Raw genomic sequence first — 52,785 nt, forward strand, 5'->3', positions numbered from 1 at the left:
ACGGCAAGGCTCGGCCAGGGCGTGCCGAGGGCGCGGAACACCGCGAACGCCACCAGGGCGCCGACGGCATAGCGCATGGCCGCGACCTGCGTGCTGGAATGGGAGGCGGCCGCCAGCTTGATCAGCCCGTCCATGATCGACAGCAGGCCGATGCCGGCGACCGCCGTCAGGGCGGGGCCGGCGATGTAACGCGACATGATTCAGCTTTCGGCGAGAAGGTCGGCGAGTGCGTCCCCGGCGGCGCGGAGCCCGAGCCGGTACGGATATTCCCACGTCGCGGACAGGTCATGACACGCGCGCGCGCCGGAGATGCGCCGGAAGCCGCAGCGTTCATAGAAGCGGTGCGCGTCGAGAAAGCGTGTGTCGGTCCACAAGCGGATTTCCGGCGCCTCGCGGGCCAGCGCGTGGCGGCGCGCCTCGTCGAACAGAGCGCGAGCAACACCCCGGCGGCGCGCGGATGCCGCGACATAGACCTTGAACAGCTCCAGCGCGCCCGCCGGCGCGTCGTCGTCGCCCGAGGGCGCGATGGCGAGCGAGCCGATGACGGCGGGCGGCTTCCCGCCCTCGAACGTGCCCTCGACCCCGCCCTCGGCGACCCAGATGACGCCGCCACGGGCGGCGAAATGGCTGGCGATCGCGTCGAGTTCGGGAAACTCGGCGGCCCGGTCGAACACGCAGCCGGCATATTCGGCAAAGGCACCCGCGATCAGCCCGGCGATCGCATCGCCATCGGTATCGCGGGCCATTCGGATGGTAACGCTCTTCACGATAACGACTCCGGCCGCCAGATCGCGTCGATCCGGCGGGAGTGCCCACGCGTTTCGCGGGCATAAACGCGGCGGGACTATGTTCGGATGATCTTTCCCCGTAAAGCACTATGATTATGCTGGTGCCACGAATCTGAATGAGACGGGCTCATGCCTGACCCCTGCCGTCCGTCCGGCATCTATCCGTCCCGGAGTGTTCCATGACGTTTGTCCGCCGCCTTACGCATCTGGCCGTTCTCGGCGCCCTCGCCGGCCTTGCCGCGGCCTGTTCCTCGACCAACCAGACCTCGGCGCCGATCGAGCCGGCCGCCCCGCGCTACACTTCGCCCATCACGGCGCAGCAGGTCATCGGCAAATGGGGCCTCGCGGCCTATCACCGGCCGGAGGACGCCGCGCGCACCGAGGCTCAGGCGCGCCAGGGCTGCCGCCAGCCCTACATCATCAATGCCGGCCCCTCGGGCGGGTTCATGATGTATCTGGCCGACCAGTCGGAGCCCTCCGAGGTGGTGTCGAAGCAGATACCGCCCGGCCCGACCTTCATCGGCCTGCCGGACGAGCCGCCGGGCGTGGAGACCGACCGCGAGGTGCTGCGCTTCGACGGGCAGGTGCTGGTGCTCAAGTGGCTCGACAAGGAAGTGGCCGGTCGCTACGGCACCATGGTCTATGTGCGCTGCCCGTGAGCGGTGAAGGGCCGGCGCCCTCCCTGCGGGGGCCGGCCCGAAGGATCGCCGCGCGCGGCGCGCCGCCACTAACGGCAAATTAACCATGGCACCCCAGCCTGCCGCCGATGGACCATGCAGGGGGGCCGCAAGCGGATGAGCGCTGATTCGGGCGTCATCGGCCGTGTTGAACAGGGTGCGTCGCCGCCGGAACGGCGGTGGCGGGCCGTCGGTCCTGCCTTTCATCGCAGGCGGCCGCGCGTCCTGCGGTCGGGCGCCGCCCAATTGCCGCCGACGCTGTGGATCCTCGCCGCATCCCTTCTGGCCCTGTGGGTTCTGCTGTCGCCCGCCCAGGCGCAGGGCTCGATTTACGATTCCGGCTCCTCCTACCGGGTCTTCTCGGGCCAAGCCTTCTCCGGCGAGGGCGCCGGCAGCGCGCAGCGCTACAACCCACCAGCCCGCAGCGGGTGGCGGCCGGGCGCGGGCAATGTCTACCCGCCGGGGGAGGTCCATGCGCCGCCGCCGGCCGACGAACTCGGTGCCGATGTCGACGCGCCGATGCCGCTGGCCGGCAGCGCCTATGCGGTCGGCGGTGGAGTCTATGGCACTCTCCCGCCCGGCTCGCCGCCCCCGCGCGGCACCCCGGTCACGCGCGGCGCCGGCAGTGCCAACACCTATGGCGCGAGCCGCACCGGCGTCGCCGCGGTTGAGGCGGCCGCCTATGGCAGCGCCGATTATTACCGCGAAGACGGCCCGCCGCTGCCGGTGGCGCGCGAGGCCAGCGGCGGCAAGGGCGTCGACCCCAAGTTCGACCGCCGCGTGGTGCGCTATGCCGGCCGGGATCGCGCCGGGACGATCATCGTCGATACCGGCGCGCGCTTCCTCTATCTCGTGCAGGGCGACGGCACGGCGATCCGCTACGGTATCGGCGTCGGGCGCGAAGGCTTCGCCTGGAGCGGCACGCAGCGCATCACCAGCAAGCGCGAATGGCCGGACTGGCGCCCACCGGCGGAGATGATCGCCCGCCGTCCCGACCTGCCGGAGGTGATGGCCGGCGGCCCGGACAACCCGCTGGGCGCGCGTGCGCTCTATCTCGGCAACACGCTCTACCGCATCCACGGCTCCAACGAGCCGGAATCGATCGGCCGCGCCGTCTCCTCCGGCTGCATCCGCATGCGCAACGAGGACGTCATCGATCTGTACGAGCGCGTGCCGGTGGGCGCGGTGGTGCGGGTGATCTGACGCGCGAGGCCGGCGGCCGCCAGGATGGCCTCGCCCGTTTCGTCGATACGCATTGCTCACCGCGCATGGCGGCCCCCGCGCCGGCCGGCTTGGAGGGCGGCAGGCTCTCCGCTATGGTCCGCGCCGATTTGGATCGAACGCGGGAGCCGCGAGCCGATGGATGCGGGCAATCTGGCCGAGGACGCTCGGGTCGAGGCGACGACGGACGCGGCAACCGTAAACGCGGCGGAGCGCGATTCGGGAGCGGGCGAGACCCATTTCGGCTTCCGCACCGTGCCGCTGGCCGAGAAGCAGCGCATGGTCGACGAGGTGTTCCACTCGGTCGCCCGGCGCTACGACCTGATGAACGACCTCATGTCCATGGGCCTGCACCGGGTGTGGAAGGACCTCTTGGTCTCGCGCCTGCGCCCGCCCAAGAGCGCGCGCGCCTTCAAGCTGCTGGATGTGGCCGGCGGCACCGGGGACGTGTCCTTCCGCACCGTGGAGGCCGGGGGCGCAGGCACAACCGCGACCGTGGCCGACATCAATGGCGGCATGCTGGGCGTGGGGCGCGAGCGCGCCGCCACGCTGGGCCTGGCCGACCGGGTCGAGTTCGTCGAGGCCAATGCCGAGGAACTGCCCTTCCCCGACAGGTCGTTCGACGCCACCACCATCGCCTTCGGCATCCGCAACGTGCCGCGCATGGACAAGGCGCTGTCCGAGATGCGCCGCGTGCTCAAGCCCGGCGGGCGCTGCTTTGTGCTGGAATTCTCGCGCGTCGACGTGCCGGTGCTGGACGCGATCTACGACACCTATTCCTTCAAGCTCATCCCCGGCATGGGCAGGCTCGTCACCGGCGATGCCGAATCCTATCAGTATCTCGTCGAATCGATCCGCCGCTTCCCCGTGCCGGAGGCCTTTGCCGGCCTGATGCGCGCCGCCGGCCTCAAGCGGGTCGGCTACACGCCGCTGACCGGGGGCATCGTCGCCCTGCATTCCGGCGTGCGGATCTAGGCGCGTGGCCACTCCCCTCGGCGATTTCCTGCGACTGGCGCGCGCCGGCTATGTGCTGGCCCGCGAAGGCGTGTTCACGCGTATCGATCCCGCTCTGATGCCGCCCGGCTCGGAACCGCTCTTCGCCGCCGCCCGGCTCATCGCCCGGCCGGGCACGACGGGCGATCCCGCGCGCATCGGCGTGGCGCTGTCGCGGCTCGGTCCCTCCTATGTGAAGCTCGGCCAGTTCCTCGCCACCCGGCCGGACGTGGTCGGCCCGCAGCTGGCGCGCGACCTCGAACTGCTGCAGGATCGCATGCCGCCCTTCCCGCAGGACGTGGCGGAGGCGATCATCGCGCGTAATTTCGACCGGCCGGCGCTGGGGGTCTATGCCCGGCTCGGGCCCCCGCTCGCCGCCGCCTCCATCGCGCAGGTGCATCAGGGCGAGATCGAGCAGGCCGACGGCACCGTGCGCCGCGTGGCGGTGAAGGTGCTGCGCCCGGATGTGCAGCGGCGCTTCCGCATCGACCTCTCCTCCTTCTACCGCGTCGCGCGCCTGGGCGAGCGCGCCTCGCCGGAAGGGCGGCGGCTGCGGCTGATCGCCGTGGTCGATACGCTCGCCCGCTCCATGTCGATGGAGATGGATCTGCGGCTGGAAGCGGCCGCCCTCGCCGAGCTGGCCCAGAACACGCAGGGCGAGGAGGATTTCCGCGTCCCGACTGTCGACTGGGACCGCACCGGGCGCGAGGTGCTCACCACCGAGTGGATCGACGGCATCAAGCTGAACGACCTCGACGGCCTCAGGGCCGCCGGCCACGACCTGCCGGAAATGGGCCGCATCGTCATGCAGTCCTTCCTGCGCCACGCGCTGCGCGACGGCTTCTTCCACGCCGACATGCACCCGGGCAACCTGTTCGTCGATCCGCAGGGCCGGCTGGTGGCGGTGGATTGCGGCATCATGGGCCGGCTCGGGAAGAAGGAGCGACGCTTCCTCGCCGAAATCCTCTACGGCTTCATCACCCGCAACTGGCTGCGGGTGGCTCAGGTGCATTTCGAAGCCGGCTATGTGCCCGCGCATCATTCGATCGAGGATTTCGCCCAGGCCATCCGCGCCATTGGCGAGCCGATCCACTCGCGCCCCGCCGACCAGATTTCCATGGCCAAGCTGCTCACCCTGCTGTTCGAGGTGACGGCGCTGTTCGACATGAAGACCCGGCCGGAATTGCTGCTGCTGCAGAAGACCATGGTGGTGGTCGAGGGCGTGGCCCGCGCGCTCGACCCGCATCTCGACATGTGGAAGACCGCCGAGCCGGTGGTGCGTACCTGGATCGAGCGCAATCTCGGCCCCGCCGCCCGGCTGGAGGAAGTGGCGGAAGGCGTCGGCGCGCTGGGCCGGTCGCTGCAGGCGCTGCCCGAATTGATCGCGCAGGGCCAGCGCATCGCCGCCCAGATCGACAGCGCCACCCGCAACGGGCTCGCTCTGGCGCCGGAGACGATGGAGGCCATCGGCCGGGCGGAGGGGCGCGGCAATCGCTGGACGACCCTCGCGCTCTGGGTCATCGCCGCGCTGCTGGCCGGGCATCTGCTGTTCTAGCACGCCCCCGGCGAGCCCTCCCCGGCTACCGGCGCCCGACGCACGACAGCGCCCGGATTTGGCTGTATGAACCGCAGACCTCATCGAGCGGCGTCAGGGGCGTGCATGCTGGCCGGCAAGACGGTTCTTCTCATCATCGGCGGCGGCATCGCCGCCTATAAGAGCCTCGATCTCATCCGCCGGCTGAAGGAGCGCGGGGCCGTGGTGCGCGTCGTCATGACGGCGGCGGCGCAGCATTTCGTCACCCCGCTCGCCGCCGGGGCGCTGGCCCACGGGCGGGTCTTCACCGAGTTGTTCGACCGCGACGCCGAGCAGGATATCGGCCATATCCGGCTGGCACGCGAGGCGGACCTCATCCTCATCGCCCCCGCCACCGCCGACCTGATGGCGAAGATGGCGCACGGCCTCGCCGACGACCTCGCCAGCGCCGTGCTGCTCGCCACCGACCGGCCGGTGCTGGTGGCGCCGGCGATGAACCCCTTCATGTGGGCCCATGCCGCGACCCGCCGCAATGTCGCCCGGCTGAGGGAAGACGGCATCGCCTTCATCGGCCCCAATGTCGGCGAGATGGCCGAGCGCGGCGAAGCCGGGCCGGGCCGCATGGCCGAGCCCACCGAGATCGCCGAGGCCGCCGCGCGCCGGCTCGCCCCCGTGGAACCGGGACCGCTCGCCGGGCGGCACGTCCTCGTAACGTCCGGGCCGACGCATGAGCCGATCGACCCGGTGCGCTACATCGCCAACCGCTCCTCCGGCAAGCAGGGCCACGCGATCGCCGCCGCCGCCGCCCGCGCGGGTGCGCGGGTCACGCTGGTCTGCGGCCCGGTGAACCTGCCCGATCCGGCCGGCGTCACGGTGCGCCCCGTTGAAACCGCCCGGCAGATGCTGGCGGCGGTCGAAGCCGCCCTGCCCGCCGATGCCGCCATCTTCGCCGCCGCCGTGGCCGACTGGCGCGCCGCGCGCGAAGCCGGCGAGAAGATGAAGAAGGATGGCGGGGCGATCCCCGCCCTCGCCCTCACCGAGAACCCGGACATCCTCGCCACCATCGCCCATGACCCCGCGCGGCGCCCGCGCCTCGTGGTCGGCTTCGCGGCCGAGACGGAGAACGTCGTCGGCTATGCGCAGGCCAAGCGGGCGCGCAAGGGCTGCGACTGGATCGTCGCCAACGACGTCTCCCCCCGCAGCGGCATTGTCGGCGGGGTGATGGGCGGCGACGAGAACCAGGTGCACCTCATCACCGAAACCGGCGTCGAGCACTGGCCGACCGCGTCCAAATCGGACGTCGCCGAGCGCCTCGTTGCCCGTATTGCCGCCGCGCTCGGCCCGCTGGAGTGAACGCCATGACTGAGACCGCCGCTTTCGTCGAGGTGCCCGTGCTCGTGCTGGAGCATGCCGAGGGTCTGCCCTTGCCGACCTATGCGACGGCGGGCGCCGCCGGGCTCGATCTCCTCGCCGCGTTGCCCGAGGGCGAGCCGCTGACGCTGGCCCCGCTCGCCCGCGCCGCCGTGCCGACCGGCCTGTGCCTCGCCCTGCCGGAGGGCTATGAGGGGCAGGTGCGCCCGCGCTCGGGCCTCGCGCTCAAGCAGGGCCTCACCGTGCTCAACGCGCCGGGCACGGTCGACGCCGATTATCGCGGCGAGGTGAAGGTACTGCTGATCAATCTCGGTACCGAGCCCGTGGTGCTGGAGCGCGGGCAGCGCATCGCCCAGCTGGTGGTGGCCCCGGTGACGCGCATTCAGCTGCGCCAAACCGGTGATTTGAGCGAAACAACACGCGGCAGCGGTGGATTCGGCTCGACAGGGCTCGACGCCCGCACAATATCGCGGTAGCGAGGGAGCATGCCGCGTCTGTCCGATAAGAGCCTGCTCGCCATCGCCGCCGTCGTCGACGTCGCGCTCAACGCACGTGGCACGCCGGTCGCTGCCAAGGCGTTGGCGGCGCGCCATGAGCTGCCGCCCCGCCATCTGGAACCCGTGCTGCAGGCGCTGGTGCATGCCGGCGTGCTGAAGGGCGTGCGCGGCCCGCGTGGCGGCTATGAGCTGGCCCGCGAGCGCCGGCGCATCACGGTGGCGGAGATCGTGCGGGTGGTCGAGGCGGAGAGCGAGGAGACGCTCGATTCGTCCCCGCCCATCGTGCGCGACATCGTGCAGCCCGCCGTCGCCGAGGCCGAGCGCTCCTTCGAGGCGGCGCTGGAGGCCGTGACGGTGGAGCACCTGTGCCGCGTGGCGGCCCAGAACACCCTGCGCAAGGGACTCGCCGAGGGCATTGATTTCACCATATGAACTTGTTGATTATTTATTTCCTCGACATTATTTCGTGAATAAGCTAGCGCTGTCGGCGATTTCGCCGCATCAATGACGGGGGCGCGGCAGCCGCGTACCCCGCGTCCGCCGGAGGCACCCATGGCCGAAGCCGCTCCCACCTCGCCCGCCCTCACCTCCGTCCCCGCCGCCAAGCCGGGCCGGGGCCGCGTCTATGGTTCGATCACCGAGACCATCGGCGACACGCCGCTGGTGCAGCTCAACCGGCTGCCGGCCGAGCGTGGCGTGAAGGCGCGCATCCTTGCCAAGCTCGAGTTCTTCAACCCGATCGGCTCCGTCAAGGACCGCATCGGCGTCTCGATGATCCAGTCGCTGGAAGAAGCCGGTGTGCTGCGGCCCGGCACCGTGCTGATCGAGCCGACCTCCGGCAATACCGGCATCGCGCTGGCCTTCGTCGCCGCCGCGCACGGCTACCGGCTCATCCTGGTCATGCCGGAATCGATGTCGGTGGAGCGTCGCAAGATGCTGGCCCTGCTCGGCGCCGAACTGGTGCTGACCCCGGCGGCGCAGGGCATGCGCGGCGCGGTCGCCAAGGCCGAGGAACTGGCGCGCGAACTGCCGGACGCCATCATCCCGCAGCAGTTCCGCAACCCGGCCAACCCGGCCATCCACCGCCGCACCACGGCGGAAGAGATCTGGAACGACACCCAGGGCGAGGTCGACATCGTCATTTCGGGCGTCGGCACCGGCGGCACCATCACCGGCATCGGCCAGGCGCTGAAGCCGCGCAAGCCCGGACTGCGCATGGTGGCCGTGGAGCCGGAGGACAGCCCGGTGCTCTCGGGCGGCCAGCCCGGCCCGCACAAGATCCAGGGCATCGGCGCCGGCTTCGTGCCGGAAGTGCTGGACCGCTCGGTGATCGACGAGGTGATCACGGTGGGCAACCAGACCGCCTTCGAGACCGCCCGCGCCATCGCCCGGCTGGAGGGTATCCCCGTCGGTATCTCCTCCGGCGCCGCCATCGCCGCCGCGCTGGAAGTGGGCGCGCGCCCGGAGAACGAGGGCAAGACGGTCGTCGTCATCATCCCCTCCTTCGCGGAACGCTATTTGTCCACCGCGCTGTTCGAGGGGCTTTGAGCCCGCCCACCCGACGGGATGCCGCGCCACGCAAGGCCGGAACGCTCCCGTTCGGGCGGGAAAAGCCCGTGCCGGCGGGCCCCGCGCCCGCCCCGGCGGGGTTCGCGGCATCGCCGCCCTTCTAGTGCCCCTCCCGCTTGGGTAAAGTCTCGGTGATTCGGACACGTTGAGCCGAAAGGAACGGCTGTCGGCAAGGGGAGACGGGCGCGAATGGCGCAACCGGCCGGCGCAAGCGCTGCCAGGGACAAGAGGGAACGTGGCGCAGCGGCGCGAGCCGGGGTGCGGAACGTACGCCCCCAGCACGGGCGACGCTGCCTCGGACCGGGCGTGATCGCATTGTTCGCGGGCGCGCTGCTGGCCGCCTCGCCGCTGCCCGCCCGGGCTGCCGAGGCGGATCCCGTCGCCGACCTGCTGGGCACCTTTGCCGCCCAGGAGCCGGGCATGCTGATCGGCTTCGCCCTGGTGCTGGGCCTGATCGCCTTCGCCACCACCACGGCTGTCGTACATGTCGGCTTCCGCCGCCGCGCGATGGAGCGCGAGTCCTTTGCCTATGGCGAGATTTCGCGGCTCGAGGCGCGGATCGAGGAATCGCGCGCGCTGCTGATGGCCGAGCCGCAGATCGTCGTGGTCTGGCGCGATCCCGCCGCCGCCCCTGAAATCATTGGCAACACCCCCGCCTTCACCGGCGTGGTCTCGCCCACCCGCATCCTCGCCTTCGGCACCTGGCTCAGCCCCGGCTCGGCGCGCGAGATCGAGGCTGGCGTCGACCGTCTGCGCGCCACCGGCATGCCGCTGGCGCTGACCCTCGTCGCGCAGGATGGCCGCCATGTCGAGGCGGATGGCCGGCCGGTCGGCTCGGCGGTGATCCTGCGCCTGCGCGACATTACCGGCGTGCGGCTCGACCATGCGCGCCTGCAGGACGCCTATCGCGCCCTCGACGCCCAGACCTCCGCCCTGCACACGCTGCTCGACGCGCTGCCCGCCCCGGTCTGGGTGGCCGGCGAGGAGGGCCAGCTGCGCTGGAGCAATTCGGCCTATCTCCACGCGGTCGAAGCGCGCGACGCGCAGGAGGCGGCGACGCGCGACCTGCGCCTGCTCGACCAGTCCGGCCGCACGCTGGCGGCGCGGGCCCATGCCGAGGGCCGCGCCTTCGCGCAGCGCCTGCCGGTGGTGGTGGCCGGCACGCGCCGCGTGCTCGACGTGCTGGAGGTCGACGCGGGCGGCGGGCTCGCCGGCATCGCGCTCGACGCCACCGAGGCGGAGAGCGTGCGCAGCGAACTGGCCCATGTGGTGCGCGCGCATCGGCGCACGCTGGACCAGCTGGCCACCGCCGTCGCCATTTTCGGCGCCGACCAGCGGTTGGTCTTCCACAACGCCGCCTATGTGAACCTGTTCGAACTCGACCCGTCCTTCCTCGACGACCGGCCGACCGACACGGCGGTGCTGGACCGGCTGCGCGCCACCCGCCGCCTGCCCGAGCAGGCCGATTTCCGCCTGTGGCGCGAGGACCTGCATTCGGCCTATCGCGCCATGGAGCCGAAAGAACATTGGTGGCACCTGCCCGGCGGGCGAACGCTGCGCGTCGTCAGCGCCCCGAACCCGGAAGGCGGCGTCACCTATCTGTTCGATGAAGTAACCGAGCGGCTGGCGCTGGAAAGCCGCTACATCGCGCTCACCCGCATCCAGAGCGAGACGCTCGACGCGCTGGCCGAGGCGGTCGCCGTGTTCGGCAGCGACGGGCGGCTCGGCCTGTCGAATTCCGCCTTTGCTCGCCTGTGGCGGCTCGACCCGGCGCTGCTCAAGGGCCACCCGCATATCGACGCGGTGGCCGAGGCCTGCCGGCCGCTCGCCGCCGACAATGCGGTGTGGTCGCGCCTGCGCGCCGCGCTCACCGGCATCGAGGCGCGCATGCCGACCGAGTTCCGGCTAGAGCGCACCGACGGCATCATCCTGGACGGCTCGACCCAGCCGCTGCCGGATGGCGGCACGCTCGTCACGCTGCGCGACGTCACCGACAGCGTGCGCGTCGAGCGCGCGCTGGTCGAGCGCAACCAGGCCCTGGTGGCCGCCGACCATCTCAAGAGCACCTTCGTCAGCCACGTCTCCTACGAACTGCGCTCGCCGTTGACCACCATCATCGGCTTCGCCCAGCTGCTCGACGATGCCGCGCTCGGCCCGCTCAACACCCGCCAGCGCGCCTATGTCGGCCACATCACCGAGAGCAGCGCGGCGCTGCTCGCCATCATCAACGACATTCTCGACCTCGCCACCATCGACGCAGGTTCGATGACGCTGGAGTTGGGCGAAGTCGATGTGCGCACCGCCATGGAGGCCGCGGCCGAAGGCGTGCGCGACCGCCTCGCGGAAGGCGGCATCCGGCTCGCCATCGAGCCCGGCAGCGCGGCGGGCACGTTCCGGGCGGATTCGCGGCGCGTGCGGCAGGTGCTGTACAATCTACTGTCCAACGCCGTCGGCTTCGCTCCGGAAGGTTCCACCGTGACCCTCTCGGCCGAGCGGCGGGAGCGCGATGTGGTATTCCGCGTGCGCGACACCGGCCGCGGCATCGCGCCCGAGATCGGCGCGCGGGTGTTCGACCGGTTCGAGAGCCACACCACCGGCTCGCGTCACCGCGGCGTCGGGCTCGGCCTCTCCATCGTTCGCTCGCTGATGGCGCTGCATGGGGGTAAGGTGAGCATTGTCTCCCCGCCCGGCGGGGGAACGCTCGTCACCTGCGTTTTCCCGCTGGAAGCGGGCGCCGGCCGAGCAGCCGCGGAGTAGCCGATGGTCGACGCACCGCGCAGCACAGCCGCCGTCCCGATGCCGCAGGTGACGCGGTGGGATGTCGTGCTCCCCGACGAGATGGCTGCCGGCCGGCTGGCCATGGACCTTGCCGCCATGCTGCAGTCCGGCGATCTGGTCGCGCTCACCGGCGATCTCGGCGCCGGCAAGTCGACCCTGGCCCGCGCCATCATCCGCGAGCTGGCGCAGGACCCGGACCTCGATGTGCCGAGCCCGACCTTCACCCTGCTGCAAAGCTACGAACTGCCCCGCCACAACGTGGTCCATGCCGACCTGTATCGCCTGGGGGATTCCTCCGAGCTGGAGGAACTCGGCTGGTACGACCTGACCGACAGTGCGGTAACGCTGGTGGAATGGCCGGAGCGTGCCGGCGAGGTGCTGCAACAGCCGAACCGGCTGGAGGTGGGCGTCACCATTCCGCCCGAGGCGCCGGAAACCCGCCGGCATGTGCGCCTCACCGGCCATGGCCGGCTTGCGGGCGCGCTGCTGCGCATGCGCACGATCCGCGCGCTCATCGATTCCGCCGGCTTCGGCCCGGCACACCGGCGCCACCTGCAGGGCGATGCTTCCTCCCGCACCTATGAGCGGCTGGTTGGCACGCAACGCAATGCCGTGCTGATGAACGCACCACGCCGCCCGGACGGCCCGCCGGTGCGCGACGGCCGGCCCTACAGCGCCATCGCCCATCTTGCCGAGGACGTGAAGCCGTTCGTGGCGCTGGCGCGCGGCCTCAAGGCGCGCGGCCTCTCGGCACCGCTCATCTATGCCGCGAACCTTGACGCCGGCCTGCTGATCATGGAGGACCTGGGCGACGAGGGCGTGCTCGCGGAGGCCGGAGCGGGGGCGCCGCCGGCGCCGGTGATGGAGCGCTACGAGGTCGCCATCGACGTGCTCGCCGCGCTGCACCGGCTCGACCTGCCGGACCGGCTCGCCGTCTCCCCCGAGATCGACTACCAGCTGCCGCGCTATGACATCGCCGCGCTGCTGATCGAGGTCGAGCTGCTGATCGACTGGTACCTGCCGCACCGGGAGGCGCCCCCCCTGTCGCCCGAGGGCCGAGCTGCATTCCGGCAGCTCTGGGCGGACGCGCTGGCGCCATCGCTGGCGCAGAAGCCGGTCTGGGTGCTGCGCGACTATCACTCGCCGAACCTGATGTGGCTGCCGGGCCGCGAGGGGCTGGCGCGGATCGGCCTGCTGGATTTCCAGGACGCGGTGATGGGTCCCGCGGCCTATGATGTGGCATCGCTGACGCAGGACGCACGGGTCGACGTGCCGGAGGAGATGGAACTGGCGCTGCTCGGGCGCTATATCCGCGCCAGCCGGCAGGCCAACCCGGCCTTCGACATGCGCGCCTTCGCCGCTTCCTACGCGGTGATGGGCGCGCAGCGCGCCACCAAGATCCTCGGCATCTTCGCGCGGCTGAACTACCGCGACGGCAAGCCGGGCTATCTCAGGCACATTCCGCGCATCTGGACCTATCTGCAGCGCTGCCTCGCCTTCACCGACCTCGCCCCGCTGAGGACGTGGTTCGAGGCGCATGTGCCCCCGCCCGACCGGCCGCTGCCCGCGCGCCCCGCCGCGCCGCCGCCCATGGCACCGGACGACGCGACATCGCCAGACACCAACGACGCCCCGAACGCTCCTCCCGCATCATGACGACGATCCGAACCGCGATGGTGCTCGCTGCCGGCCTCGGCCAGCGCATGCGCCCCCTCACCGACCACATGCCCAAGCCGATGGTGGAGGTGGCCGGCCGACCGCTGATCGACCACGTGCTGGACCGCCTGGAGGCAGCCGGGGTCGAGACGGTGGTGGTGAACCTGCACTGGCAGGCCGACGTGCTGGAGCGCCATCTCACCGGCCGCGCGCGGCCGCGCATCGTGCTCTCGGACGAGCGTGGCGAGTTGCTGGAAACCGGCGGCGGCATCCGCCGGGCGCTGCCGCGGCTGGGGCCCGGACCGTTCTTCACGATCAATGCCGACACGCTCTGGATCGAGGGCATCCGGCCGAACCTCGCCGCGCTCGCCGCCGGCTTCGATCCGGCGCGGATGGACCTGCGCCTGCTGCTCGCGCCCACCGCCGGCTCCGTCGGCTATGAGGGGCGCGGCGATTTCCTCATGGATGGCGATGGCCGGCTGGCGGCGCGCCTGGGAGCGCAGGTGGCGCCCTTCGTCTTCGCCGGAGCGGCGGTGATGACGGCGGAGATCTTCCGCGACACGCCGGAGGGCGCCTTTTCGCTCAACCGGCTGTTCTTCCGCGCCGCCGAGGCTGGCCGGCTCCATGGCATGCGGATGGAAGGGGTGTGGATGCATGTCGGCACCCCCGAGGCGATCGGCGAGGCCGAGGACGCCATCCGCCGCTCCAAGGACTGAAGCCGGTGCCGCCCGGCGGCCCACCGTGTAACATGGCGCCATGACCGCACGCCCGCCGCGCCTGTTCACCATTCCCGCCTCCGCGCCCTTCCTGCCCGTGCTGGCCGATGCGCTGCTGGAGGGGCGGCTGATCGAGGGCTTCGCGCCGCGCGAGGATCCCTTCGCGCTCGCCGCCACCACCATCTTCCTGCCGACCCGGCGCGCCGGCCGCCTGCTGGCGGAGGTGCTGCGCGCGCGCGTCGAGGTCGCGGGCCGGCCGGCCGGGGTGACGCTGCTGCCGCGCATCGTGCCGCTCGGCGATGTCGACGAGGACGCGCTCGCCTTCGCCGAGAGCTTCGCCGATCCCCCGCGCGCGGTGAAGCCGACCACCCGGCGCCTCGCCCTCGCCGGCCTGGTCAAGGCCTGGCGGGCGAAGCTGCGCGACGGCGACGGGCGGATCGCGGTCGCCGCCGGGCCGGGCGCGGAAATCGGCCTCGCCGACGCGCTGGCCCACCTCATCGACGAGATGGCCGCGCAGGAAGTGCCGTGGGAGCGGCTCGACACGCTGGTGCCCGGCGAGCACGACGCCTATTGGGACATGGCGCTCGATTTCCTGAAAATCGCCGGCACCGCCTGGCCCGCCCATCTCGCCGAACGGGGCGAGGTCGATGCCAGCATCCGCCGCGACCGGCTGATCGCGGCCGAGGCCGAGCGGCTGCTGAACGGCGGCGCGGCCGGCCCGGTGATCGCAGCCGGCTCGACCGGCTCCATGCCGGCCACCGCGCGGCTGCTCGCGGCGGTGGCGCATCTGCCGCGCGGCTGCGTGGTGCTGCCCGGCCTCGACACCGATCTGGACGAGGCCTCCTGGCGGGCGCTGACCGACGAGGCCGCCCCCGCGCCGAGCCATCCGCAATATGGCCTCGCGCTGCTGCTCGCCCGCCACATGCGCGCATCCCGCACGCAGGTGGAGATTCTCGCCCCGCCGGCGGCGCATGGGCGCGAGCGGCTGCTCTCGGAAGCGCTGCGCCCGGTCGCCACCACACAGGCCTGGGCCGACATCGAGGCGCGCCTCGGCACCCCCGCCATCGATGCCTCGCTGGCCGGGGTTACGCTCATCGAGGCCGAGGATTCGCGCGAGGAGGCGCTCGCCATCGCGGTGGCGCTGCGCGAGGTGCTGGAAGAGCCGGCGCGCACCGCCGCCCTCATCACCCCCGACCGCGACCTCGCCCGGCGCGTGGCCGCCGAGCTGCTGCGCTTCGACATCGCCATCGACGATTCCGCCGGCGAACCCCTGTCCGAAAGCGCGCCGGGCCGTTTCGCCCGGCTGGTGGCCGATGCCTGCGTGGACGAATTGGCACCGCTGCCGCTGGCCGCGCTGCTGCGCCACGCGCTGGCCCGCTTCGGGCTGGAGCGGGCCGAACTCGCCGCCGCGGTCGACGCGCTGGAAATGATGGTGCTGCGCGGACCGCGCCCGGCGCCGGGCGCGGAGGGGCTGGTCGCGGCGGTGGCCTCCTTCTCGCCCGCGCAGCACCACCCCAGCGACCCGCGGGCGCGGATCGGCGAGGACACACGGGCGCGGGCCGGGGACCTCGCCGCCCGCGTCGCCGGCGCGCTCGGCCCGCTTCTGGCGCTCGGCACGGGCGTTCATCCCTTTGGCGCACTGGTCGAGGCCCATCGCCGGGCCATCGCGGCCGCCTGGAGCGAGCTGGACGCCGGCGCGCCGCAGGACGAGACCGCGCTCGCCGTCCTCGCCCAGGCCTTCGACGACCTTGCGGCGGCAGCGCGCGATGCCCCCGCCATGACGCTGGGCGATTATGCCAGCGCGCTGGTGCTGCTGCTGGGCGACCGGCCTGTGCGCCCGCCGCTCGTGCCCGACGCGCGGCTGCGAATCCTCGGCCCGCTGGAGGCGCGCCTCGTCAGCGTCGATCGCGTGGTGCTGGCCGGGCTGGTCGAGCAGAGCTGGCCGGCGGCGGTGCGCACAGACCCCTGGCTCAGCCGGCCGATGCGCGCCGCGCTCGGGCTGGAGGCGCCGGAGCGGCGCATCGGCCTCTCCGCCCATGATTTCGCGCAGGGCTGCGGCGCGCCCGAGCTGATCCTGTCGCAGGCGCGCAAGCTGGGCGGCGCCCCGACCGTGCCCTCGCGCTTCCTGCAGCGGCTGGCGGCGGTGAGCGGCACCGCGCGCTGGCAGGCGGCGCTGGCGCGCGGCGATCGCTGGCGCCGTCTTGCCGCGCGCATCGACGCCGAGCCGAAGGCGCCGCGCCTGCCGCGGCCCGAGCCCGCCCCGCCGCTCGACCTGCGGCCGAAACGGCTGTCCGTCACCGAAATCGAGACCTGGCTGCGCGACCCCTACACGATCTATGCCCGCCATGTGCTCAAGCTCGCCCCGCTCGACGCGCTCGACGAGGCGCCGGGCGCCGGGGAACGCGGCAGCGCCATCCACGCCGCGCTCGGCACCTTCGCCCTCGCCTTCCCGGAAGGCCTGCCGGCGGACCCGGAGGCGGCCCTCCTCGCCCATGGCCGCCGCGCCTTCGCTCCGCTGGAGGCCTTCCCGGCCGCCCACGCGCTGTGGTGGGCGCGGTTCGAGCGGCTGGTGCCGCGCGTCATCGCCTGGGAACAGGCGCGCCGGCCCGGCACGCGGCGCATCTTCGCGGAGGTCTATGGCCGGCTTGAGCTGCCGGGCGGGCGCTTCAGCCTCACCGGCCGCGCCGACCGCATCGAGCAGTTGCGCGACGGCGGGCTCGCCATCGTCGACTTCAAGACCGGCGCGGTGCCAACCGCCCGGCAGACCAAGGTCCACTATTCCCCGCAGCTGCCGCTGGAAGCCGCCATGGCCGCCGCCGGCAGCTTCCGCGACGTGCCGGCGGAAGAGGCGGCGGCGCTCACCTATGTGAAGCTCGCCACCGCCGGCCTGAAGGAGACCAGCGCCGTGGACGAGAACGACACCGCGGCGGGCAGCGCCATGGCGACGCTGGAGCGGCTGGGCCAGCTCGTCGCCGCCTTCGAGAACCCCGCGCGCGGCTATGCCTCGCTGGCGCGGCCGATGTTCCGCGGCCGTTTCGGCGATTATGACCATCTCGCCCGGGTGAAGGAATGGGCGACCAGCGGCGAGGGCGAGGAATGAGCGACCCCACCCTCCCCGCCGCGCTCGCCGCCGCCACGGCGCTGCAGAGCCGCGCCTCCGATCCCGATCTCTCCGCCTGGGTCTCGGCCAATGCCGGCTCGGGCAAGACCCATGTTCTGGCGCGCCGCGTCATCCGCCTTTTGATGCGCGGCGTGCCGCCGGGCCGCATCCTGTGCCTCACCTATACCAAGGCGGCGGCGGCCAACATGGCCAACCGCGTGCTCGATACGCTGCGCGGCTGGGTGACGCTCGACGACGACGCACTGGATCGCCGCATCATCGAGACCGATGGCGGTGGCGCGGATCCCGAACGGCGGGCCCGCGCACGCCGCCTGTTCGCGCAGGCGCTGGAGACGCCGGGCGGGCTGAAGATCCAGACCATCCACGCCTTCTGCGGCGCCCTGCTGCATGCCTTCCCGTTCGAGGCCGGGGTGCCCGCCGGCTTTGGCGAACTGGAGGAGGCGGCGCGGCTGGAGCTGCTGGCGCGGCTGCGCAGCGAGGTGGTGCTGGAAGGCGCCGGCCACCCGGAAAGCCCGCTCGGGCAGGCGCTGGCGCTCATCGTCGGCGAAACCTCCGATGACGGCATCGACCAGCTGATCGCCCAGCTGGTCGCCGATCCGGCGGCGCTGGAGGCCAGCGACGCCGAGCTTGCCACCGCCGTCGGGCTGGAGGCGCCGCTCGCCTCCCGCGAGGTGGAGCGCCGCATCGTCGAGGAGGCGGTGATTGCGCGCGGGGCGTGGATCGGCCTAGCCGCGGCGCTCATCGCCGCCGGCGGCAATGCGGCCCGGCGCGGCCATGCGCTCAGTGCCGCCGCCCAGGCGCCGGCCGAGGCGGTGGCCGACGCCTATGCCAACGTATTCCTGAAGGAAGACGGCGAGCCCTATGGCGACGGCCAGTTCGGCGCCGCCGCGGTGCGCGCCAAGTTCGCGGAACTGCTCACGGAACGCGACCGCATCGCCCCTCTCGCCAAGCGCCTCATCGCCGCCCGCGCCTTTGAGCGCAGCCGCGCCGTGCTCACGCTGGGGCGCGAGGCGGCGCGGCGCTATGAGCACGCCAAGGCCGTGCGCGGCGTGCTCGACTTCACCGACCTGATCGACGCCGCCCGCCGCCTGCTGGCCTCCGGCGCCTCCGCCTGGGTGCAGTACAAGCTCGATCAGGGCATCGATCATGTGCTGCTCGACGAGGCGCAGGACACCAGCCCCGAGCAGTGGGAGGTGATCCGCCCGCTGGTGGCCGAGTTCTTTTCCGGCGAGGGCGCGCGCCCCGCGCCGCAGGGCATCGCCCGCTCGCTCTTCGTGGTGGGCGACGAGAAGCAGTCGATCTTCTCCTTCCAGGGCGCCGATCCGCGCCGCTTCGACACGGTACGGCGGGAATTCGAGGCGGCGGCCGGCGAGCGCTTCGCCCATATCCGGCTGCGCCACTCCTTCCGCTCGGCGCCGGGCATCCTTGGTGCGGTGGACACGGTGTTCGCCGATGAGAGCGCCTATGCCGGCCTTTCCGCGCTGGCCGAGCCGCCGGTGCACGAGGCGATCCACGGCGCCCTGCCGGCGCGGGTGGAGCTGTGGGAGCCGGAAGTGCCGAGCGAGCGGGTCGATGTCGACGCCTGGCAGCGCCCGGTCGACGCGCCGGCCACCGACGATCCCAAGGGGCGGCTGGCGCGCAACATTGCCGGCCATATCGCCGCCCGCATCGCCCAGCGCTTCCCCGTCACCGGCCGGCACGGCACCCGGCCGGCGCGGCCCGGCGACTTTCTCATTCTGGTGCGCCGGCGCGATTCGCTGTTCGAGGCGATCATCCGCGAATTGAAGCAGGCCGGCGTCGCGGTGGCCGGCGCCGACCGGCTGGTCGTGGCCGAGCATATCGCCGTCATGGACCTGATGGCGCTGGGCGATGCCGTGCTGGCGCGCGACGACGAGCTGGCGCTGGCCTGCGCGCTCAAAAGCCCGCTCTTCGGCTTCGACGACGACGACCTGATGAAGCTCGCGCCCCGCCGCGAGGGCCTGCTGGAGGACGCGCTCATCGCCCGCGCCGGGGAGAACCGCCGATGGGCCGACGCGGCCGCGCGGCTGGCGCGTCTGCGCGTGGAGGCGCAGCGGCTGCGGCCGTTCGACTTCTACGCCCGCGTGCTAGGGCGCGAACGCGGCCGCGCCGCCATGCTGGCCCGGCTCGGCCCGGAGGCGGCGGACGCGCTGGACGAGATGCTGGCGCTGGCGCGCGCCTATGAGAATATCGAGGCGCCCTCGCTGTCGGGCTTCCTCGCCTTCCTGCGGCGCGGGGGCGCCGAGGCCAAGCGCGACATGGAGGCCGGGCGCGACGAGGTGCGGGTGATGACCGTGCACGGCGCCAAGGGGCTGGAAGCGCCCTATGTCATCCTCGCGGACACGACGTCCGGGCCGATGACCCGCCGCAGTGCCGGCCTGCTCAAGGTGGAAAGCGCGCGGGCGCAACGGCCGGGCGCCCACCTGCTGCTGCACGCGCCCTCCAAGAAGACCGATACGCCGGCCATGGCGCAGGCCCGCGCGCGGGGTGACGCCGCGCAGCAGGACGAGTATCGCCGCCTGCTCTACGTTGCCCTCACCCGCGCCGAGACCGCGCTGGTGCTGTGCGGCGCGGAAGGCACGCGCAAGCGCCCGGCCGATTGCTGGTACGACCTCGTCCACGGCGCGCTCGCCCCGGACGCGATCGACGTGCCGGCGACCGGCTTTGCCGGCACGGTGAAGCTCTGGCGCATCGGCGGGCCATCCGCCGTGCCGACCGAGGAGGCACCGTCCGATACGGCGCCTGTGCCCGACGCATCCACGCCGGAGGCGGAAATCGCCCTCGCCCGCGCACTGCGCCGGCCGCTGCCGACCGAGGCCCCCCGCCGCACGCTGCGCCCCTCGGCCGGGGGGCTGCTGGATCCCGCGCCGGAAGGCGCGGCGGCGCTGGCGCGGCGGCGCGGCGAGCTGCTTCACCGGCTGATGGCGGGCCTCGCCGCCCTCAGCCCCGAAAACCGTGCCGAACCCGGCCGCCGGCTGCTGGCGGGCGCCTTCGACGGACCGGCGAGCGAGAGCGAGGAACTGCTCGCGGAGGCGCTGGCCGCGCTGGCCCTGCCGGAACTCGCGCCCCTGTTCGGGCCCGGCAGCCTCGCCGAGGTGCCGATCCTCGGCGGGCTGGAGGACGGCACGGCGGTGAACGGGCGGATCGACCGGCTGGTGGTGGAGGGCGCGCGCATCACGCTGGCCGACTTCAAGACCGACCGGCACGTCCCCGCACGCGTGGCAGACCTGCCCGCCGCGCATCTCCGGCAGGTGGCGCTCTACGCGCGGCTGCTCGGCCGGCTATACCCGGACCGGGAGATACGGGCCCTGCTCGTCTACACCGCAGGCCCGCGCGTCCTTCCACTGGACGCCGGCGCGCTGGCGCACGACCTGGAACCGCCGGTGGACGGCGTCACGTCAGTGTGACGGCGCCTTGACGCCGGTGGGGGCGGCTACCTACTTTGCACTCAACTTCCCTAGGGCTCCCGGGATTCGGGAGCCGCTGAATTTTGAGGTGTCCCAATGGGCGTCGAAAAGGTGTCGGATCAGAGCTTCGAGTCCGACGTAATCAAGTCTTCCGGCCCCGTGCTGGTGGATTTCTGGGCCGAGTGGTGCGGCCCCTGCCGCATGGTCGCTCCGGTTCTCGACGAGGTGGCGGGCGAGCTCGGCGAAAAGCTGAAGATCGTCAAGCTCAACGTCGACGAGAACCCGGCCACCGCCTCCAAATACGGCATCATGTCGATTCCGACGCTGCTGCTGTTCAAGGATGGCCAGCTGGCCTCCCGCCAGGTCGGCGCCGCGCCGAAGGCCAAGATGCTGCAGTGGATCAACAGCGCGATCTGATCGCGCCCGCGTCCCGCTGACCCAAGACCCCGGAACGGCTTCCCGCTCCGGGGTTTTTTCATGCCGCGAAACCCCGGGTCGCCTGCGCGGCCCCGCGAGGAAAACCCATGCCGCTCTCCCTCTATGACACCACGATCCCCGTGTTCCAGCGGGCGCTCGCCAATCTCGACGCCATCCTGACCAAGGGCGAGGAATTTACCGCCGCCCACGGCCTCGACCCCGCCGAGCTGACGGGCGGACGACTCGCGCCCGACATGCTGCCGCTGACCGGCCAGATCCAGCGGGCGAGCGACACCGCCAAGTTCGCCGCCGCCCGCCTCACCGGCACAGCTGGACCGAGCTTCGCCGATGATGAGGTGAGCTTCGCCGATCTCCACGCGCGCATCGCCGGTACGCTCCACTATCTCGCCGGCGTTGATCCCATGGCCTTCGAGGGCAGCGAGACGCGCGCCATCGTCGTGGCCGCGCGCGGTGGCGAACGGCACTTCGTGGGCACCGGCTATGTGCTGAACTTCGCCCTGCCGAACTTCTTCTTCCATGTCGTCACCGCCTACGACATCCTGCGCCACAAGGGCGTGCAGGTGGGCAAGGTGGATTATCTCGGCACGTTCTGACCCCGTTCGACGGGCTCCGCTCCCCTGCACGCGCTCGAAGACGGCTATTGAAAGGGTGTAACGCCCCGTCAGCCGTCTTCGGGGTGGCGGCCATCGCCCTTTCGTGGAATCGTTCCATCAGGGACGGTAACGCTGGGGGGCGAGCCATGACCGCACGGACGACAACGCGCATCGGGATGCTGCTGGGGCTGGCGACGGCGCTCGGGAGCTTTGGCGCTCCCGCCGCCTCGGCACAGACGCCTGCACAGGTGTCGGTGCCCGCATTCCCGGATGACGCGCTGGTGGCGCGCGGCGAATATCTCGCCCGCGCCGCCGACTGCATGCCCTGCCACACCGCCCCCGGCGGCAAGCCCTATGCGGGCGGGCTCGGGCTCAACACCCCGTTCGGCACGCTCTACTCGGTCAACATCACCTCGGATCCCGAGACCGGCATTGGGTCGTGGAGCTATGACGACTTCCGGCGCGCGCTGCATGACGGCATCCGCAAGGACGGCGCCTATCTCTACCCGGCCATGCCGTTCGACGCCTATACCGGCATCGTCGAGGACGACCTTCGGGCGTTGTGGGCCTATGTCCGGCGCCTTCCGGCCGTGAACCAGCCCAATCCCGAGAACGGCCTCGCCTTTCCCTTCGACATCCGCCTCGGCATGCTCGCGTGGCGCGAACTGTTCTTCCGTCCGGCCAGCTTCGTGCCGACGCCGGGCCGCAGCGAGGAATGGAACCGCGGCGCCTATCTGGTGGAGGCGCTCGGCCATTGCTCGGACTGCCACAGCCCGCGCAACATCATGGGCGCGATCAAGGGCAAGGCCGCCTTCACCGGTTCGGAGATCGACGGCTTCTACGCCCCCGACATCGCCTCCGGTGCGCTGGCCCGGATGTGGCAGAAGGACACGCTGGTCCAGTTCCTCAAGACCGGCTCGGCGCCGCAGAAGACCTCGGTATTCGGGCCGATGGCCGAGGTGATCCATGACAGCCTGAGCTATCTCACCGACGCCGACCTCGCTGCCATGGCGACCTATCTGCTCGACAGCCCGCCCCCGCCGGACGCCCCGGCACCACAGAAGGGCTCGCCCCTGCCCCCCATGGTACATGCCCGCGCGGCCAAGCTCTATGTCGACAATTGCGCCGCCTGCCACCAGCCGCAGGGCACGGGTCTCGAGGGCTCGATCCCCCCGCTCGCCGGCAACCCGGCGGTGATCGCGGCCGAGCCCTATAATGTCATCACCGTCGCCCTGCAGGGCCTGCCGGCGGGCGGGCGCTACGGCGCCATGCCCTCTTTCGCCGGCCGCCTGTCGGACGCGCAGCTCGCCGATCTCGTCAATTACGTGCGCACCAGCTGGGGCAACACCGCCACGCCCAACGCCACCGCGCGCATGGTCGCCGCCTGGCGCGAGAGCGTGAGGGTGCCCGATTACGGCACCCAGGCCGCCGCCGCCTTCGATTGCGCTCAAGTCGGCGGCGCGCCGGGCAATCGCGGGCCGGACCCCAAGGTGGTCGCCGCGCTGACCGCTGAAATCGCCGGCGGCAACCGCGACGTCCCGGCGCTGGTCGACAGCTATGAGGCGGCGGTGCCCGACGCCGCGCCCGCCGAAGTGGTGGATGCGCTTGCCTCCGCCTATTGCCCGGTCGTGGCGGCCTCCGGTGGCGAGACCTATGACAAGCTGGCCGAGCTCAGCCGCTTCACCCTGCAAGCGGCAGCCGATGCCTCCGAGCCCGCTGCCGCCGTGCCCTTCCCGTCGGTCCCGGTGATCTGGGCGGTGCCGGCCGGCGCCTCGCTGGTGCAGCGCGAGCCGCGCAGCCTCGCCGGCCCGCTCACCTGCCCGTCCCCGGACGGCAAGCGGGTGCCGCTGGCGCTGCTTGCCGATGCGGGGACGCTCATTGGCACGCCGACGCTGCCGGTGCCCGGCACGGCGGGTGCCGGCTGGGCGAGCGCGCTGGCGAAGAAAGATCCCAAGGCTCGCCTGTCCGACATCGCCAACGCGCTGATCTCAACCTATTGCGATGTGGTGAAGGGCGCCCCAGGGCTGGAGGAAGCGCAGCAGCACGCCTTCGTGCAGGCCTTCGGCCAGCAGGTGATCCAGACCTTGCAGACCACCCGCTGACGTCTCACGGCGCCGGTGCCACCAGCGCCGGCGGCGGAAAAGCGAGCACGGCGCGCGTATAGCTCTCGGTCAGCGCGCTGAAGGGCGTGCCGTCGGGCAAGGTCAGCACGGCGCGATGCTCCAGCACGAAATCGGGAATGGCCAGCGGGTCCGCGCCCGCTGGCGGCAGCGGTGCGCCGGTCTCCCAGCCCTCGGGCAGCGGGCGCCACAGCAGGGTCGCCTGCAGCGTGGTGCGGCGGAAATCCAGCGGGCGCACCACCCGGCCGAGCGAGGTGTCGGTGGTCTCCAGCTGCTGGTTCATCTCGGCAGTCAACCGCGCGGGAACGTACCAGTTATCCGCCTCGGACAGCACATGCGCGCCGCAGCGCAGCCGCACCCGCCGGTAGCGCACCGGCTCCTCCGCCCCAACCTTGAGCCGGGCGCGGATCTCGCCATCCGCCGGCTTGTCCGCCCCCGTCACCCGGTCGGCGACGATGGTGGGCGGCGCGGCCAGACTATGCGCGCCGCACCAGCGGTCGAGCGTCAGCGTCGCGCTGGCATTGGCGAGCAGGTCGGCGTTCAGCGTCTCGATCAGCGCCAGCGCCGCCAGACGCGCGGCGATGCTGTCGGGCCACGGCAGCGGCCCCTCGGCACGCACGGGCGCGGTGGCGGTGAGAACGACGAGAAGCAGCGCGGCCGGCATCGCCAGATAGGCGCGCGGCGCGCGGCGCGGGACCGCCGCCCGGTGCAAGGGAGCCGGCGAGGGAAACGGCGACGGCGCGGGCAGAGGGGTCGATGTCATGATCACGTTCCACAGGTCATTGGCGAGGGCGCGGCCCGATCGCGCTCCCCGCCCGCAGGTCCGTTGTGGTTGAACGCGGCGGCGTCCTTGCGCGTCGTCGGACGTAGCACCGGATGCCGGATGAGGAAATCCTGCTGTCGCGGGATGGCTGGACCCGCCGGCTGGCGAAGTGGCGGCGGACACCATGACGCATGAGCGGGCGCTGAATCACCCGAGCGGTGCAGTTGGCAGGCCCGAAAACAGGCCGACGACGACCGGCGCCGGCGATGCAGCCGGTCGGCGGCGTCAGGCATCCCAGAGCCGCCGGTGCCGCCTTCCCGCTTCCGCTCCCGGCACGGGACATGGAAGCGCCGTTCCAGATCGGCCGCGCGGAACGGGGCGATGAAGCCCCGCACACCCCGTCGACATGGATGAAAATGTCGAACCCGCTCTCCTCCTGCCGCGTGTGGGCGCGCACGGATCGTGCGGGATGGCCGGGCCTCCTCGACAGGCTGCGGGCCCGCAGCGGGGGGCGTGGAGCGTGGAGCGTGGAGCGTGGGCGAGACTGTTCCACGGCCCTCCGGCCGGCTAACATCGCCGTGCTCGGAAGCGTGCCTCGGCGAGAGTGAACGAGGTGCCGTCCAGGGTGCAACGCTGTAACGCGCGCGCCATCTCGTCGTTGCACCCCGGCCGAGTTATGAACGAACACGACCCTTTTTCAGGAACAGTCCGGCATGTGCACATCCCTCATCTACAGCGACGCGGCCGGAAAGGTCTATTTCGGGCGGACCCTCGAACTGACGATGGAACTGCCCTACCAGATGGCGTTCCTGCCGGCCGGCTTCGCCTCCACCTCGCAGATCGAAGGCCATCCCGCGCTCGCCTATAGCGCGCGCCATGCCGTGCTCGCCGTGGCCATGCCGAGCCGGCTGCCGACGCCGCAGGCGCCGGTCGGCCTCGGCGACCTGAAAGTGCTCGAAGGGCTGAACGATAAGGGACTGACGTTCAGCCTGCTCTCCTACCCGGCGGCGGCGGGCGGGCATCGCTCGGCCGAGGTCACCCGCGCCGTGCTCGCCGCCTCCGATCTCGGCAGCTGGGTGCTCGGCCAGTTCGCCAGCGTGGACGAGGTCAAGGCCGCGCTGGCCGACCAGCCGGTGCAGGTGGAACCGCTGGCCATCCTCGGCGGCGTGGAAGCGCCCTTCCACTATGTGGTGCACGACGCTTCCGGCGCCGCGCTGGTCATCGAGTTCAACCGCGGCGTGATGAGCGTCATCGACAACCCGGTGGGGGTGATGACCAACGGGCCGGCATTCGGCTGGCACCTCACCAATCTCGACAACTACACCTTCCTCGGCAATGTCGACAAATCCAGCGCCAGCTTCGGCCGCTACGCTGCGGTGCAGCCGGATTCCGGCATCGCCACGGCGGGGCTGCCGGCCTCCAACACCTCGGTGGGCCGCTTCGTTCGCGCCGCCTTCTACGCGCAATATGCCGAGAAGGCCGCGACGCCGGATCTCGCCGTGCTGGCGCTCGCCCACATCCTCAACAATTTCGACCGGCCGCGCGGCCTCACCATCGATTATCCCGAACAGGGCGACGGGCATCTCGAGGTCGCCGGGCTGGAGGAGCCGGGCGGGCAGGCCTACGCCACCGAATACACCTCCTGGACCAGCCTCGCCGACCTCGACCGCAAGCTGTTCTTCCTGCGCGGCTATGGCAGCCTCAACTACACGCGCTTCGATCTCAACGCTCTCGCCGCAACCGGCGAGCCGCGTGTGCTGCCCTTCCACCGCATCGACGGCACCGCCACCGATGCGACGGCGGCCCTGATCAACGCGATGGCGGCCTGAAGGACAGCGCGACAGGCCCGGAGGATCTCGCCCGGCACATCGTCATAGGTGAACCTTCCCCGCGGCATCGCCGGCGGGCTCGCTGCCGTCTCGCCCATGTGCCGCGCGCGCCGGAGGCGACGTGGATGGATGCGTCGAATGCCGGTCTCCTTGCCGGCGCGGCGGCCTGAGGATCGGCGCTCTGCCGGCGATGCGGGAGAGCCGGCAGGCGGGCGCTCCATAAGTTATAGAGGATAAAGCGGAATTGATCGGTCCCGCCCGGGTTGGATTGGCCGGGCTCGCCTGTTAATTGTGAGCGTCAGCGTGGGGTGGACGAGGGGGTGGAAGGCGGCATGGAGCTTCGGCGCATCATCGGCCTTTCCGCGCCCGTAGCATTCGGTGTGAGCGGATGCTCCGCCCCGCTCAGTCCCTCGCTTCCGCTGTTCGGCGCCTATTTCCCCTTCTGGCTGATCTGCCTCACCGCCGGCGTCATCGGCGCGGTGGTGCTGCGCGCGCTGTTCATCCGCCTCGGCCTCGACGATCTCCTGCCCTGGCGCCTGCTGGTCTATGTGTGCCTGGCGGCGGCCATCGGCTTCGCCCTGGCGCTCACCCTGTATGGGCGGTGAACCATGGCGAGCGAGCAAATGGCGGGTGAACGACCGGCGCCCTCGGCCTATTCCCATCGCCGCAGCCTCGTCGGCTCCACGCTCGGAGCGCTGATCATCGTGGCGGCGATCGGCGCCGGCTGGCTCTATTTCCGCCAGTCCGCGCTCAGCCCGCTGTCGGAGGACGCCGTCCTCACCGCCAACATCGTCAATATCGCCGCCACCGTGCCGGGCCAGATCGTCGCCATCGCGGTGGAGGAGAACCAGAAAGTGGCGAAGGGCGACCTGCTCTTCGCGCTCGATCCCGAGCCCTACCGGCTCACCGTCGAGCAGACGCGGGCGGACCTCGCCATCGCCATGGCGGCGCTCGACACGCAGCGCCGCACCATCAGCGCCGAGCAATCCAACGCCGCCATCGCCGCCGAGCAGATCGCGCGCGCCCGCACCAACCTCGCGCTGGCCGAGCAGACCCTGGCGCGGCTTACCCCGCTCCTGCCCAAAGGCTATGTCACCGCGCAGCAGGTGGACGACGCGCGCACGGCGCGGGACGATGCGCGGGTCAGCCTCACCCAGGCGATCAAGCAGGCTGCGGCCGCCGACAGCCTCGTCAGCACGCTGGAGGGCGCGCAGGCGCTGGTCGAGGCCCGCCGCGCCGCGCTGGCGCTCGCCGAGCGCAACCTCGCCAACACGCAGGTGCGCTCCCCCCATGACGGGCGCGTCGTCGGGCTCACCATCTCCACCGGCGAGATCGTCGCCCCCGGCCAATCGGTGTTCACGCTGATCGACACCGAGCACTGGTACGCCTCCGCCTCCTTCCGCGAGACCGAGCTGGAGACGATTGAGGTGGGCGACTGCGCCCGCGTCTACGCGCTCGCCAACCGCGCGGTGCCGATCGCCGGACGCGTGGAAGGCATCGGCTGGGGCGTCATCTCGGAAGACCTCGTCAACCTGCCACGCAACCTGCCCTATCTGCCGAAATCGCTGAACTGGGTGCGGATCGCCCAGCGCTTCCCGGTGCGCATCCGGCTCATCGATCCCCCCGAGAACCTGACGCGGATCGGCGCATCCGCCGTTGCGATCGTGCACCATGGCGACCGCTGCTGACGCCCGGGCCGCGGTGGCCGCGCCCTCCCTGTTCGCCCGGGTGCGGCGCGATCTCGCGCCCTTTCCCGGCCGCGCCGCGCTGACCTGGCGCATCGCCCTGCTCTGCGCGCTGGTGGTGGGCGTGGCCATGCTCTACCAGATCCCGGAAGCGGCGATCAGCTGCTACCTCGTCATCTTCCTGATGAAGCCGGATGCGGCGCAGAATGTCGGCACGGCGGTCGCGCTCATCGTGCTGGTGTCGCTGGTGGTCGCCTTCGTCGTGCTCTTGGTGAACCTCACCGTCGATTCCCCGCCGCTCCGGCTCATCACCATCGCGGTGGTGTCGTTCGTCTTCCTCTTCATCGGCGCGGCCACCCAGCTGGGCGAAATCGGCGGCGTCATCGCGCTGATCATCGCCTATGCGCTGGCGCTGGTGAACGTGGTGCCGGTCGCCGACGCGGCGACGCTGGGCCTGCGCTATGCGTGGTACCTGGTCACGCTACCCATGGCGATGATGGCCCTGTTCAACATCGTGCTGGGCATCTCGCCGGTGCGCCTCGCCCGCGCCACGCTGCGCGAGCGGCTGGAGGCGAGCGCCCGCGCCATTGCCGGCGGCGCGCCGGCCGCCGATCCCGATCTCGAAGCCCGGCTCGGCGAGGGCAATGGCGAGGCGGAAAAGCGCGCCGGCCTGATCCGCCTCTTTCACATGGTCTCGTCCGCCGCCGCCGGCCAGCTGGCGCGCGACGTGCGGGCCGGCTACCGCCTGATGCTGACCGCCTCCGGCCTGCCGGACGATCTCGATGCCGGCCGCCGCGCCGCGCTGGTCGGCCATATCGAGCGGATGATCGCGGCACTGGATGTCGGGCAGGCGCCGCCCGCGCCAGCCCCGCCGCCCCCGGAGGCGGACCGCGCCGAGCGCGCGGTGTGGGAGGCGCTGGCCATCATTGCCGGCGGGCCGGAAGGCGACGTCACCCCGGCCCCCAAGCCGCCTTTTCTCAGGCCCGACGCGTTCCGCAATCCCGACTACCAGCGCTTCGCTCTGAAGACGACGGCCGCGGCCATCATCTGCTACGTCGTCTATACCGGCCTGAACTGGCAGGGCATCCACACCGCGCTGATCACCTGCTACGTTGCCGCGCTGGGAACAACCGGCGAGACGGTGCACAAGCTGGGCCTGCGCATTGTCGGCTGCCTGATCGGCGCGACGCTGGGCGTCGCCTCGATCCTGTTCGTCGTCCCGCATCTGGAATCGGTCGGCGGGCTGATGGTGCTGATCTTCGCCGGCATCCTCCTCGCCGCCTGGGTCTCCACCGGCAGCGAGCGCATCGCCTATGGCGGCGTGCAGATCGGCCTCGCCTTCCTGCTCACCGTGGTGCAGGGCTTCGGCCCCAGCCTCGACCTCGATACCGCGCGCGACCGCATCGTCGGCATCCTGCTCGGCAATGTGGTCATCTACCTCATCTTCACGCGGGTATGGGTCGTGTCGATCGAGCGCGCCGCGCGCGAGCATCTGGCGGCGGCGCTGGCGGGCCTGGCGCGCCTCGCGGGCCTGCCGCCGGAGCGGCGCGCCGGAGCCATCGGCGACGCGGCGGCCGCGGCCGAACACCTCGCCCAGACGCGCGACATGCTGGAACTGGTGGCCTTCGAGCCGGCCAGCATCCGGCCCTCGATGAAAACCGTGGAGGCTCTGGAGGCAGCGCGGGCGGAGATTTCCACCCTCAATCGCGACATCTATCTAAGCCCGGACGACCTTTCCCCCTTCACCGCGCGGCTCGGTGCGATCGCCCGGGCGATCGCCGCCCCGGCAGACGGCTCGACGGGGGACGCGAGGGCGCGGGACGAAACGGCGCAGGACGCCCTCCCCGCCGCCATCGACCAGCGGCTCGCCCGCCTCCGTCTCACCGTGGCGGGGCGCGCATGATGGAATGGCGGGCTGGCGACATGACGGAGCGCGGCACGCGATGGACGGCGCGTCTTGCCGCCGCCCTCCTCGGCGCGAGCCTGCTCGCCGGCTGCGCGCCCAACGCCGCCAACATGGCCGCGCCCGCCGCCGATCGGCCGTGGAAGCCGACCGGCCATGAGGACGGGCTGTGGAGCGCCCAACAACCGGCGCCCGCGCCCGCGGCGAACGCGACCGGCGGCCCGGCGCCGGTGGCCGATTTCAGCGTGCCGGCCAATCCAAAGCTCGCCGAGCTGCCGCAGGCGGTGGAGGTCGATCCCCGGCACAGCTACCGCCTGCCGGAGCTGATCGACCTCGCCCAGCGCAACAACCCGGCGACGCGCGTCGCCTGGCAGCGGGCGCGCGAGGCGGCGCTGGCGGTGGGCATGGTGGAGGCGACCTACCTGCCGCTCATCACCGCCAATGTGGTCGGCGGCTACCAATCCGTGAGTTCGCCGCTACCGGTCCCGGTGGGCACGCAGCGCTATTTCGACACCACGGCCGAGGGCGTGTCGCCCTCCATCGCGCTGCAATGGCTGATCTTCGATTTCGGCCAGCGCAGCGCGGTCGCCGATGCCGCCAAGCAGGGCGCGATCGCCGCCAATGTGCTGTTCAACGGCGAGCACCAGAAGCTGATCTTCGACGTCACCCGCTCCTATTATCTCTACAGCGCCGCCGTCACCCGCACGAAGATCGCCCGGCAGACGCTGCGCAACAGCATGGCCATCCGCGATGCCGCCGAGGAACGGCTGGCCAAGGGGCTCGCCACCACGGTGGAGGTGGCGCAGGCCCGCCAGCAGGTGGCGCAGTCGGAACTGCGGCGCGTGCAGGCCGAGGGACAGGAGCGCGACACCTATCAGGTGCTGCTCGCTTCCATGGGCGTGAACGCGACGCTGCCCATCCATGTCGCCGACGCCGGCGAGCGCCGCCTGCCCGACGCGGTGAAGGTGCCGCTCGACCAGATGATCACGCTCGCTCTGGCGCAGCGGCCGGACGTGATCGCCAGCTATTCCGCGCTCGCCGCCACCCGCTCGGGCATCAAGGCAGCGGAAGCCGCCTATCTGCCCAAGGTGTTCGTCGCCGGCGCGGTCGCCACCGGACAGGGCAGTTTCAACGCCAACGGCCTGCCCGGCATCGGCCAGCAGGCGACGGGCTCGGGCGTGCTGATCGGCGCCACCGTGCCGCTCTACGATGCCGGCCTGCGGGCGGCCGAACTGAAGCAGGCGCAATCGCGCGCCGCCGCGGCGGAAGGCACGTTCCACCGCACCCAGACCGCCGCCGTGACGGAGATCGTCGCCGCCAACAACGCCCTGCGCACCGCCCTGGAATCCTACCGCGCCGCCACAGCGCTGACGAGCGCGGCGAGCACCACCTATGATGCCGCGCTGGAGGCCTACAAAAACGGCGTGGGCACGGTGACGGTGGCGACGGCGGCCGATTCGGGCCTGCTCGACGCGCGCCAGGCGCAGGCCGACGCCCACGCCGCCGCTCTCGTCGGCGCCGCCAACCTCGCCTTCGTGGTCGGCGCCATGACCTCGCGCGACGCGGTTCCCTGACGCGGGGTGAAGACCGCACCCGCGGCTTGATCGCCGTCATCGACGCGCGGGTGGCGGTGGCGCATGGTGGCGCGGTTGCCCCGCGCGGCACGGTATTCTCCGACGCGCGGGCCCCGCCGGAGAATACCGTGCCGCGCAGCTTGTTTCGATTCGTCTGGCACGTCAGCGGCTGGCATCAGATCGCCCTCATCGGGCTGTCCGCCTTCGTGCTTATGATCGAGATCGCGCCGATCGAGATCCAGCGCCGCATCGTCAACGACACCATCCAGGGCGGCATGCTGCAGCCCATCCTCGTATTGGTCGGCGCCTATCTGGCGGTGACGGTGACCGAGGGGCTGCTCAAGCTGGCGCTCAACATGTACCGCAACTGGCTCGGCGAGCGGGCGGTGCTGTGGCTGCGCGAGGCGGTGTTCGCCGTGGCCGACGCCGACGGCCTGCGCACGGTGCCGGCCGCCACCGAGGGCATCCAGCTCTCCATCGTGCTCGACGAGGCCGACCCGGTGGGCAGCTTCGTCGGCGAGAGCATCAGCGAGCCGGTGCTGCAGGCCGGCGTGTTCGTGGTGGTGACGATCTACCTGCTCTACCTTCAGCCGGTGATGGCGCTGGTGATCGCCGGCGTTTTCGTGCCGCAGCTGATATTCGTGCCCATCATGCAGGAGGCGATCAACCGGCGCATCAGCACGCGGGTGACGCTCTATCGCGGCCTGAGCACCGGCATCGTCGATGCTCGCGGAGCGCGCGACCCCGATGGCAGCCAGCGCGGCAAGATCCACGCGGTCTTCGCCACCAACATGAGCATCTACTGGCTGAAATACATCATGAACGTGATGATGAACCTGATGACCCATGGCGGAGTCGCCACCATTCTCGCGCTCGGCGGCTATTTCGTCGTCACCGGCCAGACCGAGATCGGCACGGTCGTCGCCTTTCTCTCGGCGCTGTCCAAGGTGAACGATCCCTGGAGCGAGCTGGTCACCTGGTATCGCGACATGCGCGCCGCGCAGGTGAAATATGCCCTGCTGCGCAGCGCCGCGGCGATCGGCGCCATCGACGGCAACCACGAGGGCTGAGAGCCCATCGCATCGGCCCGGCGCGGCCCGCAGGCCGCGCCGTATTGGTATACTGGAACCTCCAATACGTTGCCGCGCGTCTCTTCACGCCGCCCGGAATGCCGCTGAATCGAGAACGCTCGGGACGGACTCAGCGCCAGACATACCAGCAGCGACGGACCGGCCGCCCCCAGTTGTCGCGGCGCCAGCCGCATACCCGCCGGCGTCGGCCGCGACGATAGCTCGGCGGCGGCCCCCAGCCACCGCGCGGAGGCGGGCCGGGCGGCGGTCCCCAGCCGCCATGCGGGGGCGGACCCGGGGGAGGTCCCCATTGCGCCGCCTCCAACGGCGTGCCGTCCGGGGTTGCCGCTGGCATGTCCCGGAGCCCGCCTTCCGGCAGGCCGGAATCGAGCCGGCCGAGCGGTGTCGCTGCGGCACTTGAGGAAACCAGCCCCACGCCGGCGAGGCTCGCGCCTGCCAGGCCCGCGAGACTGAGGATGAACCCGCGTCTGTTCATGTGCACCTCCCATTCGCCCTGCCGGTCGCATCCGCCGCGATCGCGGCAGCGGGCAGGAGCCATGGCGACGAGAGTGCCCGGCTGGCGTTGAACGCGCGGTGAGCGCGCCGTTTATCGCCTGTTAACCAGCAGGCCTCAGTTTTGCCACCGGATCTCCCATCGGGTGGCACCTTCGGTGTGTCACCCGCACGGGCGCGCAACCACGCGCCGTGATCGAAGCGAGGACGACATGCACAGATTCGCCTCCACGCTGCGGGCAACCCTTGCCCTTTCCGTGCTGGTGCCCGCGCTGCTGGCCAGCGCCGCGCCGGCGCAGGCCAACAATACCGGTGCGCTGATCGGCGGGCTCGTGGCCGGTGCGCTGGTCGGCTCGGCGGTGACGGCCGCCACCCGGCCGCAGCCCTATTACTATTACAGCGCGCCGCCGCCCCCGGCCTATTATCCGCCGCCGCCGCGAGCCTACCCCCCGCCCGGCCCGGCCTACGGCCCCGGCTATTGTGGCGCCCCGCCCTATCCGCCCTGCCGCACGCCGGTCTACTGATCCCGGCATGTCGAAACCGACCCCTTTTCCCGGCTTCCCCCGGAAGCGACAAGGTCGACCCATGATCAAGACCGCTGCTGCCGCCCTCTGCCTCGTCATGAGCTTCGGCATCGCCCAGGCGCAAACCGCGGCCTCGGCCACCGCGCCCGCCGCCGCGCAACCTACGTCGGAGACGATCGTCGCCGACCTGCCCTCGCCCGCCGACTGCACCTTCACAAAGGTGTTCGTCTGCGAGGGCGAGAAGGGTTGCGCGCCGGCCAAGGAACTGGGCACGATCGACCTGCCCGCCCGCTTCCTTGTGCATTATGGCAAGCGCATCATCGCCAGCGTCTCCGATAGCGGACTGCCGCATATCAGCCAGATCGACGCCGCCGCCAGCGCGGGCGACAACATCACGCTTCACGGCACGGAAGATCTGGTGGGCTGGATCATGCAGATCTCGCGCACGCAGCCCGATGTGACGCTCACCACCGTATCGCCGGACCGGGTGCTGACCGCGTTCGGCACCTGCAAGCCCGCTCCCTGAGGGCGCGGGGCGCCTTCGGGCACCACCGCCTGTGCGCGGCGCGACGGCGCGGCTTGCTCGCCGCGCCGGGAACATTATAGTCCCAGCACTTTCCGTCGGCGCATTGGCCGACCTCGCGGGTGTGGCGGAATGGTAGACGCGACGGACTCAAAATCCGTTTCTGGCGACAGAGTGTCGGTTCGAGTCCGACCACCCGCACCATTTGCCGGACCGGGCGTCGCGCACGCCGTCCGCACGGGCCTTCCGGCTGCAGAGCCGCGGTGACAACAACCTTTTGCTGACACCCCTAGCTGGAGCGCGTGCGCGTCGCGAGCCGCCGCAATACGCCGCAGATGAGCGCCGCGGCATCCCGGTAGCCGGCCACGCGCCGCCCGGGCCCCTTGGGTGCCGTGGGCCCATCGCGTTCGGGCGCGTCTGACGGGAGCGCCGTCGGCCAGCAGCATGTCGCCCACGCGCGCGATGCCCGAGTGCCCGGTGACCCAGGCATCTTCCAGCCGGATGGCGGCCACCGGCCGGTGGCTGACCTCCACCGGCGGTTCCGGCAGGGCTCCGCGCACCATAGATGTCTTGATGAAGCCCGGCCCCCCAGGGTGCCCCTCACCGACGATGGCGCCGGTTTTCTTGGCATGGGCGTAAAGCGAACCGAAGGCCTGCATCCGTGCCGATGCGTCGCCGCCAAGGACCTGCGCGAACGCGCCCGCCGCTCCCAGCGGGGTATCGGCCGCGATCGACCTCAGTTTCAACTGGAACAGCTCGCCGGCCGCGCCGGCGAGGAACGGGGCGTCCAGAATGGAACGCAGCATCGGCTGAATATCGAACAGCACCACCGACCGCCGGGGCACAAGAGTACGCGTATGAACATTCCTGCATGCCGGACTGACAATATCGTGACTGGGTATAAGCCCTGAGGGAGCGCCCGGTGCGGGACTTCGCGGACGCTCTCGGGCGCAATGTTGCGCAATAGCCTCACTCGGAGTGCCGGCCCTCCAGCGCGGGCGTGGACGCCCCCCATCTCGCTACCCTCCCGATACCGCTCGGCAACCCTCGTGTCCGAGAGCCGCCGCGCGCTGGACCGCACCATGCGATCGCAGCCATTCGGCAAGGGGCCGTGGCCGGACCCCACGCCCGGCGGCGACGGGAACCCCTCCGACATTGCCGGGTGCGCCGGAACCAAGAGCCTGGAACCAAGGGTCTGTAACCAAGGGCCCGCTGCCGATGGCGCGGAAAGCCGATGGCGTAATCCACAGGCCTCGAGAATTCGCGCAAACCCCCGTTGCAATCGCCGCGCTCATGGGGCATAGAGACGGCCCGTTCGGGACGCGGCCGACAACGCCGCCAGCGAACGACGGAGCGAGCGGGTGTAGCTCAGGGGTAGAGCACAACCTTGCCAAGGTTGGGGTCGTGGGTTCGAATCCCATCGCCCGCTCCAAATTTTCCCATGAAAACTAGATACTTAGCAAACGCCCTTCGGGGCGTTTTCTGCTTCCACGGCGCTGCTTTGCAGGCGATGGAAGCAGAACGGAAGCATCTGCGCGAAAGTCGCCGGATAGCATGGCGTGGTGACGGCGCCGTTCCTTCGCCTCTGCGAGGCGCAATGCCAGGTCGAAAATCCCGGGAAATGGCCTGGGTGTGACCTGCCCTGCAGTTCCAGGAGGCCAGTGCACTCTTAGTCATCAATTGATCTGGATCTGTGCCCCATTCGAGATGATGGCGGTCAATGTGGGCGGATCGATCCACCAGATGGCGTCGTCGAGCTGCCGTTCAGGAAGTGATGGAAGAGAAGGCTCCGCTCGCGCAAAGCATCTCCGGATATCTCGCAGTGCCGATCAGAGTGAGAGTACAGACCGGATTTCCGTGACGGGTTGAGACCGGGAGAGAGTCTTTCGGCGCCCGTCATGGAGGTCTAGCCCCATGAACATGCAGGTTCTGGATGCCGGTCGTGATGCCAGCGGCGGCTACAAGGTGGATGTCACGCGCGGCGAGCGGGTCGGTCGCGTGTCGTCGGAGTGGTTCTCCCGGCCGGATGACGAACGGTTCCTGTCGCTCGACGAGTTGGCCGAGATGGTGCGAGGCCGGGCCGATCACAGCCAGTCGCGCCTCGTCGAGACGTCCCGCATCCACGTCGAGGTGAGCCGCTCAAATGCCGAGCGGCTGTCGCTGGTGCTGCCCGGGGCAGACGCACTCGCCGAGCCGAACCATTGGTCGTTCGGCCAGCTCGCTGCCCAGATCGGTGCACCGGCCGCCTATCTGCGCCAGCTTCCCGCCGCGCTCGCCAGCATCAATCTGCAATATGGCCTGACCTCGCACCGCGCCGAGCAGATCAAGACCTATGAGACCACCAATGGTCGCGTCGAGCTCCGCGCGGTGACCGGCCCCGACTATGGCCGCATCTACGATCACGAGCTGGTCGAGGCGGTGCAGCGCATCGCCGGCAACGGAACCGGCGACACACGCTGGAAGGTGCCGGGCGTGCTCAACTGGTCGACGGGCGTCTACAATCCGCGTGTCGACATCACCAAGGATACGACGACGCTCTACGCCTCTGACCGTGACGTGTTCCTGTTCCTGGTCGACGATCTGAACCCGATCGAGGCGGAGCGTTTGCCCGACGGCTCGCCGGACCTTTATTTCCGGGGCTTCTATTGCTGGAACTCGGAGGTCGGCGCCAAGACGCTCGGCATGGCGAGCTTTTATCTGCGCGCCGTGTGCCAGAATCGCAATCTCTGGGGTGTCGAGGATTTCCAGGAGATCACCATCCGCCACTCCAAATACGCCGCCTCGCGCTTCGCCCATGAGGCGGCGCCGGCCTTGACCCGCTTCGCCAATTCTTCGCCCTTGCCCTTCGTCAACGGCATCAAAGCGGCACGGGAGAAGATCGTCGCGCGCACCGACGAGGACCGCAGCGACTTCCTGCGCAACCGGGGTTTCTCCAGGGCCGAGACCGCCAAGGTCATCAACACGGTGCTGGCAGAGGAAGGGCGCAAGCCCGAGAGCATCTTCGACTTCGTGCAGGGCATCACCGCGGTCGCACGCGACAAGCCCCACCAGGATGCAAGGCTCGACCTCGAGGGCCGGGCCAAGAAGCTGCTCGACCGGGCGGCCTGACTTCCGGAAAGCCGGAGATGCGGACATCCGTGTCTCCGGCTTTCCGGCTTTCCGGCTTTCCGTTTGTGCGGATCTGCGATTCTGTGGCGTCGCCCTCCAGAGTGAGAGGGCGGCGCTGCGCTTCGTGACGGGTTGGAGGCCGAGAGAGAGGCTCCCGGCCGCCCGTCGCGGAGGTGCCTTCCATGGCGACCACTGTTCAGAAGATCACGCTCTCGCCCTCGCGTGACATCCCCTTCAACAAGCTCCTGCTCAGCCAGTCGAACGTCCGGCGCATCAAGGCCGGGGTCTCAATCGAGGAACTGGCCGAGGACATCGCCCGGCGTGGCCTGCTGCAGGGCCTCAGCGTTCGGCCCGTCGTCGATGGCGCCGGCGTCGAGACCGGCATGTTCGAGATTCCGGCCGGCGGGCGGCGCTATCGAGCGCTGGAAGTGCTGGTGAAGCAGAAGCGGCTCGCCAGGACCGCGCCGGTGCCCTGCGTCATCCGAGAGGGCGGCATCGCCGAGGAGGATTCCCTCGCCGAGAATGTCCAGCGCGCGCCGCTGCATCCGCTCGACCAATTCCGCGCCTTCCTCGCCCTGCGTGAGAAGGGACAGTCCGAGGAAGAGATTGCGGCCGCCTTCTTCGTCTCCGTCGGCGTGGTCAAGCAGCGCCTCAAGCTCGCCTCGGTCGCGCCGGTGCTGCTGGAGGTTTATGCCGAGGATGGCCTGACGCTCGACCAACTCATGGCCTTTACCGTCTCCGGCGACCATGCGCGCCAGGAACAGGTCTTCGAGCGGCTGAAGACCTCCTATGACAAGCAGCCCTATGCCATCCGCCGCATGCTGACCGAAGGTGCTGTCCGCGCCTGTGACAAGCGCGCCCAGTTCATTGGCCTCGAGGCCTATGTCGAGGCCGGCGGCACCATCCTGCGCGACCTATTCCAGGGCGATGATGGCGGCTGGCTGCAGGATGTCGTGCTGGTCGACCGGCTGGTGGCCGAGAAGCTCAAGGCCGAGGCGGACGCTGTCACCACTGAGGGGTGGAAGTGGATCGAGATGGCCCCCGACTTCGCCTATGGCCACACCTACGGCTTGCGCCAGCTGCGCGGTGAGACCATTCCACTCACTACGGAGGAGGAAGCCAGCCGCGACGCACTGAAGGCGGAATATGATCGCCTGTCCGAGGCCTATGCCGAGGCGGACGAACTGCCGGAAGAGGTCGATGCGCGGCTCGGCGAGATCGAGACGGCGATCGAGGCCTTTGAGGCGCGTCCGATCACCTTCGATCCGCTGGATGTGGCGCGCGCCGGCGCCTTCGTCAGCATCACCCATGATGGCACGCCGCGTATTGAGCGCGGCTATGTGCGGCCCGAGGACGAACTGCCGGTGGAGCTCGAAGTCGTCGCGGAAGACGTTGGGCCGCACCACATCGCGGCGGCGGCCATGCGTAGCGGCGAGGCCGTCATGGCAGATGCGCCGATGCCCGAGCCCGAGGAGGACGAAGGGCTGTCGGCGCTCTCGGACCGGCTGATGACCGAGCTGACCTCGCACCGCACACTCGGCCTGCGCCAGGCGCTGGGCGAGCGGCCGGAGGTCGCCTTCCTCGCGGCCCTGCATGCCCTGACGCTGAAGAGCTTCTACCGCTACGGCTCGGATAGCTGCCTCGAACTCGACCTGAAGAGCATGGCCTTCAGCGCGCAGGCGCCGGGGCTGAACGACAGCGCCTCGGCCGCGGCGATCCACGCCCGGCATGAGGGCTGGGCGAAGGTCCTGCCGAAGGACTCGGCCGATCTCTGGGAGGCTCTGCACGACTGGGACAGCGACAGCCGCTCCGGTTTGTTCTCCCATGTGGTGAGCCTGTCGGTGAACGCCGTCCATGAGGCTTGGAACCGGCGCCCCCGCGCGCTCAACCATGCCGATCAGCTCGCCCGCGCCGTCGACCTCGACATGGCGGCCGCCGGGTGGAAGCCGACCGTGGACAATTTCCTCGGCCGGGTCACCAAGGCCCGCATTCTGCTGGCGGTGAGCGAGGCGAAGGGGCCGCGTGCCGCGGAGCGCATCGCGCACTTGAAGAAGGGTGACATGGCCCGCGAGGCCGAAGCGCTGCTGGCCGATACCGGCTGGCTGCCAGAACCGCTGCGCGGAGCCGAACCCGCCGTTGGCGAAGATACGGCGGCGCAGGACGGCACAACGGCCATGGGCGAAGACGAGAGTCTTGAGGATACTGAAGACACCACGGATATCCCCCGTGCCGTGGCGGCGGAGTAACCCTCAACACGATCCTGAACCTCGGCCCGCCGGCTCTGTCGGCGGGCCTTTGTTTTTGAAAAGCTCGCCATGTCCGGGATTGCTCACGATCTGTCGCGCCGGCTCGCCGATCGGGCCGAAGCGGTCTGCCGTCATTATCTCTCCAATGGTCGCCGGGAGGGCCGCTACTGGCTCGTCGGCGATATCAGAAACACGCCCGGCCGCTCGCTCTTTGTGCGGCTTCGTCCATCCGCGAAGGGGCCGGCGGGCAAATGGACCGATGCCGCCACCGGCGAACATGGCGATCTCCTCGACGTCATCCGCGGATCTCTGGGACTCCCCGACTTTGCTGACGTTGCCAAGGAAGCGCGGACATTCCTCAGCCTGCCGCATCCCGCACCGGAGCCCGCAGCACCACGCCGCCATGTCATGTCGGGTCGATCAGGGGCCATCGAAGCCGCGCGCCGGCTGTTCGCCATGTCACAGCCCATCGCCGGGACCCTTGCAGAGACGTATCTGCGCCGACGCGGCATTGCGCTTTTGCACGGAACCGGAAACCTGCGCTTCCATCCGTGCTGCTACTACAAGCCTGACGACGGCCCGACCGAGACCTGGCCCGCGATGATCGCCGCCGTCACCGATCTCTCCGGCAGGATCACCGGCGTACACCGCACCTGGCTCGCCCCCGACGGTTCGGACAAGGCTCCAGTCGAGACGCCGCGCAAGGCGATGGGTGATCTGCTTGGGTCTACCGTTCGAATCGGTGTGCCCGACAGCGTGATGGCAGCGGGCGAAGGCATCGAGACCATGCTGTCGCTCCGACAGGTCCTGCCCAACATCGCTATGGCGCCGGCGCTCTCGGCCGCGCATCTGGCCGCCATCCTGTTCCCGCCTGCCTTGAGGCGGCTCTATATCGTCCGCGACAACGATCCTGCCGGTGACGCCGCGCGGGACACGTTGATCGAACGGGCGAACGCCGAAGGCATCGAGGCCATCCCCTTGTCGCCAGCGCTCGGGGACTTCAACGAGGATCTCCAGCGGCTGGGTATCCATGCGCTCCGGACGGGTGTTCGGGTGCAGCTCGCCCCGGAAGATGTCGTGCGCTTCATGAACCTGGCCCCATAGCCGGAGCGGGCTGAACCGCGATAAGTGGCTGCCATACCCGCAAGGTTGCTTCGGTAACGGCAAGAGGACCGCGCCTTGCGCCTTCGAGAGGGCGATCGGCCGTCAGCCGGGCCAGATCGGCAATAGCTGCCGCCGACGATTTTCCGGCGCGGCCTTCAGGCCGCTTTCCATCGCGAAGCAAAATCGCCGGCTTGTCGCCATCCTCCGCTGCGCTTCGGCCCTGTGCGCTTTCCGGCATGGTCTTATCCCGAAACCGGTTCCCACTTTCGGGGACCATGCCCGCGCTCCGGGTGCGGGTCCGTCCCGCCCGACGGCTTCGTCGCCATGAAGGCCGCCACGGCAAGCGGTCCAAACCGACGGAGCATCCCATGAGCGCGCATGACGACCACGAGCCGCACCACGTCTCATCCCCGACCGACCACCTGATCCAGGAATTGCAGCTCCACGGTTATCGCCCATCCGAAGACGAACGCGACCAGCGCCCACCACCGGAAGACCGCCTCATCGAAGGCGCCATCGCCGACATCTTCGATGCCCTGGTCGCGACGAGCACCGACACCAGCCTCGATGCCGAGCTTCCCGATCTCCTCTGGTCGACCGTCAACATGTTCCACCGCGCCCTGGACCGCATCGAACAGAGGCTCGACGACAATGAGCAGGCCCAGAAGCAGCTTCAGCGCGAACAGGACGGCTCGGAGGTGAAGTCACTGGAGCTCGAGCGCCGGATCGACATCGGCATGAACCTGATCGGCCGGCGCGACGGCATGGAAACCTTCCGCGAGGCCGCCGCCGACCGCTACCGTATCGCCACCGGCTCTCCCTGGACGCCACGGGCCGGATCACGGGTCAACCATCGCCACCTCACCGCATCGCTGATCGACAGCCGGGATTTCCTCGCCGCCCGGCGGCGCGCGGATACCGAGTTGCTGGTACCCGCAGGCCCGAAGATCGCCTTCTCGGGCGGCGACACCGCCGATCACAGGCAGATCTGGGCCAGGCTCGATCAGATCCACGCCAAGCACCCGGACATGGTGCTGCTGCATGGCGGCTCCCCAAAGGGCGCCGAAAAGATCGCGTCCCTCTGGGCCGATAGCCGCAAGGTGCCGCAGGTGGCCTTCAAGCCTGACTGGACGAAGCACGCCAAGGCTGCCCCCTTCAAGCGCAACGACCAGATATTGAACGTGGTGCCGATCGGGGTCGTGATCTTCCCCGGCACCGGCATTCAGGACAATCTGGCCGACAAGGCCCGCAAGATGGGCATTCCGGTCTATCGCTTAGGCTCCGGCGGCGCATAAGCGCCGCCAGGCCCGCCATCTTGAAAATGATGGCAAGTTCTCTATTTTGCTATCAACGCTATCAGCCTTACTGGAGGCGCCATCATGCCCGCAGTGACGATCCGGAATCTCTCCGAGGCGACGCACCGCGCCCTCAAGGTGCGCGCGGCACAGCATGGCCGCAGCACGGAGGCCGAGATGCGCGACATCCTGGAGACTGCTGTTCGCCCCGAAACGCGCCTGCGGCTCGGAACGGCGCTTGCGGAACGCAGCCGTCGGCTTGGACTGACCAATGAGGACATCGACGCCTTCAGCCCGGCGCGCGACAGGACGCCTGCCGAGCCCATGAGCTTCGAATGATCCTTCTCGACACCAATGTCATCTCGGAGGCGATGAAGCCCACGCCCGACGACACCGTGCGGGCGTGGCTCGACGAGCAGGCGGCCGAGACGCTCTATCTCTCCAGCGTCACCATCGCCGAACTGTTGTTCGGAATCGGTGCGCTGCCCGCGGGCAAGCGCAAAGACCGGCTGACCGAGGCCCTGGACGGGGTGATGGAGCTGTTCGCCGACCGAGTCTTGCCTTTCGATATCGCTGCCGCACGACGCTATGCCGACCTCGCCGTGAAGGCGCGTGCGGCCGGCAAGGGCTTTCCGACGCCCGACGGCTATATCGCCGCAATCGCAGCCTCCCGGGGCTTCACTGTGGCCACGCGCGATACCAGCGCGTTCGACGCCGCCGGTGTGGCGGTCATCAATCCGTGGAACGTGGACCGCTGACGACCTGCCACAGTCAGCACGTGTTGAACCTGGCAACGCTGCGGAAGCGATCTGCGCAGTGACCCGCCATCACGGTCTCCTGACCGGACGACCATCCCCGCTTCACGACGCTGATCCTTGGGTCCAGCCGATGGCCTGACGCCATCAACCCATGAAGGGTCGGACTACGCTGTGCGTGCCGCCGCTCCGGCTGCGCCTCACGCGGTGATTGCGGCCAACGGCCGGCCCTTTCGGGCGCCTGTCAGCGGGGGATGGACCTCCGCTCGCGCAGGAGCCAGGTCGATGTCCGCCCAGATCGCTCACGCCTTCGCCTTCAGCCTCGCCACCACCCTGATGGCCACCGTCGTCATCTTCCGCGCCGGCGACGGCACGCTCTCCGTCATCCCGGCTACCGAATATGACGGCGACGAAGCCGCGATCGTCCGCGAAATCGACCCCTTCGCCTCTTGAGAGGCGAATAGGCGGCCATGAACGGCGGAGGCGGCGTGCGCTCGTGCTCTGCCGCCAACGCCAATCCCGCCGGTGCATCGTGGTGGCGGAGGCGCATCGGTCTGATTTTATGGAGCCGCCCCCATGATCTTCATCGGCATTCTCCTCAGCATGGCGACGATCGCATTCCTCTGCTGGCTGCTCTTCACGCTGGCGGTATTCGCGTTGCCGCTGTTTGCGGGCATCACGGCGGGCACATGGGCCTATGGCACCGGCGCCGGATGGCCCGGCGCTATCCTTGTCGGCTTTGCTGCCGCAGCCCCGACCTTCGGCCTGTGCCATTTCCTGTTCGCGATCGTCCGCACGACCTGGGTGCGCCTATTGATCGCCGCCGCCTTCGTCGTCCCGGCTGCCGCCGCAGGCTTCCACGCCACCCATGGCATCCTGAAGCACACCATGCCCTCCCAGCCGTGGCAGATGGTGTTTTCGATCATCGGAGCCGGCGTGGTCGGCATTGTAGCCTTCGTGCGCATCACCGAGACGAAGGCGTTCGGCCCTTCTAACGGGCACAGCTCCCCTCCCTGACACCGCGATAGCCGTTCGGCGCGCCAGACAGCGAATGTCATAGCGTCCGCGTCAACCGGCTGGGCCGGGAGGCAGCGGAGATCCGGCGCGCCGGCTTCGCCCTCCGATGCGGCAAGATTGATGCGCGTGGAGGACGGCGGCCGCGTCGCAGCCGAAAGACCCCTCGGGGCAGAGCATTCGCGACGTTGGCGGGACGGGGAATGGGCAGATTGGCCCGACTCAGGGCATCGTCTGGCGGTGTGGGTCGGTCGGGTCTGTGTATCCGGTGCGTGGGCCGCACCTCTCCGTCATCCGTCCGCCAGTGCCCGCTCCAAACGGCCTCTTCAATGGCCTGATCTGGCCGAAGGACGGCTGCACCTCGAGCGCCTATGCCACAACGGCTGGTCCGACTTTCTTCCCCTGCCGACGCCCACCCCGCGCGCTGAGCCGCGCGGGGACCCCGGATCGCCGTCATTCCTCGCGCAGCAACAAAGTCGCGCCTGCGCCGTCCTCCGCTGTGCTGCGGTCGCAATCCTCACCCCATTGCGCGAGCGCGACGGGGACCCCGAGGCGATGTGGCGTCGCTCGCCTCCGGCCTGCAGATCGCCATCGAGGCCGCAATGGTGCGGCTCAGAAGACAGGACGGAGACGGAACATGGCCACCATCGGCACCTTCAAGAAGACCGGCACCAACGAGTTCACCGGCGACATCGTCACCCTCGGCGTGCAGGCCCGGGGCGTGCGCATCATCCCCGACACCCGCGCCACCGGCGAGAACGCCCCCAGCCACCGGGTCCTGGTCGGCCGCGCCGAGATCGGGGCCGCTTGGTCCAAGCGCTCCACCGAGGGCCGCGACTATCTGGGCCTCAAGCTCGACGATCCGAGCTTCACCGCCGCCATCTACGCCAACCTCTTCGATGACGAGGACGGCGAGAACTTCTCCCTCATCTGGTCCCGCCCCAACGGGCGCCGCAGCGACTGAACCGCGGAGTGCGTCCCCGGCTAAAAGGGCCGGGGACGCACTCCATCGGCAAGCGCGATCACCGCGACGGCTAAAATCGAGCCCTACTTGTCGTCTTCGAGATCGGTCTCGGTCGGGCTTGTCGGCGGACGCAGGAGCAGGTCGGAGGCCGCGACGCCGAGGACCGAGGCTAGCCGCTCCACAACATCGATACTGGCGTTGTAAACGCACCGCTCAAGCGAGCTGACATAGGTGCGATCAATGTCCGCGAGATGCGCAAGCTCCTCCTGCGACAGCCCCTTGGCCAGCCGCAGAGCCTTCAGATTGCGCGCGAACACCTCTCGGATCTCCATGGCCGAGAGAGCAGTCGCTTGATGAGTATTTCACCACGGAGTATTCTCGACAGCACATCAGAGATATGCCTTTGCCGGCTTTTGCCACGCGGCTCTAGCAAGGCGGGCGCAAGGATGGAGGAGTCGAGAATTCGTCGGTAAGCCCAAGCATTGGGTATTGCCATTAATCGATACTAGAATAATCCTAAACTAACGCTTTTGCCTTGGTCGACGGTGTGGTCGGCGACCGACTGATCAGAGCTTGGGAGGCCGACATAATCGAGGCGTTCGACGACATGGCGCCTTCCGGTCAGGAACTGACCGCTTACGACCGCAGCCATATCAAGCTCTATATGCGTCTACTCGACGCTGCTGCCGATGGAGCCAAATGGCAGGAGGTGGTCGAGATACTGTTCGGAATCGATCCGACCGTGAATCCTGCTCGTGCCCAAGCAGTTCATGATAGCCATCTGGCGCGGGCCAAATGGCTGGCCGAAACGGGCTACCGAGGCCTTCTTCGGCACGGAGTGAACTGACATCTTGCAAGGTGATGCCTGCAATGCATCACATGATGCGCTCGTTGTGTATTCTCGGCTGTGCGTCAATCTCCAATTGTCTCCCTCTACGGCATGCACCGTTTGGGAGTCGCTCATGAAGCCCGATACGTCGCGCTGGCGAGACAGTCGGACCTACGACTATTTCGATGATCTCTCGGTAGAGGGATTGGCTTGGGAGTGCCTGAGGCGGGATCCATCCTACCAGCAGGCGTATCGGGACCTTGTGGACGCCGAGAGAGCGGCTGCGCCCCTCCCGGCAGAGGCCGAATATTTGTGGGGGTTGCGATGTCGCCGCGAAACCCTCGCTCCCCGCGACCCGCCAACCAGTCCACTGGTCCCCACGGATCAATCCGTCCGTCACCGTCCTCACCGAGCTTCCCGACCATCTGCTGGGCACCGGCACGGTACCTCACGCTGTGCCTGCCGAACCACCTGATTATGTGGCGCCGCCGCACCTTCTGCTTTCCGGCTTAGAACCCGGCGCATCGACCGCGGCCCTGATCCTCTTCGACGACGATCTGCCCGACCGTATCGAGGCGCTGAACCGCCTCTGGCATGCGCACCGTGGGAAGCCCGTGCCACCCGACACCCGCATGACCCGCCAGCAGCGCGGCCGCCTCCGGCTGATGCTTCAGGCCTGCGACGGACGGAACCGGGGCGCGAGCTACCGTGACATCGCCGAGGCCATCTTCGGCACAGAGCGTATCGCGGCCGATCCCTGGAAGACGTCTCCCCTGCGCGACCGCGTCATCGGCCTTGTGGAAGGCGGCACCGGCCTGATCGCCGGCGGCTATCTGCGGCTGTTCCGCCACCGTCGCCGCCCGTGACGGGGTGGGGATTTTAGCCCCCCAATCTTCCCCATCCCTCCCGACATTCCTCCTCCGCCACCGTGGTCACCGTCCGCCGCCGCACTCCGGCGGCTCCCGCCACACCCACGGAGGCCCGCTCCATGCGACCCGATCTCGCCACCCTCCCGCCGCGCTACCTGCGCACCAAGGAAGCCGCGGAGTTTCTCAGCCTGTCGGCCCGCACGCTGGAAAAGCACCGCACCTATGGCACCGGTCCCGCCTATCGCAAGCTCGGCGGCCGCGTCGTCTATTCCATCGACGACCTGCAGGCTTGGACCGAGCGCGGCGCGGTCACCTCGACCTCCGATCCGCGCGGCACCGTCCTGCCGGCCAAGCGCCATGCGCTTGCCGCCGGTTCGTTCGCCGGTCGCGCCGCGCGCTGAACGCCCCATGGCGGCGCGGCATCACAGCCTCTCGGAGCGCGGACAGCTCGATCTGTTCCGCGCCCTGCCGGGCGACTTCGCGCCACGAGATGCGCAGGATCTCATGGCCTATCCCTTCTTCTCCCTCTCAAAGACGCCGCGCGTCGCGCCGATCGATTTCCGGACCGGTAGCATCGCCATCCGGGTCGAGGCCGTGCCCGACCACGGCATGGCGACGATCTGGGACGCCGACATTCTTATCTGGGCGGCCAGCCAGATCGTCGAGGCGCGCGATGCGGGGCTTCGCACCTCGCGCCTAATGGCAGCGACGCCCTATGAGATCCTCACCTTCGTCGGCCGCGGCACCTCCCTGCGGGATTATCAGCGCCTCAAGGCCGCGCTCGACCGCCTCCAGTCCACGACGGTCTCGACCACCATCCGCCAGCCGGCGGAGGGACGCCGGCACCGCTTCTCCTGGATCAATGAATGGCAGGAGCGCACCGACCGCAACGGCCGGCCCGATGGGGTCGACCTCATCCTGCCGGACTGGTTCTACCGCGCCGTGCTTGACGATGCGCTCGTGCTCACCATCGACCGGGCCTATTTCGGGCTGACGGGCGGACTGGAACGCTGGCTTTACCGTCTGGTGCGCAAGCATGGCGGGCGGCAACAGGACGGGTGGCGGTTCGATTTCCGGCACCTGCACCAGAAATCGGGCAGCCTGTCGCCGTTCAAGCGCTTCGCCTTCGAGCTCAGGGATCTGATCCGGCGCCAGCCGCTTCCCGGCTACATGCTGTTCGTTGAGGTCGAGGTCAGTGGTCGGCTGCTGCTCGCCTTCGAGCCTGCCGCGCCCTGTGGACAGCCTGTGGATAGGCTCGTGCTATCGGGAACCCGGACTATCGTGCCATCGGGAACCGGTGCCTCGTGCTATCGGGAACCCAAACAGGCCTTAACCCACTGTCCTGCATCAGGAAATCGCGCCCTTAACTTAGAGTCTAACCCAGAATCTAACTTTAAGAAGCGTGCGAGCGCTTTTGTGAGCGCCGCGGATCAGCACCGGCAGGGGGCAAAGTGGGCTGGAAAAACGCCGCCTGACAGGCCGTCGCAGACGCCCCCTCGCTCGAGGGGGCATCGATGATCGTCGCGCTCCTCAACCAGAAGGGCGGGGTCGGCAAGACGACGTTGGCGCTGCATCTCGCCGGGCAATTGGCCCGGCAGGGACAGCGGATCACGCTGATCGACGCCGATCCGCAGGGCTCCAGCCTCGACTGGTCGGAGCAGCGCAGCCACGAGGGCCTGCCACGGCTGTTCGGTGTCGTTGGGCTCGCCCGCGACACGCTGCATCGTGAAGCACCCGAGCTCGCGCGTGACGCGGATCACATCGTCATCGATGGTCCGCCCCGCGTCGCTGGGCTGATGCGATCGGCGCTGCTCGCCGCCGACCTGGTGCTGATCCCGGTTCAGCCCTCGCCCTTTGACGGCTGGGCGTCGGCCGAAATGCTGGCGCTGATCCGCGAGGCGCGAATCTACCGCCCGGAGATGGCGGTCCGGTTCGTCCTGAACCGCTGCGGCGCGCGCACAGTTCTCGCCCGAGAGACCGCGCGGACGCTGACCGATCACGATACCCCGGTGCTCGCCAGCACCATCGGTCAGCGCATCGCCTTTGCGGCGGCAGCGCAGTCCGGGCGTCTCGTCTTCGAGCGCGACGATGCCGGGCCAGCCACGCGCGAAATCGCTGCGCTTTCCGCCGAGATCAATGCTCTCGACCTCGGGAGGTCGTCGCGATGAGCGAACGCTCGATCCGCCGCAACTTCGCCTATCGGCCTGCCGATCCCGAGCACTGGATCAAGGCGGCCGATGTCTCAACCGAACGCCGGCCCGGCGCCGCGTTCACCGCGCGCCTCACCATCGATGTGACGCCCGACCTGCGCGGGCGGATCAAGGTCGCCGCCTTCCGGCGCGGCGTCACCGTCGCCGAGATGCTGCGCGACCTCCTCGCGCGCGAATTCCCTCCCACATCAGGAGACCAGCCATGAACGAGGCGTTTGCGCCCCGTGCGGCAAGCACGGCATCCGCGTCCAGTCCCCCATCCGATGCCCTGACCCATGTCGAGCTGACCCATATCGAGAAGCGGATCGAGAACTGGATTCGCTTCGGCCATCACGCACATGAGCAGCTTCTGGATCGCCGCCGGCGCATCCTCTCTTTCCCCCCGGGCTGCATCTTCGCTTTTGTCCGATGGGCATCGAACGACTTCGGCACCGTAGCCTCCCGCCTCGACATCGTGCGCTGCGTGGCGCCGGGCGAAGGCTACCAGACGCTGCCCTTCGTGCGTCCCGGCGGCGAGATCCTGCTGCGGGTGGATGGCTGGCCGAAGGTCGAGAAAATCCTGCAGCATATCGACGCCATCGAAGCGATCGGCATCGATGCAGCGACCGTCGCCCCTGACCACTGGGGGCATGCCGCCCACCGCGTCAGCGTCGGCTTCGAGCCGCGCGCCTATACCCTGGAGCGCCATCAAGCATGGCTGAAGCGGCAGGAGTGCGGACAATGAACCGCGCCACCTATGTGCTGATGACGACGGCCGCCAGCGTCGGTGTGGCCCTCGCCGCCACTCTGCCGACGCCGCTCAAGCTGATCTGGAATGTCACAGCGAGCGTGCCGGTCGGGCTCTATTCTCTCGAGCCGGCCGATCATCTCGAGATCACCGATCTGGTCGCGGTGATGCCACCACCGCCGCTCGCCGCGTTCCTCATCGGGCGGGGCTATCTCGGCGAAGGCACGCCGCTGTTGAAGCGTGTGATGGGGCTCCCGGGGCAAGAGGTCTGCCGCCTCAGTGACGCCATCACGGTCGATAGCGTGCCGCTGGGCGAAGCGCTGCCGCGCGACCGCTTTGGGCGCGATCTGCCGGTCTGGCAGGGCTGCCGGCGTGTCGAGGTCGGCCACCTATTCCTGATGAACCCGGACGTCGGCGACAGTCTCGACGGGCGCTACTTCGGGCCGATCCCGGCTACGACCGTCATCGGCCGGGCGATGCCACTGCTCACGGATGAAGCGGGCGACGGCGACTTCATCTGGCGCGCGGCGGTGCGCTGACATGCGTCGCTCCGCGCTCTTCCTCGCATCCGGACTGTTGATCGGCGGTGCGTGGCCTGACTCTGCCACCGCGCAACCTATGACGCCAACTGCGGCGTATGTCGTCACGTCCTATGCTGTCTTTATCGACGAAGCCGCGCAACGCTTCGAGCTTCCGGCCAGCTGGATCTGTGCCGTCATGCAGGCCGAGAGCGGCGGCGATCCGCGCGCCATCTCGCCTGCCGGTGCCATGGGGCTGATGCAGATCATGCCCGCGACCTGGGACGAGCTTCGCGTCCATCATGGTCTTGGCGCCGACCCGTTCGACCCGCGTGATAACATCCTCGCTGGCGCCGCCTATCTGCGCCAACTCCGTGACCGCTATGGCAGCATCCGCGCCATGCTCGCGGCCTATAGTGCCGGGCCTGCACGCTATGAGGCGTCGCTTTCCGGCGAGCCGCTGCCGCCGGAGACGCGCACTTACATCGCGGCCTTGGCGCCGATCATCGACAAAGAGTCTGCAGCCGGCGCCACCGAATTGGTGCGGCCAACGGCGCAAAGCTGGCGCGAGGTGCCGCTGTTCGCCGCGCAGCCCGCGCCCGGCAATTCTCCCGTTTCCCCGTTCCTCGCGCCGCGATCGGGCGCGCTTTTCGTTGCACCTTTGCCATCGCGGAGAGCGCAATGAGCGCGAAGCTACGTTTTCGCATCCTGTCGGGCTCTGGCGTTCCTTGGCGAGCAAGGAGGCGCAGGACAGAGACCACGACCGCACGAGGGCAGGATAAAAGCGCGCACATTGCGCGGCGGTCGGGGCGTTGTTTCTGCACGTCTTTCCTGCGCCTTCGGCACCTTGCGGAGCCGAACCACAAGGTTTGCGCGTGCCGCAAATGGCGCCGCATCAACGATTTTCCGCACATTGCGAGACTTCGCCATGAGCGATGAACGCGAGTTCCGCGTCCGTCCCGGCCGCATCCGCTCGACCCGCGCCCAGCAGGCCCGCCCCTTCGTCGCCCAAGCGCTTGCCGCGGCCCGCAAGGCCGGCGGTGGGGTCTCTCGGTCAGGCAAGATCGCCGCCGGAAACCGCTCGCGTTTCGGCAGCGGGCAGGTCGCCAGCCTTCAGGCCAGCCGCCGGATCACGCCGCGCTCACGCGGCGCCGTGGTGAAGGCGCGGGTCGTCCGACACACAGCCCGCGCGGGCTCCCTCAGTCAGCACCTCATCTATCTTCGCCGCGAGGGGGTGACCCGCGATGGTGAGAAGGCGCGGCTGTTCGGTTCCGAGAGCGACAGCGTGGATGTCGACGCCTTCACCGAGCGCTGCCGCGAGGATCGTCACCATTTCCGCTTCATCGTGTCGCCCGACGACGCCCTGGAGATGGAGGACCTGCGGGCCTTCACGCGGGATCTCACCCGGCAGATGGAGAAGGACCTCGGCACCGGGCTCGACTGGGTCGCCGTCGATCACTGGAACACAGAGCATCCCCATGTGCACCTGATCGTGCGTGGTCGCCGCGACGATGGCCAGGATCTGGTGATCTCCCGCGACTACATCAAGGAGGGCATGCGCGACCGCGCCCGTGACCTGATCACCCAGGAACTCGGCCCGCGTACCGACCTCGATATCCGCCGGAGTTTGGAACGCAAGATCGAAGCCGAGCGCTGGACCGAGCTCGACCGCCAGCTTGTCCGCGAAACCCGCGAGAGCGGCATCGTCGATATGGCGCCGATCCCCGGCGGGCAGCCGGATGAGCACCATGCGCTGAAGATTGGGCGCCTCAGGAAGCTGGAGGCACTCGGCCTCGCCGCAGAAATCGGCAACGCCCAATGGGTGGTGGAGCCGGAAGCGGAAGCCACCCTGCGCGAGCTGGGTGAGCGCGGCGATATCATCAAGCGCATGCACCGCGCCCTCACCGAACGCGGCATCGAGCGTGGCACGGCAGGCTATGTCCTCGCTGCCGAGAGTCTCGACGTGCCGGTGATCGGCCGGCTGGTCGCGCGAGGTCTTGACGATGAACTCCACGGCTCCGCCTATGCCATCGTCGAGGGCGTGGACGGGCGCTCCCATCATATCCGGCTGCCCGATCTCGACGCCGCCAGCGATGGCGCGCCGGGCTCCATCGTTGAACTGCGCACCTTCGACGATGCGCACGGCAAACGGCGCGTTGCGCTCGCCGTGCGCTCCGATCTCGACCTCGTCCATCAGGTCACGGCCACCGGTGCCACCTGGCTCGACCGGCAGGCCATTGCGCGTGACCCCGTTGCTCTGTCGGACGGCGGCTTCGGCGCCGAGGTGAGCCAGGCACTCGACCGACGCGCCGAGTATCTCGTCCGCGAGGGTCTGGCCGAGCGGGAGGGACGGCGCATCGTCTTCGCCCGCAACCTCATCGACACGCTGCGCCGGCGTGAACTGGAAGCCGTCGGAGACAAGCTCGCCGCCGAGGTCGGCCTGCCGTTCAACAAGGTCGGCACCGGCGAGTATGTCGCCGGCACGTATCGCCAGCGGCTCAATCTCGCATCCGGACGCTTCGCCATGCTCGACGACGGGCTCGGCTTCCAACTCGTGCCCTGGTCGCCCTCTCTGGAGCGCCAGCTCGGCAAACATGTCTCCGGTGTCGCCCGTGACGATGGTGGCGTCGACTGGAGCGTCGGCCGCAAGCGCGGCCTTGGCCTCTGAACACAGAGAGGGATCATCACCATGTCGGCGACGAAAATCCTCTGGGGGCAGATCCTCACCGTGCTGCTCATTGTGCTGGCGGCCATCTGGGGCGCCACACAATATGTGGCCTGGAGCCTCGGCTTTCAGGCGCAGCTGGGCGCCCCGTGGTTCGAGTGGTTTGGACTGCCGGTCTACTATCCGCCAGCCTTCTTCTGGTGGTGGTACTTTTTCGATGCCTATGCGCCGGAGGTTTTCTTTCGCGGCGCGCTGATCGCCGCTTCCGGCGGCTTCTTCTCGATCGCCGTCGCCATCGCCCTTTCGGTGTGGCGGGCCCGCGAGGCATCCAGGGTCGAGACCTATGGTTCGGCGCGCTGGGCCGAGAAGGAGGAGGTCCGCGCCGCCGGGCTCCTCGGCACCGATGGCGTCGTCCTCGGCCGGTATGAACGGGACTATCTGCGCCATGACGGGCCCGAGCATGTGCTGTGCTTCGCACCGACCCGGTCCGGCAAGGGCGTCGGCTTGGTCGTGCCCTCGCTACTGACCTGGCCGGGATCGGCCATCGTCCATGAAATCAAGGGCGAGAACTGGCAGCTCACCGCCGGCTTCCGCGCCCGG

Annotated in this window: 50 protein-coding genes and 2 tRNA genes (1 of these 52 only partly in view); 47 read left to right on the plus strand and 5 right to left on the minus strand. The window is 69.7% G+C overall.

Translation table 11 applies throughout. The features are described 5' to 3' along the window. Together FHS55_RS20395 and FHS55_RS20400 are read right to left on the minus strand one after the other, a co-directional pair. Nucleotides 1–197, minus strand: the beginning of a protein-coding gene (locus FHS55_RS20395; protein WP_183191628.1) for a DMT family transporter. 697 nt of this gene lie to the left of the window's left edge; only the first 197 of its 894 coding nucleotides appear in the window; its start codon is at nt 195–197; its stop codon lies off the left edge, out of view. Nucleotides 198–200: 3 nt separating this feature from the next. Then, the gene (locus FHS55_RS20400) at nt 201–767 is read right to left on the minus strand and encodes a GNAT family N-acetyltransferase (protein ID WP_343056301.1); all 567 of its coding nucleotides are present in this window, start codon (nt 765–767) and stop codon (nt 201–203) included. Between the two features lie 200 nt (nt 768–967). Between FHS55_RS20400 and FHS55_RS20405 the strand changes: the two genes are divergently transcribed. From FHS55_RS20405 to FHS55_RS20480, 16 genes are all read left to right on the plus strand, one after another. Beyond that, nucleotides 968–1,447 (plus strand): hypothetical protein, encoded by a 480-nt coding sequence (locus FHS55_RS20405; protein ID WP_183191629.1) that lies wholly within the window; start codon nt 968–970, stop codon nt 1,445–1,447. A gap of 264 nt (nt 1,448–1,711) precedes the next feature. Further along, nucleotides 1,712–2,668, plus strand: coding sequence for a L,D-transpeptidase (locus FHS55_RS20410; protein WP_246340329.1), 957 nt, complete (start codon nt 1,712–1,714; stop codon nt 2,666–2,668). A gap of 156 nt (nt 2,669–2,824) precedes the next feature. After that, nucleotides 2,825–3,661, plus strand: a complete 837-nt coding sequence (gene ubiE / locus FHS55_RS20415) for a bifunctional demethylmenaquinone methyltransferase/2-methoxy-6-polyprenyl-1,4-benzoquinol methylase UbiE (protein ID WP_183191630.1) — start codon at nt 2,825–2,827, stop codon at nt 3,659–3,661. 4 nt (nt 3,662–3,665) lie between these two features. Further along, the gene (ubiB, locus tag FHS55_RS20420) at nt 3,666–5,234 is read left to right on the plus strand and encodes a 2-polyprenylphenol 6-hydroxylase (protein ID WP_183191631.1); all 1,569 of its coding nucleotides are present in this window, start codon (nt 3,666–3,668) and stop codon (nt 5,232–5,234) included. Nucleotides 5,235–5,339: 105 nt separating this feature from the next. Continuing rightward, a complete protein-coding gene (gene coaBC / locus FHS55_RS20425) occupies nt 5,340–6,566 on the plus strand; it encodes a bifunctional phosphopantothenoylcysteine decarboxylase/phosphopantothenate--cysteine ligase CoaBC (RefSeq protein WP_183191632.1) in 1,227 nt (408 codons plus the stop codon). Between the two features lie 5 nt (nt 6,567–6,571). After that, a complete protein-coding gene (gene dut / locus FHS55_RS20430; protein WP_183191633.1) occupies nt 6,572–7,060 on the plus strand; it encodes a dUTP diphosphatase in 489 nt (162 codons plus the stop codon). Nucleotides 7,061–7,069: 9 nt separating this feature from the next. Further along, nucleotides 7,070–7,513, plus strand: coding sequence for an RrF2 family transcriptional regulator (locus tag FHS55_RS20435; RefSeq protein ID WP_183191634.1), 444 nt, complete (start codon nt 7,070–7,072; stop codon nt 7,511–7,513). A 120-nt stretch (nt 7,514–7,633) separates the two neighbouring features. After that, entirely contained in the window at nt 7,634–8,629 is a 996-nt protein-coding gene (cysK, locus tag FHS55_RS20440; RefSeq protein WP_183191635.1) for a cysteine synthase A, read from the plus strand. 210 nt (nt 8,630–8,839) lie between these two features. Next, a complete protein-coding gene (locus FHS55_RS20445; protein ID WP_425485845.1) occupies nt 8,840–11,407 on the plus strand; it encodes an ATP-binding protein in 2,568 nt (855 codons plus the stop codon). A 3-nt stretch (nt 11,408–11,410) separates the two neighbouring features. Next, nucleotides 11,411–13,084: a tRNA (adenosine(37)-N6)-threonylcarbamoyltransferase complex ATPase subunit type 1 TsaE gene (tsaE, locus tag FHS55_RS20450; protein ID WP_183191637.1), complete on the plus strand. Its 1,674-nt coding sequence runs from the start codon at nt 11,411–11,413 to the stop codon at nt 13,082–13,084. Further along, on the plus strand, nt 13,081–13,800 hold the full coding sequence (locus tag FHS55_RS20455; RefSeq protein ID WP_183191638.1) for a nucleotidyltransferase family protein: 720 nt from the start codon (nt 13,081–13,083) through the stop codon (nt 13,798–13,800). Before tsaE ends, FHS55_RS20455 begins: the two co-directional genes overlap by 4 nt. A 40-nt stretch (nt 13,801–13,840) precedes the next feature. Continuing rightward, the gene (gene addB, locus FHS55_RS20460; RefSeq protein ID WP_183191639.1) at nt 13,841–16,900 is read left to right on the plus strand and encodes a double-strand break repair protein AddB; all 3,060 of its coding nucleotides are present in this window, start codon (nt 13,841–13,843) and stop codon (nt 16,898–16,900) included. Further along, nucleotides 16,897–20,346 (plus strand): double-strand break repair helicase AddA, encoded by a 3,450-nt coding sequence (addA, locus tag FHS55_RS20465; RefSeq protein ID WP_183191640.1) that lies wholly within the window; start codon nt 16,897–16,899, stop codon nt 20,344–20,346. The genes addB and addA overlap by 4 nt, the downstream gene beginning before the upstream one ends. Nucleotides 20,347–20,442: 96 nt before the next feature. Beyond that, a complete protein-coding gene (gene trxA, locus FHS55_RS20470) occupies nt 20,443–20,763 on the plus strand; it encodes a thioredoxin (protein ID WP_183191641.1) in 321 nt (106 codons plus the stop codon). A 107-nt stretch (nt 20,764–20,870) separates the two neighbouring features. Continuing rightward, on the plus strand, nt 20,871–21,377 hold the full coding sequence (locus FHS55_RS20475; protein ID WP_183191642.1) for a DUF1993 domain-containing protein: 507 nt from the start codon (nt 20,871–20,873) through the stop codon (nt 21,375–21,377). Nucleotides 21,378–21,523: 146 nt separating this feature from the next. Then, the gene (locus FHS55_RS20480) at nt 21,524–23,479 is read left to right on the plus strand and encodes a c-type cytochrome (protein ID WP_246340330.1); all 1,956 of its coding nucleotides are present in this window, start codon (nt 21,524–21,526) and stop codon (nt 23,477–23,479) included. Between the two features lie 4 nt (nt 23,480–23,483). Here the strand turns inward: FHS55_RS20480 and FHS55_RS20485 are convergent, their stop codons facing one another. Then, nucleotides 23,484–24,161, minus strand: a complete 678-nt coding sequence (locus FHS55_RS20485) for a hypothetical protein (RefSeq protein ID WP_183191678.1) — start codon at nt 24,159–24,161, stop codon at nt 23,484–23,486. A gap of 812 nt (nt 24,162–24,973) precedes the next feature. Here FHS55_RS20485 and FHS55_RS20490 point away from each other — a divergent pair. The 6 genes from FHS55_RS20490 to FHS55_RS20515 all read left to right on the plus strand — a co-directional run bounded on the left by FHS55_RS20490 (nt 24,974) and on the right by FHS55_RS20515 (nt 32,321). Next, nucleotides 24,974–26,089 carry a linear amide C-N hydrolase gene (locus tag FHS55_RS20490; RefSeq protein ID WP_183191643.1) on the plus strand — a complete coding sequence of 372 codons (1,116 nt, stop codon included), beginning with the start codon at nt 24,974–24,976 and terminating at the stop codon, nt 26,087–26,089. Nucleotides 26,090–26,421: 332 nt separating this feature from the next. Next, nucleotides 26,422–26,694: a YtcA family lipoprotein gene (locus FHS55_RS20495; RefSeq protein ID WP_183191644.1), complete on the plus strand. Its 273-nt coding sequence runs from the start codon at nt 26,422–26,424 to the stop codon at nt 26,692–26,694. Between the two features lie 3 nt (nt 26,695–26,697). Further along, nucleotides 26,698–27,777 (plus strand): multidrug transporter subunit MdtN, encoded by a 1,080-nt coding sequence (gene mdtN / locus FHS55_RS20500; RefSeq protein WP_246340332.1) that lies wholly within the window; start codon nt 26,698–26,700, stop codon nt 27,775–27,777. Continuing rightward, nucleotides 27,761–29,677 (plus strand): FUSC family protein, encoded by a 1,917-nt coding sequence (locus FHS55_RS20505; RefSeq protein WP_183191645.1) that lies wholly within the window; start codon nt 27,761–27,763, stop codon nt 29,675–29,677. Before mdtN ends, FHS55_RS20505 begins: the two co-directional genes overlap by 17 nt. After that, the gene (locus tag FHS55_RS20510; protein ID WP_246340333.1) at nt 29,674–31,251 is read left to right on the plus strand and encodes a TolC family protein; all 1,578 of its coding nucleotides are present in this window, start codon (nt 29,674–29,676) and stop codon (nt 31,249–31,251) included. Before FHS55_RS20505 ends, FHS55_RS20510 begins: the two co-directional genes overlap by 4 nt. A 26-nt stretch (nt 31,252–31,277) precedes the next feature. Continuing rightward, the gene (locus tag FHS55_RS20515; RefSeq protein ID WP_246340335.1) at nt 31,278–32,321 is read left to right on the plus strand and encodes an ABC transporter transmembrane domain-containing protein; all 1,044 of its coding nucleotides are present in this window, start codon (nt 31,278–31,280) and stop codon (nt 32,319–32,321) included. 130 nt (nt 32,322–32,451) lie between these two features. On the opposite strand, the gene FHS55_RS20520 is transcribed toward FHS55_RS20515, so the two are convergent. Next, nucleotides 32,452–32,817, minus strand: coding sequence for a hypothetical protein (locus FHS55_RS20520; RefSeq protein WP_183191646.1), 366 nt, complete (start codon nt 32,815–32,817; stop codon nt 32,452–32,454). Between the two features lie 229 nt (nt 32,818–33,046). Here FHS55_RS20520 and FHS55_RS20525 point away from each other — a divergent pair, with 229 nt between their 5' ends. From FHS55_RS20525 to FHS55_RS20585, 13 genes are all read left to right on the plus strand, one after another. Then, nucleotides 33,047–33,358, plus strand: coding sequence for a hypothetical protein (locus FHS55_RS20525; RefSeq protein ID WP_183191647.1), 312 nt, complete (start codon nt 33,047–33,049; stop codon nt 33,356–33,358). 61 nt (nt 33,359–33,419) lie between these two features. Next, nucleotides 33,420–33,884, plus strand: coding sequence for a hypothetical protein (locus FHS55_RS20530; protein WP_183191648.1), 465 nt, complete (start codon nt 33,420–33,422; stop codon nt 33,882–33,884). Nucleotides 33,885–33,999: 115 nt separating this feature from the next. Continuing rightward, a tRNA-Leu gene (locus FHS55_RS20535) sits at nt 34,000–34,085 on the plus strand. A gap of 1,153 nt (nt 34,086–35,238) precedes the next feature. Next, nucleotides 35,239–35,313, plus strand: a tRNA-Gly gene (locus FHS55_RS20540). Between the two features lie 482 nt (nt 35,314–35,795). Next, nucleotides 35,796–36,989, plus strand: a complete 1,194-nt coding sequence (locus tag FHS55_RS20545; RefSeq protein ID WP_183191649.1) for a DUF932 domain-containing protein — start codon at nt 35,796–35,798, stop codon at nt 36,987–36,989. Between the two features lie 182 nt (nt 36,990–37,171). Beyond that, nucleotides 37,172–39,235, plus strand: coding sequence for a ParB/RepB/Spo0J family partition protein (locus FHS55_RS20550; RefSeq protein WP_183191650.1), 2,064 nt, complete (start codon nt 37,172–37,174; stop codon nt 39,233–39,235). Between the two features lie 69 nt (nt 39,236–39,304). Beyond that, nucleotides 39,305–40,339, plus strand: a complete 1,035-nt coding sequence (locus tag FHS55_RS20555) for a DUF7146 domain-containing protein (RefSeq protein ID WP_183191651.1) — start codon at nt 39,305–39,307, stop codon at nt 40,337–40,339. A gap of 368 nt (nt 40,340–40,707) precedes the next feature. After that, nucleotides 40,708–41,634, plus strand: a complete 927-nt coding sequence (locus tag FHS55_RS20560) for a DUF2493 domain-containing protein (protein WP_183191652.1) — start codon at nt 40,708–40,710, stop codon at nt 41,632–41,634. An 84-nt stretch (nt 41,635–41,718) separates the two neighbouring features. Further along, nucleotides 41,719–41,973, plus strand: a complete 255-nt coding sequence (locus FHS55_RS20565; protein ID WP_183191653.1) for a FitA-like ribbon-helix-helix domain-containing protein — start codon at nt 41,719–41,721, stop codon at nt 41,971–41,973. Continuing rightward, a complete protein-coding gene (locus FHS55_RS20570) occupies nt 41,970–42,392 on the plus strand; it encodes a type II toxin-antitoxin system VapC family toxin (protein ID WP_183191654.1) in 423 nt (140 codons plus the stop codon). The genes FHS55_RS20565 and FHS55_RS20570 overlap by 4 nt, the downstream gene beginning before the upstream one ends. Nucleotides 42,393–42,674: 282 nt before the next feature. After that, nucleotides 42,675–42,842: a hypothetical protein gene (locus FHS55_RS20575; RefSeq protein WP_183191655.1), complete on the plus strand. Its 168-nt coding sequence runs from the start codon at nt 42,675–42,677 to the stop codon at nt 42,840–42,842. A gap of 123 nt (nt 42,843–42,965) precedes the next feature. Continuing rightward, a complete protein-coding gene (locus FHS55_RS20580; RefSeq protein WP_183191656.1) occupies nt 42,966–43,406 on the plus strand; it encodes a hypothetical protein in 441 nt (146 codons plus the stop codon). Nucleotides 43,407–44,040: 634 nt separating this feature from the next. Continuing rightward, the gene (locus FHS55_RS20585) at nt 44,041–44,367 is read left to right on the plus strand and encodes a DUF736 domain-containing protein (RefSeq protein WP_012172357.1); all 327 of its coding nucleotides are present in this window, start codon (nt 44,041–44,043) and stop codon (nt 44,365–44,367) included. A gap of 83 nt (nt 44,368–44,450) precedes the next feature. Here FHS55_RS20585 and FHS55_RS20590 read toward each other — a convergent pair whose 3' ends face one another. Then, a complete protein-coding gene (locus FHS55_RS20590; RefSeq protein ID WP_183191657.1) occupies nt 44,451–44,699 on the minus strand; it encodes a helix-turn-helix domain-containing protein in 249 nt (82 codons plus the stop codon). Between the two features lie 275 nt (nt 44,700–44,974). Between FHS55_RS20590 and FHS55_RS20595 the strand changes: the two genes are divergently transcribed. From FHS55_RS20595 to FHS55_RS20645, 12 genes are all read left to right on the plus strand, one after another. Continuing rightward, complete coding sequence (locus tag FHS55_RS20595; protein WP_183191682.1) at nt 44,975–45,214, plus strand: DNA -binding domain-containing protein; 240 nt, start codon at nt 44,975–44,977, stop codon at nt 45,212–45,214. 115 nt (nt 45,215–45,329) lie between these two features. Further along, nucleotides 45,330–45,671, plus strand: a complete 342-nt coding sequence (locus tag FHS55_RS23610; RefSeq protein ID WP_246340337.1) for a transcriptional regulator domain-containing protein — start codon at nt 45,330–45,332, stop codon at nt 45,669–45,671. Between the two features lie 4 nt (nt 45,672–45,675). Further along, nucleotides 45,676–46,062 carry a DUF2285 domain-containing protein gene (locus FHS55_RS23615; RefSeq protein ID WP_343056304.1) on the plus strand — a complete coding sequence of 129 codons (387 nt, stop codon included), beginning with the start codon at nt 45,676–45,678 and terminating at the stop codon, nt 46,060–46,062. Nucleotides 46,063–46,184: 122 nt separating this feature from the next. Continuing rightward, nucleotides 46,185–46,466, plus strand: a complete 282-nt coding sequence (locus tag FHS55_RS20605; protein WP_132036201.1) for a helix-turn-helix transcriptional regulator — start codon at nt 46,185–46,187, stop codon at nt 46,464–46,466. A gap of 7 nt (nt 46,467–46,473) precedes the next feature. After that, on the plus strand, nt 46,474–47,583 hold the full coding sequence (locus FHS55_RS20610) for a replication initiator protein A (RefSeq protein ID WP_183191658.1): 1,110 nt from the start codon (nt 46,474–46,476) through the stop codon (nt 47,581–47,583). Next, the gene (parA, locus tag FHS55_RS20615; protein WP_183191659.1) at nt 47,580–48,233 is read left to right on the plus strand and encodes a ParA family partition ATPase; all 654 of its coding nucleotides are present in this window, start codon (nt 47,580–47,582) and stop codon (nt 48,231–48,233) included. Before FHS55_RS20610 ends, parA begins: the two co-directional genes overlap by 4 nt. Continuing rightward, entirely contained in the window at nt 48,230–48,481 is a 252-nt protein-coding gene (locus tag FHS55_RS20620) for a ribbon-helix-helix protein (RefSeq protein WP_183191660.1), read from the plus strand. The genes parA and FHS55_RS20620 overlap by 4 nt, the downstream gene beginning before the upstream one ends. After that, nucleotides 48,478–48,999 (plus strand): DUF2840 domain-containing protein, encoded by a 522-nt coding sequence (locus FHS55_RS20625; RefSeq protein WP_183191661.1) that lies wholly within the window; start codon nt 48,478–48,480, stop codon nt 48,997–48,999. The genes FHS55_RS20620 and FHS55_RS20625 overlap by 4 nt, the downstream gene beginning before the upstream one ends. Then, on the plus strand, nt 48,996–49,541 hold the full coding sequence (locus tag FHS55_RS20630; protein WP_183191662.1) for a S26 family signal peptidase: 546 nt from the start codon (nt 48,996–48,998) through the stop codon (nt 49,539–49,541). The genes FHS55_RS20625 and FHS55_RS20630 overlap by 4 nt, the downstream gene beginning before the upstream one ends. A 1-nt stretch (nt 49,542) precedes the next feature. Continuing rightward, the gene (locus FHS55_RS20635; protein WP_183191663.1) at nt 49,543–50,205 is read left to right on the plus strand and encodes a transglycosylase SLT domain-containing protein; all 663 of its coding nucleotides are present in this window, start codon (nt 49,543–49,545) and stop codon (nt 50,203–50,205) included. A 243-nt stretch (nt 50,206–50,448) separates the two neighbouring features. Continuing rightward, nucleotides 50,449–52,188: a relaxase/mobilization nuclease domain-containing protein gene (locus FHS55_RS20640; RefSeq protein ID WP_183191664.1), complete on the plus strand. Its 1,740-nt coding sequence runs from the start codon at nt 50,449–50,451 to the stop codon at nt 52,186–52,188. A 21-nt stretch (nt 52,189–52,209) separates the two neighbouring features. After that, nucleotides 52,210–52,785, plus strand: a 576-nt coding sequence (locus tag FHS55_RS20645; protein WP_183191665.1) for a type IV secretory system conjugative DNA transfer family protein, incomplete at its 3' end; no start/stop codon positions are given.

This window comes from Ancylobacter tetraedralis, assembly GCF_014195655.1.
GTDB lineage: Bacteria > Pseudomonadota > Alphaproteobacteria > Rhizobiales > Xanthobacteraceae > Ancylobacter > Ancylobacter tetraedralis.

Coding starts and splice junctions, on each gene's coding strand:
- cysK (WP_183191635.1), top strand. CDS start 7,634: ATGGCCGAAGCCGCTCCCACCTCGCCCGCCCTCACCTCCGTCCCCGCC.
- FHS55_RS20525 (WP_183191647.1), top strand. CDS start 33,047: ATGCACAGATTCGCCTCCACGCTGCGGGCAACCCTTGCCCTTTCCGTG.
- FHS55_RS20605 (WP_132036201.1), top strand. CDS start 46,185: ATGCGACCCGATCTCGCCACCCTCCCGCCGCGCTACCTGCGCACCAAG.
- addB (WP_183191639.1), top strand. CDS start 13,841: ATGACCGCACGCCCGCCGCGCCTGTTCACCATTCCCGCCTCCGCGCCC.
- FHS55_RS20565 (WP_183191653.1), top strand. CDS start 41,719: ATGCCCGCAGTGACGATCCGGAATCTCTCCGAGGCGACGCACCGCGCC.
- coaBC (WP_183191632.1), top strand. CDS start 5,340: ATGCTGGCCGGCAAGACGGTTCTTCTCATCATCGGCGGCGGCATCGCC.
- FHS55_RS20640 (WP_183191664.1), top strand. CDS start 50,449: ATGAGCGATGAACGCGAGTTCCGCGTCCGTCCCGGCCGCATCCGCTCG.
- ubiE (WP_183191630.1), top strand. CDS start 2,825: ATGGATGCGGGCAATCTGGCCGAGGACGCTCGGGTCGAGGCGACGACG.
- FHS55_RS20635 (WP_183191663.1), top strand. CDS start 49,543: ATGCGTCGCTCCGCGCTCTTCCTCGCATCCGGACTGTTGATCGGCGGT.
- FHS55_RS20630 (WP_183191662.1), top strand. CDS start 48,996: ATGAACCGCGCCACCTATGTGCTGATGACGACGGCCGCCAGCGTCGGT.
- FHS55_RS20510 (WP_246340333.1), top strand. CDS start 29,674: ATGATGGAATGGCGGGCTGGCGACATGACGGAGCGCGGCACGCGATGG.
- FHS55_RS20475 (WP_183191642.1), top strand. CDS start 20,871: ATGCCGCTCTCCCTCTATGACACCACGATCCCCGTGTTCCAGCGGGCG.
- FHS55_RS20545 (WP_183191649.1), top strand. CDS start 35,796: ATGAACATGCAGGTTCTGGATGCCGGTCGTGATGCCAGCGGCGGCTAC.
- FHS55_RS20585 (WP_012172357.1), top strand. CDS start 44,041: ATGGCCACCATCGGCACCTTCAAGAAGACCGGCACCAACGAGTTCACC.
- FHS55_RS20530 (WP_183191648.1), top strand. CDS start 33,420: ATGATCAAGACCGCTGCTGCCGCCCTCTGCCTCGTCATGAGCTTCGGC.
- FHS55_RS20405 (WP_183191629.1), top strand. CDS start 968: ATGACGTTTGTCCGCCGCCTTACGCATCTGGCCGTTCTCGGCGCCCTC.
- FHS55_RS20570 (WP_183191654.1), top strand. CDS start 41,970: ATGATCCTTCTCGACACCAATGTCATCTCGGAGGCGATGAAGCCCACG.
- tsaE (WP_183191637.1), top strand. CDS start 11,411: ATGGTCGACGCACCGCGCAGCACAGCCGCCGTCCCGATGCCGCAGGTG.
- FHS55_RS20595 (WP_183191682.1), top strand. CDS start 44,975: ATGGCGCCTTCCGGTCAGGAACTGACCGCTTACGACCGCAGCCATATC.
- FHS55_RS20590 (WP_183191657.1), bottom strand. CDS start 44,699: ATGGAGATCCGAGAGGTGTTCGCGCGCAATCTGAAGGCTCTGCGGCTG.
- FHS55_RS20610 (WP_183191658.1), top strand. CDS start 46,474: ATGGCGGCGCGGCATCACAGCCTCTCGGAGCGCGGACAGCTCGATCTG.
- FHS55_RS20505 (WP_183191645.1), top strand. CDS start 27,761: ATGGCGACCGCTGCTGACGCCCGGGCCGCGGTGGCCGCGCCCTCCCTG.
- FHS55_RS20620 (WP_183191660.1), top strand. CDS start 48,230: ATGAGCGAACGCTCGATCCGCCGCAACTTCGCCTATCGGCCTGCCGAT.
- FHS55_RS20550 (WP_183191650.1), top strand. CDS start 37,172: ATGGCGACCACTGTTCAGAAGATCACGCTCTCGCCCTCGCGTGACATC.
- FHS55_RS23610 (WP_246340337.1), top strand. CDS start 45,330: ATGAAGCCCGATACGTCGCGCTGGCGAGACAGTCGGACCTACGACTAT.
- FHS55_RS20575 (WP_183191655.1), top strand. CDS start 42,675: ATGTCCGCCCAGATCGCTCACGCCTTCGCCTTCAGCCTCGCCACCACC.
- FHS55_RS20520 (WP_183191646.1), bottom strand. CDS start 32,817: ATGAACAGACGCGGGTTCATCCTCAGTCTCGCGGGCCTGGCAGGCGCG.
- FHS55_RS20495 (WP_183191644.1), top strand. CDS start 26,422: ATGGAGCTTCGGCGCATCATCGGCCTTTCCGCGCCCGTAGCATTCGGT.
- parA (WP_183191659.1), top strand. CDS start 47,580: ATGATCGTCGCGCTCCTCAACCAGAAGGGCGGGGTCGGCAAGACGACG.
- trxA (WP_183191641.1), top strand. CDS start 20,443: ATGGGCGTCGAAAAGGTGTCGGATCAGAGCTTCGAGTCCGACGTAATC.
- dut (WP_183191633.1), top strand. CDS start 6,572: ATGACTGAGACCGCCGCTTTCGTCGAGGTGCCCGTGCTCGTGCTGGAG.
- FHS55_RS20480 (WP_246340330.1), top strand. CDS start 21,524: ATGACCGCACGGACGACAACGCGCATCGGGATGCTGCTGGGGCTGGCG.
- FHS55_RS20490 (WP_183191643.1), top strand. CDS start 24,974: ATGTGCACATCCCTCATCTACAGCGACGCGGCCGGAAAGGTCTATTTC.
- mdtN (WP_246340332.1), top strand. CDS start 26,698: ATGGCGAGCGAGCAAATGGCGGGTGAACGACCGGCGCCCTCGGCCTAT.
- FHS55_RS20555 (WP_183191651.1), top strand. CDS start 39,305: ATGTCCGGGATTGCTCACGATCTGTCGCGCCGGCTCGCCGATCGGGCC.
- addA (WP_183191640.1), top strand. CDS start 16,897: ATGAGCGACCCCACCCTCCCCGCCGCGCTCGCCGCCGCCACGGCGCTG.
- FHS55_RS20435 (WP_183191634.1), top strand. CDS start 7,070: ATGCCGCGTCTGTCCGATAAGAGCCTGCTCGCCATCGCCGCCGTCGTC.
- FHS55_RS20445 (WP_425485845.1), top strand. CDS start 8,840: ATGGCGCAACCGGCCGGCGCAAGCGCTGCCAGGGACAAGAGGGAACGT.
- FHS55_RS20485 (WP_183191678.1), bottom strand. CDS start 24,161: ATGCCGGCCGCGCTGCTTCTCGTCGTTCTCACCGCCACCGCGCCCGTG.
- FHS55_RS20455 (WP_183191638.1), top strand. CDS start 13,081: ATGACGACGATCCGAACCGCGATGGTGCTCGCTGCCGGCCTCGGCCAG.
- FHS55_RS20580 (WP_183191656.1), top strand. CDS start 42,966: ATGATCTTCATCGGCATTCTCCTCAGCATGGCGACGATCGCATTCCTC.
- FHS55_RS20560 (WP_183191652.1), top strand. CDS start 40,708: ATGAGCGCGCATGACGACCACGAGCCGCACCACGTCTCATCCCCGACC.
- FHS55_RS20625 (WP_183191661.1), top strand. CDS start 48,478: ATGAACGAGGCGTTTGCGCCCCGTGCGGCAAGCACGGCATCCGCGTCC.